This is a genomic window from Myxococcales bacterium (assembly GCA_012517325.1).
GTDB lineage: Bacteria > Lernaellota > Lernaellaia > Lernaellales > Lernaellaceae > JAAYVF01.
On sequence record JAAYVF010000048.1, the window covers coordinates 57,672 to 108,233 of the forward strand.

The 50,562-nt window shown below is 60.2% G+C and carries 41 protein-coding genes, 1 tRNA gene and 1 CRISPR repeat array (1 of these 43 cut by a window edge); of the genes, 11 read left to right on the plus strand and 31 right to left on the minus strand.

All coding sequences use genetic code 11. The features are described from left to right. Positions 1 to 534, plus strand: partial view of a hypothetical protein gene (locus GX444_09100; GenBank protein NLH48748.1) — the 3' portion only. It extends 27 nt beyond the left edge of the window; 534 of the gene's 561 nt are visible here — the last part of the coding sequence; its start codon lies off the left edge, out of view; it ends in the stop codon at positions 532 to 534. Here GX444_09100 and GX444_09105 read toward each other — a convergent pair. Further along, on the minus strand, positions 531 to 1,862 hold the full coding sequence (locus GX444_09105) for a YihY family inner membrane protein (protein ID NLH48749.1): 1,332 nt from the start codon (positions 1,860 to 1,862) through the stop codon (positions 531 to 533). The genes GX444_09100 and GX444_09105 overlap by 4 nt on opposite strands. A gap of 123 nt (positions 1,863 to 1,985) precedes the next feature. Between GX444_09105 and GX444_09110 the strand changes: the two genes are divergently transcribed. Next, on the plus strand, positions 1,986 to 3,515 hold the full coding sequence (locus GX444_09110) for a bifunctional metallophosphatase/5'-nucleotidase (GenBank protein NLH48750.1): 1,530 nt from the start codon (positions 1,986 to 1,988) through the stop codon (positions 3,513 to 3,515). Positions 3,516 to 3,518: 3 nt separating this feature from the next. Here the strand turns inward: GX444_09110 and GX444_09115 are convergent, their stop codons facing one another. From GX444_09115 to GX444_09130, 4 genes are all read right to left on the minus strand, one after another. Then, complete coding sequence (locus tag GX444_09115) at positions 3,519 to 4,802, minus strand: hypothetical protein (protein NLH48751.1); 1,284 nt, start codon at positions 4,800 to 4,802, stop codon at positions 3,519 to 3,521. Beyond that, positions 4,784 to 5,563 (minus strand): hypothetical protein, encoded by a 780-nt coding sequence (locus tag GX444_09120; GenBank protein NLH48752.1) that lies wholly within the window; start codon positions 5,561 to 5,563, stop codon positions 4,784 to 4,786. The genes GX444_09115 and GX444_09120 overlap by 19 nt, the downstream gene beginning before the upstream one ends. 61 nt (positions 5,564 to 5,624) lie before the next feature. After that, a complete protein-coding gene (locus tag GX444_09125; GenBank protein ID NLH48753.1) occupies positions 5,625 to 6,833 on the minus strand; it encodes a 2-hydroxyacyl-CoA dehydratase in 1,209 nt (402 codons plus the stop codon). Positions 6,834 to 6,843: 10 nt separating this feature from the next. Then, entirely contained in the window at positions 6,844 to 7,935 is a 1,092-nt protein-coding gene (locus tag GX444_09130; protein NLH48754.1) for a 2-hydroxyacyl-CoA dehydratase, read from the minus strand. Positions 7,936 to 8,120: 185 nt separating this feature from the next. On the opposite strand from GX444_09130, the gene GX444_09135 reads away from it, so the two are divergent. Next, positions 8,121 to 8,909, plus strand: coding sequence for a DUF4190 domain-containing protein (locus GX444_09135; GenBank protein NLH48755.1), 789 nt, complete (start codon positions 8,121 to 8,123; stop codon positions 8,907 to 8,909). Here GX444_09135 and GX444_09140 read toward each other — a convergent pair. Genes GX444_09140 through GX444_09150 form a run of 3 tightly spaced genes read right to left on the minus strand, consistent with a single transcriptional unit; the run spans position 8,900 to position 11,601 of the window. Continuing rightward, a complete protein-coding gene (locus tag GX444_09140) occupies positions 8,900 to 9,748 on the minus strand; it encodes a hypothetical protein (GenBank protein ID NLH48756.1) in 849 nt (282 codons plus the stop codon). The two genes, GX444_09135 and GX444_09140, sit on opposite strands and share 10 nt — an antisense overlap. Continuing rightward, the gene (locus GX444_09145) at positions 9,745 to 10,473 is read right to left on the minus strand and encodes a polyprenol monophosphomannose synthase (GenBank protein ID NLH48757.1); all 729 of its coding nucleotides are present in this window, start codon (positions 10,471 to 10,473) and stop codon (positions 9,745 to 9,747) included. Before GX444_09145 ends, GX444_09140 begins: the two co-directional genes overlap by 4 nt. Then, a complete protein-coding gene (locus tag GX444_09150; protein NLH48758.1) occupies positions 10,474 to 11,601 on the minus strand; it encodes a glycosyltransferase family 9 protein in 1,128 nt (375 codons plus the stop codon). A 125-nt stretch (positions 11,602 to 11,726) separates the two neighbouring features. On the opposite strand from GX444_09150, the gene GX444_09155 reads away from it, so the two are divergent. Together GX444_09155 and flgB are read left to right on the plus strand one after the other, a co-directional pair. Next, complete coding sequence (locus GX444_09155) at positions 11,727 to 12,011, plus strand: hypothetical protein (GenBank protein ID NLH48759.1); 285 nt, start codon at positions 11,727 to 11,729, stop codon at positions 12,009 to 12,011. Between the two features lie 408 nt (positions 12,012 to 12,419). After that, complete coding sequence (gene flgB / locus GX444_09160; protein NLH48760.1) at positions 12,420 to 12,839, plus strand: flagellar basal body rod protein FlgB; 420 nt, start codon at positions 12,420 to 12,422, stop codon at positions 12,837 to 12,839. Here flgB and GX444_09165 read toward each other — a convergent pair whose 3' ends face one another. Then, entirely contained in the window at positions 12,840 to 13,973 is a 1,134-nt protein-coding gene (locus GX444_09165; GenBank protein ID NLH48761.1) for a deoxyguanosinetriphosphate triphosphohydrolase, read from the minus strand. Positions 13,974 to 14,093: 120 nt separating this feature from the next. Continuing rightward, a complete protein-coding gene (locus tag GX444_09170; protein NLH48762.1) occupies positions 14,094 to 14,582 on the minus strand; it encodes a hypothetical protein in 489 nt (162 codons plus the stop codon). A 64-nt stretch (positions 14,583 to 14,646) separates the two neighbouring features. Here GX444_09170 and GX444_09175 point away from each other — a divergent pair, with 64 nt between their 5' ends. Further along, positions 14,647 to 16,155: a hypothetical protein gene (locus tag GX444_09175; GenBank protein NLH48763.1), complete on the plus strand. Its 1,509-nt coding sequence runs from the start codon at positions 14,647 to 14,649 to the stop codon at positions 16,153 to 16,155. On the opposite strand, the gene GX444_09180 is transcribed toward GX444_09175, so the two are convergent. The 3 genes from GX444_09180 to rnc are packed head-to-tail and all read right to left on the minus strand — an operon-like array spanning position 16,121 to position 19,085. Continuing rightward, the gene (locus GX444_09180; protein ID NLH48764.1) at positions 16,121 to 17,464 is read right to left on the minus strand and encodes a ribosome biogenesis GTPase Der; all 1,344 of its coding nucleotides are present in this window, start codon (positions 17,462 to 17,464) and stop codon (positions 16,121 to 16,123) included. The two genes, GX444_09175 and GX444_09180, sit on opposite strands and share 35 nt — an antisense overlap. Further along, positions 17,461 to 18,369, minus strand: coding sequence for a GTPase Era (locus GX444_09185; protein NLH48765.1), 909 nt, complete (start codon positions 18,367 to 18,369; stop codon positions 17,461 to 17,463). Before GX444_09185 ends, GX444_09180 begins: the two co-directional genes overlap by 4 nt. Then, positions 18,366 to 19,085, minus strand: a complete 720-nt coding sequence (gene rnc, locus GX444_09190; GenBank protein ID NLH48766.1) for a ribonuclease III — start codon at positions 19,083 to 19,085, stop codon at positions 18,366 to 18,368. Before rnc ends, GX444_09185 begins: the two co-directional genes overlap by 4 nt. Before the next feature lie 116 nt (positions 19,086 to 19,201). Here rnc and GX444_09195 point away from each other — a divergent pair, with 116 nt between their 5' ends. Next, positions 19,202 to 19,636, plus strand: coding sequence for a hypothetical protein (locus tag GX444_09195; protein NLH48767.1), 435 nt, complete (start codon positions 19,202 to 19,204; stop codon positions 19,634 to 19,636). A 25-nt stretch (positions 19,637 to 19,661) separates the two neighbouring features. On the opposite strand, the gene GX444_09200 is transcribed toward GX444_09195, so the two are convergent. Genes GX444_09200 through GX444_09230 form a run of 7 tightly spaced genes read right to left on the minus strand, consistent with a single transcriptional unit; the run spans position 19,662 to position 28,909 of the window. Next, positions 19,662 to 21,941, minus strand: a complete 2,280-nt coding sequence (locus tag GX444_09200) for a hypothetical protein (protein ID NLH48768.1) — start codon at positions 21,939 to 21,941, stop codon at positions 19,662 to 19,664. Between the two features lie 51 nt (positions 21,942 to 21,992). Continuing rightward, positions 21,993 to 23,303 (minus strand): tRNA (N(6)-L-threonylcarbamoyladenosine(37)-C(2))-methylthiotransferase MtaB, encoded by a 1,311-nt coding sequence (gene mtaB, locus GX444_09205; GenBank protein ID NLH48769.1) that lies wholly within the window; start codon positions 23,301 to 23,303, stop codon positions 21,993 to 21,995. Between the two features lie 3 nt (positions 23,304 to 23,306). Then, the gene (locus GX444_09210) at positions 23,307 to 24,242 is read right to left on the minus strand and encodes a ribokinase (protein NLH48770.1); all 936 of its coding nucleotides are present in this window, start codon (positions 24,240 to 24,242) and stop codon (positions 23,307 to 23,309) included. Then, a complete protein-coding gene (locus tag GX444_09215) occupies positions 24,239 to 25,075 on the minus strand; it encodes a 4Fe-4S binding protein (protein ID NLH48771.1) in 837 nt (278 codons plus the stop codon). Before GX444_09215 ends, GX444_09210 begins: the two co-directional genes overlap by 4 nt. A 6-nt stretch (positions 25,076 to 25,081) precedes the next feature. Beyond that, complete coding sequence (locus GX444_09220) at positions 25,082 to 26,431, minus strand: hypothetical protein (protein ID NLH48772.1); 1,350 nt, start codon at positions 26,429 to 26,431, stop codon at positions 25,082 to 25,084. Positions 26,432 to 26,482: 51 nt separating this feature from the next. Then, complete coding sequence (locus GX444_09225; protein ID NLH48773.1) at positions 26,483 to 28,618, minus strand: diguanylate cyclase; 2,136 nt, start codon at positions 28,616 to 28,618, stop codon at positions 26,483 to 26,485. Beyond that, positions 28,619 to 28,909, minus strand: a complete 291-nt coding sequence (locus GX444_09230; GenBank protein ID NLH48774.1) for a septum formation initiator family protein — start codon at positions 28,907 to 28,909, stop codon at positions 28,619 to 28,621. A 237-nt stretch (positions 28,910 to 29,146) separates the two neighbouring features. On the opposite strand from GX444_09230, the gene ligA reads away from it, so the two are divergent. Further along, on the plus strand, positions 29,147 to 31,186 hold the full coding sequence (gene ligA, locus GX444_09235; protein ID NLH48775.1) for an NAD-dependent DNA ligase LigA: 2,040 nt from the start codon (positions 29,147 to 29,149) through the stop codon (positions 31,184 to 31,186). After that, on the plus strand, positions 31,183 to 31,452 hold the full coding sequence (locus GX444_09240; protein ID NLH48776.1) for an acylphosphatase: 270 nt from the start codon (positions 31,183 to 31,185) through the stop codon (positions 31,450 to 31,452). The genes ligA and GX444_09240 overlap by 4 nt, the downstream gene beginning before the upstream one ends. A gap of 71 nt (positions 31,453 to 31,523) precedes the next feature. Here GX444_09240 and ald read toward each other — a convergent pair whose 3' ends face one another. The 3 genes from ald to GX444_09255 all read right to left on the minus strand — a co-directional run bounded on the left by ald (position 31,524) and on the right by GX444_09255 (position 35,877). Further along, a complete protein-coding gene (gene ald / locus GX444_09245) occupies positions 31,524 to 32,627 on the minus strand; it encodes an alanine dehydrogenase (GenBank protein NLH48777.1) in 1,104 nt (367 codons plus the stop codon). A 116-nt stretch (positions 32,628 to 32,743) separates the two neighbouring features. Beyond that, positions 32,744 to 34,681 carry a biosynthetic arginine decarboxylase gene (gene speA, locus GX444_09250; protein NLH48778.1) on the minus strand — a complete coding sequence of 646 codons (1,938 nt, stop codon included), beginning with the start codon at positions 34,679 to 34,681 and terminating at the stop codon, positions 32,744 to 32,746. A gap of 80 nt (positions 34,682 to 34,761) precedes the next feature. Then, entirely contained in the window at positions 34,762 to 35,877 is a 1,116-nt protein-coding gene (locus tag GX444_09255; GenBank protein ID NLH48779.1) for a PEGA domain-containing protein, read from the minus strand. Between the two features lie 187 nt (positions 35,878 to 36,064). Between GX444_09255 and GX444_09260 the strand changes: the two genes are divergently transcribed. Further along, a tRNA-Lys gene (locus GX444_09260) sits at positions 36,065 to 36,137 on the plus strand. A gap of 34 nt (positions 36,138 to 36,171) precedes the next feature. Here GX444_09260 and GX444_09265 read toward each other — a convergent pair. Next, the gene (locus tag GX444_09265) at positions 36,172 to 37,161 is read right to left on the minus strand and encodes a hypothetical protein (GenBank protein ID NLH48780.1); all 990 of its coding nucleotides are present in this window, start codon (positions 37,159 to 37,161) and stop codon (positions 36,172 to 36,174) included. A gap of 158 nt (positions 37,162 to 37,319) precedes the next feature. Here GX444_09265 and GX444_09270 point away from each other — a divergent pair, with 158 nt between their 5' ends. Next, positions 37,320 to 39,428, plus strand: a complete 2,109-nt coding sequence (locus tag GX444_09270; protein NLH48781.1) for a PKD domain-containing protein — start codon at positions 37,320 to 37,322, stop codon at positions 39,426 to 39,428. A 121-nt stretch (positions 39,429 to 39,549) separates the two neighbouring features. After that, positions 39,550 to 41,164: a CRISPR direct-repeat array (repeat unit 36 nt; unit sequence GTTGCGGTTTGATCTCTGATTCGGAACGGTTACACT). 50 nt (positions 41,165 to 41,214) lie between these two features. On the opposite strand, the gene cas2 is transcribed toward GX444_09270, so the two are convergent. From cas2 to GX444_09305, 7 genes are all read right to left on the minus strand, one after another. Beyond that, positions 41,215 to 41,520, minus strand: a complete 306-nt coding sequence (cas2, locus tag GX444_09275) for a CRISPR-associated endonuclease Cas2 (protein ID NLH48782.1) — start codon at positions 41,518 to 41,520, stop codon at positions 41,215 to 41,217. Between the two features lie 20 nt (positions 41,521 to 41,540). Next, positions 41,541 to 42,422: a type II CRISPR-associated endonuclease Cas1 gene (gene cas1 / locus GX444_09280; GenBank protein NLH48783.1), complete on the minus strand. Its 882-nt coding sequence runs from the start codon at positions 42,420 to 42,422 to the stop codon at positions 41,541 to 41,543. After that, positions 42,415 to 45,621, minus strand: a complete 3,207-nt coding sequence (gene cas9, locus GX444_09285; protein ID NLH48784.1) for a type II CRISPR RNA-guided endonuclease Cas9 — start codon at positions 45,619 to 45,621, stop codon at positions 42,415 to 42,417. Before cas9 ends, cas1 begins: the two co-directional genes overlap by 8 nt. Before the next feature lie 315 nt (positions 45,622 to 45,936). Further along, a complete protein-coding gene (locus GX444_09290; GenBank protein ID NLH48785.1) occupies positions 45,937 to 46,524 on the minus strand; it encodes a hypothetical protein in 588 nt (195 codons plus the stop codon). A 111-nt stretch (positions 46,525 to 46,635) separates the two neighbouring features. Then, a complete protein-coding gene (locus GX444_09295) occupies positions 46,636 to 47,349 on the minus strand; it encodes a tetratricopeptide repeat protein (GenBank protein ID NLH48786.1) in 714 nt (237 codons plus the stop codon). 4 nt (positions 47,350 to 47,353) lie between these two features. Further along, positions 47,354 to 48,463: a glycosyltransferase family 39 protein gene (locus GX444_09300; protein ID NLH48787.1), complete on the minus strand. Its 1,110-nt coding sequence runs from the start codon at positions 48,461 to 48,463 to the stop codon at positions 47,354 to 47,356. A 113-nt stretch (positions 48,464 to 48,576) separates the two neighbouring features. Continuing rightward, positions 48,577 to 50,184, minus strand: coding sequence for a zinc carboxypeptidase (locus tag GX444_09305; protein ID NLH48788.1), 1,608 nt, complete (start codon positions 50,182 to 50,184; stop codon positions 48,577 to 48,579). Positions 50,185 to 50,562: the final 378 nt, after the last annotated feature.

Genomic DNA, 50,562 nt, shown 5'->3' on the forward strand with positions numbered 1-50,562 from the left:
CGGAAATGGTTCAGCGTCTTGGCGCTGGTGGCGCTGCTCGGCATCCTGGGCGTGGTCGCCTTTTTCATGTTTCAGCGCGACTATTTTTTCACCGAGGACGCGAACGGCGACGGCAAAGCCGACTCGTGGATCTATTACGATCTGCGCGCCCACGTCCACCGCGTGGAAAAAGACCGCGACTTCAACGGCGTCGTCGACTGGATCGACACCTTCGGCATCGATCCGCAATCCGGTCGCGACGTGCTGATCCGTTCCGAAATGGATCTGAACGGCGATCAGAAATTCGAGACGGTCATCGAATACAGCGGCGACCAAAAAATCAAGAAAATGACCCGCGACAGCAACGGCGACGGCCGGATCGACATGATTTCCACCTTCGACCAACCCGGCGCGCCGCCGACGAAGGTCGAGGTCGACGAGGATTTCGACGGGAAATTCGAGAAAGTCACGACGGGCGAAGCGGCCGCGGAAACCGCCCCCGCGGACAAATCGGCCGCCCCGGAGAAAAAAGAAGAACCGAAAGCCAAACCCTAGGCTTTTTCTTTTAACGAACCCTTCGCGCTGACCAGATCCAAAACCGTCATCCGGTTGTAAACCTGGCCGGCGGCTTTTTCGCCTTCGACCAGGATCGCTCCGATCAACGTATCGAATTCATCGAGCCCCTTCTCCGGCTCCGCCAATTCGCTGTTCTGATAGATCGCCGCCGCGACGTTGCCAAATTTCATCTGATCCAGCGAGCGGCTTGGCAGATAGCCGATCCGATCGTTTTCCAAATCGGTGGTCCGCAACAAATCCACCTCGAGCAGGTGCGCGGCGATCTCCGCGGCGATTTCGGAGGGGATGTTGAATCGCTCTTCCAGTTCGTCGATCGTCGGCGGTTCGCGGTTTTCGTAGAACGCTTGCGCGACGGTGAGAAACAGCCGGACCGCGAGGTGGTGCCGCTCGCGGGCCGACGGCTTGGCGAAGGCCCGGTGCAACACCAGCGCGTGGAAATTGTGGTCGACGTAGGAGATTTCGACCGACAGCAACACGATGATCCAGGTCAGGTACAGCCAGACGAGAAAGATCGGCACGACCGCCAGGGAACCGTAAATAGCGTTGTAGGTCAGCGAGCGGGCCGTGGTATGAGTAAACCCGACCTTGGCCAGTTCCCAGATCGTCGCGCCGATGGCGCCGCCCAGCAGCGCGCTGCGCCATTTGACGCGAGTGTTGGGAATGACCATCAGCATGAAAAAGAAGGCGAACACCGAAAACAACCAGGGGAAAATGCCCAGAAAAAACCGTTGCAGGATGCTGATGCCGAGCAGCGGATTCGCTTCGGCGAACGCGCGGATTTTCCCGGAGGCGTAAAAACTGAGGGCGATGAGAATCGGCCCCCAGAACAAAACGTTGGTGAAGGTCATGAACCGTTTGATGAAGCTGCGCCGCTTTTCCACTTTCCAGAGGGCGTTGATGTTGGTCTCGATGTTATCGAACAACAGGATCGCGGTGATGAACAGCACGATGGTTGATAGCACGCCCAACGCCTTGGTATTCGCGGCGAATGTGTTGATGTACGCCAGCAGTTCGTCGGTGCGGGCGGGAATGACCTGGGAAAAAATCCACTGCTGAATCTGCTCGCGATATTCGCCGAAGCGCTCGAATGCGGTGAACACGCTGAAAAACACCACCACCAGAGGTACGATCGCCAAAAGGGTCGTATAGGCCATGCCCGAGGCGCGGACGATGACTGTGTCCTTGATGAACTGATTGCGCAATTCGTTGAGAAAGCGCAGCACGGTGACCAACCAGTAAGTGAATCGCGGCTCGCGCTCCAGGTCGATCTGATAGAGATTGGCGATAATCTCCCGGATTTTACCCATGGTTCCGCCTTTGCCGGTTTTCTTACCGATAGCTTTCTTAACGGGCACGGTCAAGGGCGAAATCCGTTGACACGTCCGGTGACCCGACTTAGGGTGAAACCTCGAACCGCACGGAGAACGAAAGTGAAACGATTTCGCCTCTTAGCCGTTGTTCTCATCCTTTTGGCCGTCGCGGCCTGCGCCAGCCAGCCGAAAGAGACGGTCACCGTCCAGCGCTTGACCATCCTGCATTTCAACGACATGCACGGCTACCTCCAGGAACATCGCAGCTCCGAAACCGGCCAGACGGTGGGCGGCTTCTCCCGCCTGGCCGCCCTGGTGGATCGCATCCGGCAGGAAAACGATAAAGTGAGCGTCCCCACGATGGTGCTTTACGCCGGCGACCTGCTCACCGGCTCGCCCCTTTCGTCGCTTTATCGCGGCGAGGCGGACATCGAGTTGCTCAACCGCCTCGGGATCGACGGGGTGACTGTAGGCAATCACGATCTGGATCTGGGCCGGAAGCGCTTTGACGAGTTGGTTCAAGCGTCGAAATTTCCCTGGCTGGTGACCAACCTGACCGAAACCGGCAAAGCGTTCCCCTGGCTGCCGATGGGCGTGTCGAAAAAATTCGCCAACGGTCTGCGGGTCGGCGTGATCGGCGTGACCACCGACGAGTTGGTCACCCAGACCAATCCGAAAAACGTCAAAGGCCTGGAGGTCGGCGATCCGGTGCGCGCCCTGCCCAGCGGCATTACCCGAACCGGCGGTCCAGGGTCCATCAAAGTGGTGCTCAGCCACTGCGGGCTCACCACCGACAAACGGATCGCGCGCGAAATCGAGGGCATTCACGTGATCATCGGCGGCCACAACCAGAAGGTCATCGACCCGCCGCTGATCGAAAACGGCGTCATCATCGTTCAGGCCGGCAAATACGCCGAACATCTCGGCCGGCTGGACCTGGAAAAAACCGGCGACACCGTCCGGCTCGTGCGCTACAAAATGTACGACATCACTCCCGACCTGCCGCCGGATCGCATCGTTCAGGCGCTGGTCGACGGCTACGTCAACCGAATGAACGACCAACGGCGCGAGGAAATCGGCCGCGCCGTGACGCCGCTCAACGGCAGCATGGAAACCATCCGTAGCGCCGAGAGCAACCTGGGCGATTTCGTCTGCGACTTGATCCGGACCAGGCTGAGCGCGGATGTCGTGCTGCTGAACGGCGGCGGTTTCCGCTCGTCCATCGGCGACGGGCCGATCACCGTCGGCGACGTTCTGCAGGTCTTTCCCTTCGGCAACACGCTCTACGTGCTTTCCGCCTCGGGCGCGACCATCCGCGCGGCGCTGGAGCGCGGCCTGCAAGACGCCCCGGACGACAACCCGGGCGCCTTTCTCCAGGTTTCCGGCCTGCGCTACCAGATCGACGGCAAGCGCGCGGTGAACATCACCGTGGCCGGCCAGCCGCTCGACGAAAACAAAAACTACAAGCTGGTCATCAACGATTTCATGGCGGCCGGCGGCGACCGGTTCACGATGTTCCAGAACGCGGCCGACGCCGTCGATAGCGGCGTGACGATGGCCGATGCCGTGATCGAGGCCATTCGGCAGCAAAAAGACATCGACGCGAAAACGGACGGGCGCATCGAGCGGATCAGCCCATGGCAGCCCTGATTTTCACTTGAGGAGATCGCCGACCGTTTCCTCGACGATCGGCCGGATCATCTCCAGATAGGCCCGAAACACCGGTTCGGTGCTGGACTGCAAGAGTTCCTTGCGCGGCCCCTCGGCCATGCCGGCGGTCGCATCCAACGCCTGTTGGCGAAGCGGCGCGACGAACTGATCGTCGATCGCCCGCACCACTTCCAACAAAACCGCCTGCGCGGATTCGGCCTGAACCTGCTTGCGCCAGGCGGCGGCGAGCGCCTCGTCGGACAATTCGGGATGGTCGGCGGTGAACTTCTGTTTCGCCTCGTCATTGCGCAAGGCGTCTTGAATCATTTTATTGAACTGACTGCCGCGCAACGACTGCTGAACCCCCTGCTTCGCCGACGCCTGGCCGAGGGTGAAAATGTGTCCGAACGCCGCGTACACGGCCTGGTCCAACTCCTTCTTTTGCGCGGCGGTCAGCGTCGGCCATTTCGCTTTGGCGGCATCGAGCAGGCGATCCAGGTGACTGCGAAACGCGGAAACCAACAATTGCTGCAACAACGACGGATCGCTTTTCTGATCGCGGACCTCCAGCGTCGACGGCAGGACGTAGACGAAAGCTTTGCCGTCGGGCGCGCCCTTTTTCAACTCCTTGAGCCGAATCGTGCCGACGACATCGTCCGGGTCGCCGATTTCCGCCTTGGCGAGCAGCCCGGTTTGCAGATCGACCGTCAGGCGCACCCGGCCGCGCGAGGCGCGGGTCGGGAACTCGGCCTGATTGCCCTTGACCGCGATCGGATCGGCGATCGTCATTTCGCGGATCCAGCTATGCTGATTGGGCTGCGGGGCCATTTCCACCGCGATGTCCAGGTTGTCGGGGCTGAGGCCGAGCACGAAGCTGGGGTAAATCGGCTCGTCCGTCGCGGACGGAACGGGCAAACCGGCCCAGGAAATGGCGTTCAGGCGGCGTTCCTGATCGAGCAATTCCTTTTGCACGGCATCGATCGAAAAGCTGATGGCGCGTTTCTGTTCGTCGTCGTAATAAAGATACCGGTTGCCATCGAACAACGTGAGAATACCGAGCGGCTCGACATCCACCCGCATCTTGTCGGGCGGCTGAAAACGGACGTGAATCGTGTACGAACGGCCGCTGGCCGACTGCGCGTCGTAAGTGGCATCGAACCCGCCCAGTTTGGTCAGGGCTTCGCGCGCCCGCCGCGCCGGTTCCGGCCCCTCGCCGGCCGCCGGCAACGCCCCGAGCAGGCAAAGCGCCAGGGCGAGAATCAAACCGATTACTCTTTGTTTGTCCATCGGATCAACCCGTTGATCTGATCGAGGATCTCCGGCGGACCGCCCATCAGCGGCGGCGAAATGCGCCGGCCGTCGAAAAACGCTCCGATCCGGAACGGCGTGCCGTCCAGGTGGCGGATCTCGCCTCCGGCCTCCTCGACCAACAGGCAACCGGCGGCGACGTCCCAAATCCAGGGGCGACAAAAACAGAAGCAGGCGCGGCCGTCGGCCACCAGGGCGAAATGCGCGGCGGTGCTGCCGAGCGAGCGCACCTTGACCGGCAGGAAAAAACGGAACGAGCGATGAAAATCGCTGGGACCGCAGATGAAGCATTCGGTTTCCAACCGGCGGTCGCGCATGACGTGAATCGGCGCGCCGTTCAGAAACGCGCCGTGGCCGCGCGCGGCGCCGAACAACTCGTCCAGCCGCGGGTTGTAAAAAACGCCGAGCTTCAGTTGCTTACCCACGGCCAGGCCCACGCTGACGCCAAAATAAGCCAAGCCCTGCCGATAGGAATCGGTGCCGTCGATCGGATCGACGATCCAGACCGGCGCGTCGCCGATCATTTCCGGCATCGGCCTTTCCTCGCCGAGAAACAGGCTGCCGGGCACGAGCGGGGTCAGCTCGTCGGCCAGCAATTGCTCGACCGCGCGATCGGCCTGGGTGACGACCGAGCCGTCCGGCTTGCGGGAAATTTCGAGGTGCGGTTGCAGATCCAGCGCCAATTGTCCGGCGCGGCGGACAATCGTTTCGACGGTGCCAAGCAGCGCGGACCAGTCCATCGTCGATGCTCCCGGCGATGCAGAGTAAACGCCGGTTCGCCGGGCCGGCGTCGAAAAAAAATTATCGGCCGCCGTTCAACGCTTCCAGGAACGCCTCGAGACGCGTGCCGATCTGGCCTTCCGACCACATGCGTTCGTCGGCGATGTCGCCTTCGATCACCACGCCCGGCACGCTCAGCCGCTCGGTCAGCGCGTCGCGCAGGTCGTATTGCCCCAGGCTGTACGCCTTGCAGGACCGCGCCGAATGCATGACGAAACCGTCGCATTTGAACTTGCGGATCAGCCCTTCCAGCATCGACAGCCGCGTTTCGAAGCCGCGGTTGATATACGGCGCCAGGTAGTTGTAGGCCATCGCCTCGAACGCGTCGCCCTGGGTCATGTCGCGTTCCATGGACCAACTGGCCGTATAGGTCGCGGTGACGACCGCCGCGTTGCGCTCGGCCAGCTTGTTGAACATGTACTTGGTCGCGTACCACATCGGGATGTTGTCGAAGAGCAGGCGGTGCTTTTCGTTTTCGACCGCCGAAATGCCCTGCTCCACCCGTTCGCGCATTTCCACCAGCAGCGACTTGTAAAGGTCGACCGTGCGCTGATCGCCGCGCAGCGTGACGATCGGCCCCATCAGGAAGAAGGTGTCGAAACTGCTCAGGGGCGCCGGCACGGCGCCGCAATAATCGAGGCACTCCATCCACAGGCGGATGCCGTCGCGCGAGCGCTCGAGCACTTGAATGAATTTCTGCTCGTCGAAGGCCCGGCCGGTGATTTCCTCCAGCCTGGGCACCAGCTCGCGCAACTGTTGGGCGACGTATTTGACCTCGTGATCGGTGATCTCGCCCTCGATGAACGGCATGTCGACCATGAACAGCGGCACGTCGTACCGCGCCGCCTGGATTTCGTACCACTTGGTGACCGTCTTGCAGATGTTGTTGGCGCAAATCAGGAAATTCGGCTTGGGCAAGCCGGCGATCGGGCCGCCGCCGGTCGCCGCTTGGCCGACGTCGATCCGAAAATAGGCGCACAAATCCGGGCTGTAGCCCATGCCCTCGGCGACTTCGGCCAGCCCGCCGCCCATCTTGGAGGCGCCGACCATCGCACCGTGATTTTCGGGGTAGATCGGAATAATGTCGAAGGTCAGCAACAATTCCACCGGGCCGCCGGAAGTGATCCAACCGATGGTTTGATTGTTGAAAGCCGCGTTTTTCGCGGTCAGGTAGTACATCATCATCATTTCTTTGATCTGGCCGGCGGTCTGGATTTTTTTCGTGCTCATGACGGACCTCCTAGGCGATCTGCTCGATGAAGGCTTCGACACGGGTGGCGATCGCGCCTTCCGCGCCGGCGGTCAATTCGCGTTCGACCAGCAGGCTGGGCAGGCCGGCGTCGTCGAGCGCCTTTTTGAGGTTCGGGTAGTCGAAGGCTTCCGGATCGCAGAATTTGACCCGGGTGAAGACCACGGCATCGGCTTTGAGCTCCCGGGCGCGGGCGACGACGGCGTCGGCGCGGCGTTTGGTCGCGAAATGCAGGCTGCTGCAAGGCGGCGCGTTCAACAGGCGTTGCACCAGCGCGGCGACCGGGTCGCCGGTTTCGGCCGCGTCGGTGGACAAGGTGCGCCAGCCCAGACCCAGGTCGTCGCCGGCGATCCGCGCGCCGGCGTTTTCCATCACGGTCAGCGCCTCGAGCGGATCGGCCAGCATGCCGACCAGCATCAACTTGGGCCCCGCGGATTCCCCGACCGAGATCGTCGCGGCGAACTCTTCGAGCAACCGGGTCGATTCGTCGGAGATGTCCGCCAAGGCCCCTTTGATCGCGGTATAGACCTTCGCGGCGGGAACCGAAATTTTTCCGGCCGCCATTTTCGCCAGCAATTGCCGCGCCGCCCGGCGGAAACGGTTGACCGTGACGATCGCGGCCCGCAGATCGTCGGCGACGATCGGCCGGCCCGCGAAACGGCTCACTTCACCGATGAGGCGTTCGATTTCACCGGCCAGAAACTCGGGGGCCGCCTGGCTGTCGGGGTTTTGCGACATGCGGAAATAAGCCGAAAACGCTTGCGGAAACAGGCGGCGGAACAGCCCGGCGCTGTTTTGAATCGTGTCGCAGGTCGAGCTGGGGAAAACCATGCCGTCGGGCCGGTGGCCGTCGCCGAGCATGATTTCGAAATTCGCTTTCACCAGCGTGCAGACGTAAGGTGGAAAATGCGCGTCGGCCAACGTGGTGTCGATGGGAAAGCCCCACCATTCGCTGGCGCGCAAACCGCCGGCCAGCAGAATTTCGTAGGGGAACCACATGGGGAAAACCGCGACCAGGCGGCGGTCGTCGGTGCGGCGATAAGGCGCCTTGGCCAGGTCGGCCAGTTTGTCGTAGGCGAGCATTGTTTCCTCCAGGCTGTCGATGCGAAGTAGTGCATTGTAGAGGGCCGGCGGTGATCGTTCAAGGCAGATCGACGCGCGGCCGGCCTTTCTTGCGACCGATTCCGGCCGCTTGCCCGGACGACGCCGATTTGCTATCAATAAGAAGGGGGAAACAGTTATCTTCAGTTATTACCGGAGCGACGGAAATGTACACCATCCGCATCGGCGAGTTGGACGAAACGGTTCCGGACATCCCAACCCTGGTCAAACGGTTGCAGATAGGAGAAATCAAGGAATCGACCGCCGTTTACGACCACGACGCCAACGTCTGGCGAACCGCCGGCGAGATCGTCAAACCGCCGCGTCTCGACGCCGCGCCGGCAGACGCGACGCCGCCGCGGGCCATCCCGGTGCCGGCCGCTCAGACCATGGCCACCGTCGCCCCGCCGTCCGTCAAGGAAGAGCCGACGATTCCCGGCCAGACGATCGCCGCGCTGATCCTGAGCATCACCGGCACGTTCACCTGCATGTTGCTGAATATCGCCGGGATCGTGCTGGGCTATCAATCGCGACGGCTGATCCGGGAAAATCCGGACCGCTATACGGGCGGCGGTTTGGCGACCGCGGCAATCGTCATCGGCTGGATCGCGCCGATTCTCGTCATCGTCGTCGGGATCGTCCTGGCGATCTCCATTCCGGCATTGATCAAATACGCGGAAAAGTCGGCGGCCACGCCGCCGCCTACCGTCGGCTACCAGGCAAAATTGGCGGAGGAGCTGTATTTCCAGAATCGCGAACCGGCGACGTATACCGATTCGCTGGCCGCGTTGCTGACGTGGGATCAGAGCCTGACCGACGATCCGGCGGTGACGTTCCTCTTCGGCCCGTGCAACCAATCCGGTTACACCTTCACGACGAAAACCGGCGATGCCGGCCTGGAAACCGTTTTCACCAGTCGCGATCCCGTGGATGAGGATTCGCCCGGTCAGCGCTGAAAGGGATTGCGGCGCGGCTCGTCGCTCTTCACCTTGATGTCCTTGACCTTGAAACTCGGCTTGCCCGGCGAGACCGTGACCAGCAGGTAGTGATAATAGCCCACCGGCAGCAAATTCCCGCCGCCGCCGCCCGTGATGTAGAACGTGCAGGTGTCCGTTTCGCGTTTTTCGAACAAGTGCTCGTGGCCGCTGAAAACCGCGTCCGCGCCGAATTGGATCAGCATCTGGGCCAACTCCGATTTATCCTGGCCGTATTTGTTGCCCGGATCCATTTTCATGATCTCGGAGCGGTACGGCGGCCGGTGAGTGAAGAAAAAGAGCAGCGGCCGTTTGCCGATTTCGACGTTTTCGGTCCAGGGCCGGGTTTGCAGCCAGGCCGTCTGTTCGTCGCCCAGATCCCAATCGCGATAGCCGTCGGTCTTGGCTTCGCTGTCGAGCAGGATCAGGGAAACCCCCGGCTGCTGGACGACCTGGTAACGCGCCCCGAAACGCTCGGTGAACCCGGCGATCATCGCCGCCGATTCGACGTCGTTGTTGCCGAGGATGGCGTACATCGTCTTGCCGGCGTCGTGCAGCGGCTTGGTCAGCTCGTCGAACTCAGCCCAGCGCTGGGGATTCGTACCCGAGACCAGATCGCCGGCGAAAACCACGAACTTGGCCGGGCTCGCGGCGATCTGCGCGATGATGTCCTTGGTCACCTGTTTGTACGGGCCGTCGCCGGGCGGCTGAATGTCGCCGACCACCGCGAAAACGTATTGGTTCGGATCGGCGCAAGCATTGGAAAAAAACATCGTCCCGAGCAGAACGGCGAGCAGCCAAAAAGTCAGCCGGCATTTCATGGGCGTGCATCCTTTGCGGGCCATTCGGCCAACAGGCGCCGGACCCGCCAGACCATCAGAAAGCCGTTCAGCAGGCGGCCGATCGTCAATTGGCTCTTGCCGTAACGGCGCTCCAAGAAGTCGATGGGGATTTCAATCTGGCGCAGATTCAGCCGGGCGGCCCGGCCGTAAATTTCATGCACGATGCTCGGCCCGGCGGAAATCAGCGTCGCGGGCGCCAGACGTTCCAATGCCTGGCGGGTGTAGGCGCGAAAGCCGCTGTTGGCGTCGCGAATCGGCAGCTGCAGCACGGCCCGGGCGTACAATGCGGAAAAACCGGTCAGCCAGCGCCGATACCACGACCGGCCGACATCACCGCCGCCGGGCACCAGCCGGCTGCCGATTGCCAAATCGGCGCCATTCTCAAGGCTGTTCACCAAGGCGGTGGCGAAGCGCGGCTGATGCGAATAGTCGGCGTCCATTTCCACGATGTACTCGGCACCCAGTTCGAGGGCGCGGACAAAGGCCTCGGCCCCCGCGTAACCCCTTCCTTTGCGTTCCATCCGGCGCAACAGATGAACTCCGGGGTCGCGCGCGGCACATTCCTCGACGATCCGCCACGTGCCGTCCGGGCTGTTGTCGTCGGCGACCAGCACTTCCAGCCCCAGCGCCCGCAGATCCTTGATCAGCGGGCCGATGTTTTCCGCTTCGTTGTAGGTCGGCAACGTGACGATCGTGCGTTTCATTCAACCCGCCAGACGGCGGCGACACGCCGCCTCGACTTCGTCCACGGTGATTTCCTGGATCGAACTCGATTCCTCGTCGACCTGCGACATGATTCCCGGGCCGAACGGCTCGCGGTACAACAATTCACCCCGGCCGCCCAGGTCCACCTCACGCCAAGGCGTGGGCCCGAACAGCGCCACCGTGTCGACCCCCGACGCCAGGGCGACGTGCAACGCCATCGTGTCGCCGGTGACGAGCAGATCGAATTGCGCCACCATGGCCGCGAAATGCCGCAGCGAATTGTCGACGCCCAGGTCGACCGCCCGCGGGCCTAATTCGACCCGCAGCCGGGCATTGCGCTCGATTTCCTCCGGCCCGCCCAGCAGCGCGATCGTGCCGCTCGTGGCGTCGCGCAGCCGCCGGCCGAGTTCGGCGAATTTGTCGGCCGACCACCGTTTGCCCGGAAAGACGTTGCCCGCGCCGGTGTTGAGGCCGATCAACGGCCGTTTCAACGCCCCCAGCCGGGCCAGATGCTCGCGCGCCGCCGCGATTTCCTCGTCGGTAAACTTTAAAACGTACAATTCGCCGGCCGAGCGCAGATCGACCGCCTCGTGAATCAGTTGTTGGTAGCTCTTCGTATTGCGCCGGAATTTGTACAGATCGCTCAGACCCATCCAGAGCATTTCTTCCGCTTCCGGATTGGCCGGATGCAGATTGCCTTCGACGCCCATCTTGAAACCGCGCTTGTCGGCGGCTTGGCACGAAGCCATCAGGCCGATGGCGCGCGGTTCCTTGTCGAGGCAAAGCGCCAAGTCGAAGCGTTCGGTTTGAAGGCGAATCACGGTTTCCAGGTCGACCGTCCAAAGCCGATGAATGTACGGGTTGTGTTCGAGCAACGGTCGGCTCGGCGGATCGACGATCCAGGTCGTGAACAGGTTTTTTTCGCGTTTTTCGGCGAATTGCCGCAAACTCGGCAGCAGGCTGGTGGTGCGCAGCACGTCGCCCATGGCGCCGAGCTTGATGATCAACACGCGCAGGCCCATCGGATGGTAGTGCGCACAATAGACGCACGGCACGTTAAAAACGCACGGTTTTTCCCCGCGATAGTATAGGCAGTCGTAGCGGATTTCGTCGCCGATCCAGCTCATTATTGCGCCCCGTGCGGAAGTGCGTTTTCTTTTTCTAGCAAAAACCCGGCGTTTCGTCCATGAAAAGCTCTTGTCGGACGCCGCGCATTCTCCTAAACTTCCGGCGAACAAAAGGAGCAAGTTGCATGGCGCGCGTCTGTCCCGTTTGCCGGCGGATGACCCCTGACGAAGAAATGCAGTGTACCGTTTGCGGTCAGGCGACGGTGGATCCAAACAAGTGGCGGGAGATGCGTCGAAGCGTCATGGCGATGCAGGAAAACCTGAACGCGCAAAGCGCCGCGATCTCCAAGCGCGAAGTGGAAAAAGCTGCCGATGAACGCCGGATCAACATCGGCCTGGGCGGAATGGCGGCGTTTCTGCTGTTTTTCGTGGTCTTTCTGATTGCCTATCTGTACCTGGCGTGGCGTTGATAACCTTTTATTAATCAACCAGTTGTCCGAACATACTTCATCCGTTCCACTATTGCGTTTCCACAACCGTCAAAATTCAGCCGAAATCGCCGTCAGGCAATCGCGTAACTGTCGGGGATTTGGCGTCACCCGGTCAAAATTACCACTCGGCATTTCAATTTTACCGGGAAGTTTTCACTTTATTCGGCGCGGTCTTAGATCTATTTACCTCAATTCGAGCCGTGGCATTTTTCGCGACCTGTTCGAGAAATCCAGTGTAAGCCATTGATAAATATATATTTTTTGTGACCATGCCCCAGCTTTTACCAACCCGGATCCATGCCGATTCCGTCGGCCGATTCGATTCCCGGATTCTCCCCTTTCTCCTGGCATCCGTTTTGCTAGTTGTCAAAGCGGAGGGGTATTTCCATGGGGTTTGACAAATTTCTCTTTGGTGATCCGACGCTGTCGTTTCTGAAACGCAGCATGGATGTTCAACAGTTTCGCACCGAAGTCATTGCCGGCAACCTGGCCAACGTCGATACGCCGGGCTACAAGTCGATGGACGTCGATTTCGCGCGGGCGCTGGAAGACGCGCGGGGAATGGTTTCGGGCGAATTGAACCTCGAGCGCACCAACGTCCGGCACATCGGCACCAGCGACTCGGAATTTCCAACCGAGGTAAAAGAAGAAGTCGATAAGGGCAGCATCCGCGTCGACGGCAACACCGTCAACCAGGACGAGGAACTGCAAAAGCTGGCCGATTCGCAGATGTACTACACCGCCTCGATCACCGCGATCACCAAGAAGCTGAAGGCGATCTCCGAGGCGATCACTCCCAAGATCTGATCATTCCCGATAGGGTCCGAACAACCGCTCGTATTCCTGAATCGCGTATCGATCGGTCATGCCGGCGATGTAATCGCAGATCGTCCGTTCCAACCCCTGCCGCTCGACCATGGCGCGGTACTGCTCCGGCATGATCGCCGGATGCTCGAGGTAGGCCTTGAACAGGTTTTCCAAAAAGTAGGACGCCTTGAAGAACATCACCTCCAGGCGGTGGTGCTTGTACATGTTTTCGTAGAGGTACTTGTTGAGTTGCAGCCGCTTTTCCTCGATTTCCGGCGACCAGCCGATGAGGATTTTGTTCACCTCGCGAAGTTCGGCCTGGCCGCGGATTTCGTGCTGCGTCAGGTTCTTCTTGGTGTTTTCCACCGCGTCATCGACGAGGCTGCCGATCAATTGGCTGATGACCATCAAGGTTAGTTTCTTGCCGGCGAGGCCCGGGTAACGCCGCAGCACCCGCTCTTTCGATTCGCGCCAGATCGCGACCTTGGCGCAGAGATCCCCTTCGTCGATCAGGCCCGATTTGATCCCGTCGTCCACGTCGTGGTTGTGATAGGCGATGCCGTCGGCGCAGTTGATGACTTGGGCTTCCAGCGTGGGCACCCGATCCGGCTCGTACTCGCGCAGCGATTCGTTGTCGGGGTGATCGTAAAAGGTCGCGTGCTTGATGATGCCTTCGCGGGTTTCCCAACTCAGATTCAATCCGGGGAAGTCGGGGTAACGGTCCTCGAGCAGCGTCACGACGCGCAACCCCTGCACGTTGTGCTCGAAGCCGCCGTGATCCTGCATCAGTCTGGCCAGCAGGCTTTCACCCGCGTGACCGAACGGCGTGTGGCCCAGGTCGTGCGCCAGGGCCAGCGTTTCCACCAATTCGAGATTGAGCCCCAACCGTTTGGCGATGCCGCGGGCGATTTGCGCGACTTCGATGGAGTGCGTCAGGCGGGTGCGGTAGTAGTCGCCCTCGTGATAGATGAAGACCTGGGTTTTGTATTCGAGCCGGCGGAACGCGGCGCAGTGAATGACGCGGTCGCGGTCGCGTTCGTAGGCCGGACGATCGTCCTTGAATGTTTCTGGATATTGCCGGCCGCGGCTGGTTTCGCTTCGGGCGGCGTATGGCGCCAGAATATACCGATCCATAGGCGGGAACCTCTTGCCAATCAATGGATGGAAATGAAACCACCGCCGCGCCCAACCAGAAGCTGAACGCGGCGGCCTCGGAAGGACCGTGATCCTTCCCCCCAAGTAAGCGAGGGAATTTTAAACGTCTTTGCCCTGCTTTGACAAGCTAAATATTGCATCGAGCCGTTCAATCATCCGGGCCTTATGTGTACCGCCCCAGTATAGCCGCTGGCAGCGCGGACATTGCCGGTACTGTTCCTGGTGAGCAAAAACATAGGGCGGAACCAAGCCTCTGACCTCTTCACGGGCACGATTGAGCAGTCGTTCATTGCAAAGGCTGCAAATTGTAAAAACCCTTTCATTATCAATAGATAAATTCAGTTTCGTCAGCACATACTTGAGCTGATCCACAGACCGGTCCGCCTCGATGAACAGGCACTCATCCGGTTCGCAACACGCCGCCAATCGGGTGTTTTTCGTTAAAATGAGCCGGTGTTCATTACGGGCCTGCTTGAGGACTTCTGCCGGCTTCGGGCTGTCGTTGTAGGCGCAGTCAAACCCCGTCAGCCGCAGCCACTTGGCAAGCTGCCCCACGGTGCGATCAGCCAGAAAAAAGATATCATCCATGGTGATTGAAATGATAGATCAATCGCTGATTAAAGCAAAGTAAACAGCCAGGACAATTTGTTCCTTGCGGGAAAACCTCGGCTGTTGCATTCTGGCGACCATGAAAAATCGCCTGTCGATTGCTGTATTAATCGCGGCTGTTCTGCGCCTTTACGATTTGGGCGGGCAGAGTTACTGGACCGACGAGGCGATTTCCCTGGAGGTGGCGCACTGGTCGTGGCGCACCCTCTTTGCGTATTTTCAGGCCGATCCGCATCCGCCGTTGTTCTATCTGTTGGTTCGCGGGCTGGTTTTTCTTGGGTTTTACGGCGAGACTTCGCTACGCCTGCTTTCCGCGCTGGCGGGTATCGGCACGGTTTGGGCGATCGAGACGTACTTATCGCGTCGATTTGGCGAGCAAGTGGCCTGGTTCGGTGCGTTGTTGGTAGCCCTCAACCCGCTGTCGATCTGGATTTCGCAAGAGCTGCGCGGGATGGCGTTGGCCGGATTTTTCCTTTCGTTGGGCTTGCTTGCCGGTCAACTCTTCAAGCAATCCCCTCGCCGCCGTTGGCTGTGGCTGGCGATTTTCGCTTTTATCGCCGCATTTTACACGCATTACTTCGCCCTGTTCATCATTCCGGTTCTCCTCCTTGGCGATCACCCGGCTCGTCGCACGGCCGTGATATCATCGCTGATTTTTTCCCCTTGGCTGTTTTTCATTTTACGGCAATGGCAAAGCGCCCGCGCGTATCGACCGTCCGTACCACTCTGGCGACAACTCGCCGAGACGGTTTTATATACGAATGCCGGACATTTCCCATGGCGCTGGCCGACGTGGTGCGGCACACTTGAGCATTTGTTCATCGATCATTTCTTTCTCTACCTGGCCTGCGGATTGCTACTGAGCCTACCGTTGGCAATACTGGTACTGTTCGGCGTCCGGCACGATAAACGACTCCTGGCGGCCTTCTTCTTCCCACTGTTTTTCTCTTTATTTTTGGCTCGGTTGGCGCCCATATTTCAAGTCAAATACCTTGCGATGTATCTGCCCTTTTTGTTGGCGACCGCCGGGATCGGCACAGTCATATTGAGCAAGCGTTCACGAATCGGGGCAACGCTTTTATTCGTGTTTATCGTAGCAAATTCGCTGCTGAACCTAGCCGATCATTACGAAAATCCGCTGTACCGCAAACCGCCATGGAGGGATGTTTTGCCTTTGCTGACTGCATCACTGACCGCGCAGGATCGCGTCGTTTTATACAGCGCGCAGGACGCAAAAGATTTTAGACATTACTTTAATTATAATGCTCCATCTATATATATTATAAATGATTTTAATCAGTTGAAAAATGGCGAATTTGTCGGCGATGGCATCGCCCGTCTATTTCCGGAGCAAACGCTCATTCGAAAAATCATTGTGATCGATCTCAACGGCGAGCTTTACCTGGAATTGCGGACCGCCTTGCTGAGCGAACTTACCAGACAGCGCGGCGAACCGCTGATCACCGAAATTCAACCGGCCATGGGAATTCGCTGGCTTGAGTTCAGTCCGCCGAAGCTTACTCGGCCTTGCCCTTCTTCGGACGGCTCCTGAACAGCATCCGAATCGGCGTCCCTTCGAAAGGAGCGAATTCGCGCACCCGATTGAGGAGGTAGCGTCGATACGCGAAATGGATGCTTCCCGGTTGATTGGTAAAGACGATGAACGTCGGTGGGCGGATGCTCACCTGGGTCATGTAATAGAAATTGACCGAGCGATTGTGGGTCATCGGCGCGGCGTGATGCGCGACCGCCATTTCCAGGCAACGGTTCAGCGGCCCGGTCGTCAGGCGGCGCAGCTGATTTTCGCGGACGATCGAGACGGCGCGAAACAACTCATCGAACCCCTCGCCCGTCTTCGCCGACGAAAAGATAATCGGCACCCATTCCAGGCCGACCATGCGCCGGCCGAGGTCGCTCTTGATCCGTTCGCGCCAACCCTTGTCGCCTTGCACCAGGTCGATTTTATTGATCACCAGAATGATGCCGCGCCCGCGTTCCTCGGCATAGGAAAAAATGCGGAGCGTCTGGTCGGTCAGCGGGCGGTCGGCTTCGTGCATGATGATGGCGATGTCGGTGTCGTCGAGCGCCTGCAGCGCTTTGATGGCCGTCAGTTTTTCGACCCCATATTCGACCTTCGACTTGCGGCGCAAGCCGGCGGTGTCGATCAATTCGTACTCCTGCCCGTCCAACTGAAACGGCACGCGGATCGCGTCGCGCGTCGTGCCCGGCAACTCGCTGACGATCAGGCGCTTTTCGCCGAGAATGCGGTTGATCGCCGACGATTTGCCGGCGTTGGGCACGCCGACGAAGGCGACGCGGGTCGGCCGCGCCTCGTCCTCGCGATCCTCCTCCGCGCGTTCCTCGGTCGGAAAATCGCGCGTCACTTCGACGAACAACGCATGAACGCCGACCTTTTCGCGGGCGCTGATCGAGTACAGTTTTTCCACCCCCAGCCGAAAGAAATCGTAGGTCAGTTCTTCCAGGTGGCCGCTGTCGACCTTGTTCACCACCCAATAAACCGGCTTGGCGACCTTGCGCAGGCGGTTGGTGATGTCCTCGTCCTCGGGCGTCAGCCCTTCGCGACCGTCGAGCAGAAAAATGATCGCGTCGGCCGAGTCGATGGCCAGATCGACCTGCTGGTTGACCTCGGCGGTCAGTTCGTCGGTGTGGATCGTGCTCAGGCCCCCGGTGTCGACCAGGGTGAAGCGCTTCTTTTCGAACCGGATATCGGCGTAATTCAAATCGCGGGTGACGCCGGGGATCGCCTGCACCAGGGCGCGATCCTTGCCGGCCAGCCGGTTGAACAGCGTGGATTTGCCGACGTTGGGCCGGCCGACGATGGCGACGAGCGGCTGAGTCATCCGGAATATCCCATCTCGCGCAGGGCGCTTTCGGAACGCGTCCAGTCTTTCTTCACCCGGACCCGCAGTTCGAGAAAGATTTGCTTGCCGAGGAACGATTCGATCTTGGCCCGGGCGGCGGTGCCGATGCTTTTGAGCATCTCGCCGCCTTTGCCGATGACGATGCCCTTCTGACCGTCGCGTTCGAGGATGATGCTCGCGCCGATGTGCAACAGCTTGCCCTCGTCGTTGTATTCCTCGACGAGCACGGCGGAGCTGTAAGGTATTTCCTGGCGGGTTTTCAAAAAGACCTGTTCGCGGATCATTTCACCGATCAGGAACCGCTCGCTGGCGTCGGTGAGCTGGTCGGGCGGGTAATACAGCGGCCCTTCCGGCAGCATCTTCACCGCTTCGGCGAAAATGCGTTCGACCCCGTCGCGTTTCAACGCGCTGACCGGCACGATGGCCGCGAAACCGAACCGCTCGTGATACGACTCGATGAGCGGCAGCAGGTCGATTTTACGGACCTTGTCGACCTTGTTGATGGCCAGGATGACCGGCCGGCCCATCTGGCGCAGGCGTTCGAGCAATTCGATTTCCGCCTGTTTCGGCTCGCCGGCCTCGACCACCAGGATCACCACGTCGGCGTCGCCCATGGCGCGGCGCACCTCGCGGTTGAGAAAGGCGTTCAAGCCGCGCTCGGCGTCGACCATCCCCGGCGTGTCCAGAAAGATGATCTGGAATTCGGTCGTCGTGTGGATGCCGAGAATCCGATTGCGCGTGGTCTGCGGCTTGGGCGAAACGATGGCCAGTTCCTCGCCGAGCAGCGCGTTGAGCAGCGTGCTCTTGCCGACGTTGGGCCGCCCGAGAATCAGGGCATAACCGGATTTGAAGTTCGGTCCGGGAGTAAACGCGGCCTTTTTCATTCTTCGGCGTCCTTTTCCGCCATCCCCTCGGGGACGAGCCTTTCGTACGCGACCTTGGCCGCCTGCTGTTCCGCTTCTTTCTTGCTTTTACCGGTTCCGGTGCCGTAGGGCGCGCGGCCGATGGAAACCTCGACGACAAACCGCTTGTCGTGGTCCGGCCCGGTGGTCTCGAGAATGCGGTAGGTGGGCGTGGCCGCCAGTTGCGCCTGGGAGGCTTCCTGCAGCCGGGTCTTGTAATCGGTAAAGAGGATCCGCTCGTCGGCGCCGGCGAACAACAGATCGAAGTACCGTTCGATGAACGAACCCGCCGCGCCCAGACCGCCGTCGAGGTAGATCGCGCCGATCACCGCCTCGAAAACATCGGCGAGAATGGTTTCCTTTTCGCGGCCGCCGGTTTTTTCCTCGCCGCGGCTCATTTGCACGAATTCGCCCATGCCGAGGCGCCGCGCGATGGTCGCCAGCGTATGACGGTTGACGGCGCTGGCCCGCAAACGGGACAGTTCGCCTTCCTTGTGTTCCGGGAAACGGTCGAGCAGCATGTGCGAGACGATCAGTTCGAGCACGGCGTCGCCGAGGAATTCGAGGCGCTCGTAATCCTCGCTGTGCCCGGCTTCATTGGCGAAGCTCGAGTGCGTGATCGCCCGCTGCAACAGCGTGGGATCGTTGAATTCGTGGCCGATGGCCCTGAGCAGTTCCTCGAACTCCGGCTTTTCCACCTTGGGCTCCTCGTTTTTCCCGCTGAATCGGTACCAACAAGCGACGCCGCTGTCAACGCGGTCTTGTCATTTTAGCCGAATCCGTTAGAGTGTGCCCACCCCAACGGAGGTTGACCATGCGGTTGGATCGGATGGCTTTTTCGCTGCTCGCGGTGGTGTTGCTGCTCGGCCTCGCGGCTTGCGCCGGGACCGGCGACGAAAAGGATTTCCTGCGCGCCCCGGAACTGCTCAGCCTCGAAATGGCCCCCAATCCGGTCGACGCCGGCGAGGACACCACTTTCATCGTGACCTGGGAAGACCAGGAAGGCGACATGGCCCACCCGACCGTCAACCTGAAAATCGAAAACGAGGATGACGAGACGCTGCTGGTTCCCGTCACGGACGTTGTCGTCGACGGCACCGAAACCGCCGGATCGCTGTTGTTCGTGATCGCGCCGCGCGTCGAATACCAGGGCAAATGCATCGTCACCGTCACCGACGACTCGGGCAACACCAGCGAGGAAATCGAGGAATATCTTTACGTCAACCCGCTGCCGGGCACGGCGGAGTAAGCCGCCCGTTTTTATTCATCTTCGTTCAACAACCGCAGCCACCGTCATCTTCCGCCGCGTCCTTGTCGTCAGCCGCCGACTGATCGTCGTCGTCGTCCGATTCGTCGTCATCCGCGTCCTGACCGGTCGCATCGTCGTCCGCCGCGAGGGGCTGATGCTCGGGATAGGCGTGCAAAACGATCTGCCCACCGACGGACACCGCGAGCAGGTGCGGTTCGCCGTCGGCTTCCCGGAGCGCGGTCAGTCGCGTGCCCCGCAATTCGCGCGGCAATCCGCGGCGCGACCAGCCGCCGTCGCCGCGGCTGAACAGATACGCGCCGCCGTCCGTGGTGGCGGCGACCTGCGGCGCATCATCGGGCGCAATCCAGAGGGCGACGGAATCGACGTTTTCCATCGCAATCCGCCCGATCGTATCACCGCTGACTAGTTCACGGTCGTTGAATTCCAGAAAATACAATTCATCGTAGTCGGCGACAACGGCCGCGAAATTCCCGCTCGACAGCGCCGCGGCGGCAACCGGCCCCGCGGCGTTTCGGATCAACGGTGGCAAAGCGATTACCTGACGAGCGGTGCCGGCCCAATTGAACGACGATTCGTCGCCGCCGTACCAATGGCCGATATAGCCGAAGCGATTATTGCCGAGATGGGTCAGGGACAACTGACTTTCGGTGTCGCTGCCGCCGCCGCGTTCGATCCGCAGGACCGAATCCGTATCTTTTCCCTTGGCGCCGTCCAGCAGGCGAACATGCAACAGTTCGTAGACATCGTAAGGTCCCAACGGCCATAGGGGATTCTGGGGGATTTCACAATGCTGCTCGACCGAAACGGCAACCGCACCGTTCTCCCCGGCGACTAGTCGCGTCAGGGAAGGCGTGAAAACACAGAGGTACAGAAACCAGGGGAGATCCGACGTTTGCAATTCAAGGTGATCGTTTTGCCAGGCGTAAATATCGATTTCGTATTCCTGGGGAAAAGAAAACCAGAACCGGCCGTCGGTCGCAAACGTGATCGCGAAGTTTTCCGGATAATACATCTGCGCCGGGATTTGAGCGGTGTAGAGCGGTTCCAGGCCCGCCTCGCCGATCCGCTCGACCAGCAGGTTCCAGGGGGATTCGTTCTCATCGCGGATGCGCGCCATGACCGGCACGCCGTCGGGCGCCGACGCAAAACCGTAAAGATTGGGCAGAATGCGCCGCTCGATCGCCGCCGGTTCGCCGTCCGGCTCGCACCGGAATTCGACCGCCAGATCATGCCAGTCGGATGCCTCGCCGGCATTTTTCACGAAACAGGTGGACGGGCCGCCTTCGGTGAAGGCATCGACCGATTCCCCGCCGGTCGCGAGCACGGTCCGCGTCCAGTCCGCGCCCGTATAGAGGACCGATTCATCCCCTTCGCGGACCAGCAACAACGGTTCGCCGCCCGGTCCGGCGCCCATTTGGCGGAACTCGGCATCGGGAAAAGCTTGCGAAACGGCCCATTCGCCTTGCCGGTAGGCCAGGATTTGAAGCGGTCCGGTGGTCTGGCCGTAGTCGTAATTTTCGGCGATCGCCATGATCGGCCGGCCTTCATCGTCGGGGACCAATCCGTATAACTGCAGCGAGTAGGCCGTGGAATTCGGCGAACACCAGAAATCCTCACCGGCCCAACCGGTGCTTTCGCGCGTGTACCGAGTCAGGCAGGGAGCGGTCAGGATACTGACGGATTTGGGGCGAATGACCTGCCGGCGCGCCCCCGGGTTCAATAACAGCGAGGCGCCGCTACCCGTGAAGGAAGCGATTTCCTCGACCGACCAGGCTCCCGACACTCGGCGCATTTCAGTCAGGCGCGAGCTGTCCCAATCGGTCCGCCTGAGCAGCAAGGTCGGTACGCCCTCGGCATCGGCCCGCCAATCCAGCAGATAGATGATCGGCCGATTCGGATCGACCGGCAATTTTTCCGGCGCGGACCAACCCTGGGAATCATGAGTCGCGTAAAACAGATCAAAGTTCCCGCTACAAATGAAAATTCCGTGAATCAAGCCGGCGGCATCACTGGTCAAGGCCATTTCGCGGTTGTCGGCGCAGTCGATCGGCGGCGGCTCCTCGATCACCTGGCCGCCGTCGAACGCGAAGGAATACAAGCGGTCGCCGGAGGCGCAGGCTTGAACGTCGCCGGCCGCATCGCGCGCCGCCTGCCGGGCGGTGACGGCGTTGAAATCCAAGCCGTACAGCACGGTTTGAACGCGCCAGGTATCACCGGCCTGAAGTAAAACGGGAACGAGAATCAACGCGAACAATGAAATGAAGAGAATTTTCGATCGCGGCATGACGTCCTCCGAAAACGGATCGCCGATCGATAACGAAAGAAGAGTATCCCATTATTTTGACGATGACAATTCGCCCAGCAGATGCGGATGCTCATCATCCGCGACCACGCGAACGATGCGTAGCGGGCATTCGTTACCCGACTCCAACCGGGCCGCCGCCCGTACGGGCAGGTAATTGCGGCTGAGACCCTCGCTTTCATCGGCGCCGCTCGTTTCGATCAATACGTCCAAGGTCAAGCCGATTTGAGCCTCCAGATGCGCGCGGCGATGCGGACCCACGATTTCACGGATTCGCGCGGCGCGATCGTGGATTACCTGGCGGCTCACCTTTCCCGGCATGGCCGAGGCCGGTGTACCGGGCCGGTCCGAATACGGGAAAATATGCCAGTGTGGCAGGCGCAGGCGTTCCAACGTTTGCCGGGTTTCGGCGAAAGCCGCGTCATCCTCGCCGGGAAAGCCGACGATCAGGTCGGCGCCGAGGGTGATGTTCGGCACGCTGTCGCGCAGCCGCCGGATCAATGCCTCGTAAGCGGCGAGCGTGTAAGGCCGGTTCATCCGTCGCAAAACGGATTCGGAACCGCTCTGCAACGGGATGTGCAGATGCCGGCAGAACCGTTCGTTCGTCGCCATCAGGTCGATCAATTCCGGCGTGACCTCGTTCGGTTCGAGCGACGAAATCCGCAGCCGCGGCAAATCGGTTTCGGCCAGAATCCGGCGGCAAAGTTCGGCCAGCCCCCGTCCGTCAGGCGCGTCCTCGCCGTAGCATCCCAGGTGGATGCCGGTAAGCACGACCTCCCGATGGCCCAGCACGACCAGACCGCGCACCGCGTAAAGCGCGGTTTCCGGCGCCACGCTCCGCGAATGGCCGCGAACTCGCGGCACGATGCAATAGGTGCATCGCCCCGGGCAGCCGTCCTGCACCTTGAGAAACGCGCGCGTCCGTTGCTGCAGCTCGAACGCCCCGCCCGCCTGAATGCGGTCGGCCGGCGCGATATCGTCCACCACGCGTCGACGGTCGCCGAGCCGCAGGGCGGCGAGCAGCGAAAGCAGCCGGTCTTTTTCCAGGTTGCCGGTCACCAGATCCGCCTCGGCGAAGGCGGTTTCTGGATGGTCGGCGGTCATCGGGCTGCAGCCGGTGACAACGACCAGCGACGCCGGATTCGAACGGCGGGCGCGTTTCACCAATTGCCGCGACTGGCGGTCGGCGCGGGCCGTCACACTACAGGTGTTGACAATGCAGACATCGGCGGGGCCCGGCCACGCGACGAGGTCATAACCAGCCGCGGCGAATGCGTCGGTCAGATAAGCCGTATCGACCTGATTGACCTTGCAGCCCAAGGTGGCAAAGCAGATCGTCGGCATGAACTACTCGCTTTCCGCCAGGAATTTTTCCAGTTCGGCGCGCGTCGGCAAGGCGCTGCGGCCGCCCAGGGCGCGGCAGTTCAGCGCCGCCACGGCCGCCGAGAGGCGCAGGATTTCCTCGACCGGCCGGTTCCACAACAGCCCGGCGACGAAGCCGCCGTGCCAGGCGTCGCCGGCCCCCGTCGTATCGACGACGCGCACCGGAAAAGCCGGCGTGCGCACGACCACGTCGTCGATCAAGGCCAGTGAGCCGCGCGCCCCCAGCGTCATCGCGACCAGCGGCGCCCGATGGCGATCGCGCAGGCGCCGCAGCGCCGTTTCCTCGTCGGTCTCGCCGGTATAGGCGGCGGGAAAATGCGAGTCGCACAGCAGGTAATCGACGCTATCGAGCAATTCGGGGATGCCCGGTTGGTTTTTGCCGATATCGATCAGCACGGGGATACCCGCCGCCCGCGCCGCTTGTGCCATTTCCAATGAGGCGGCCGGATCATGCCCGTCCAGCAAAAGCGCGCCGCCTTGTCGGACCGCGTCGACGGCGATCTCGCCCGGCTCGATTTGCAGGCCGGGTTCGCGCAAAAAGCTGATCGCCCGCGTGGCGCGCCGCGGATCGGCCCAGATCACGGCCACCTGATTTTGCGTGCCGGGCGCCCGCCGGCAGGCCGCGACCTCGACCCCTTCCGACTCCAAACTGGCGCGCGCAAAATCGCCCTCGGGCGTGTCGCCGAACTTGCCGAGATAACGCACCCGAAAACCCAAGCGCGCCAGGGCCACCGCCGCGGTCGCCGCTTGCCCGCCCCCTTGCCGTAAAAAAGCCCGCATCGGCGATTTGCCGTCCGGCTCCGGGTAGGCGTCGAGCAGGCAAAGAAAATCGCACGAGTTGTAGCCGAAGGTCACGGCGGCGAAGGGTTGATCGGCTTTGGCGGAAACCGGAGCCTTCACGCCGGCGCGCTCCCGTAGGTGCGCAACGGCGGGCGCGGCCGTTCGCGGCGCAGTTCGACGGCCTCGTTGGCGCATTGCCGCGCGCAAAGGCCGCAGCCGAAGCAGCGTTCGCGATCGACGCTCGCCTTGCCGTCGACGAGCGCGCGCGCCTCCCAGGGGCAGACGGCCAGGCACTCGCCGCAGCCGCGGCAGTTTTCCGGGCGCAGATAGGCCACGTGCTCGCCGCGCACCAGCGGAAAACCTTCCTGGCCGTAAACACGATTGAGCAGAAACGGCACACAGCCGTCGGTGCAGCAGTTGCAGACGACGTACTCGTTCATCCCGTCGCCGTGCGGGCAATGCACGAACACCATGTGAAAGAGGCCCTGCGCGGCGAAGGAGCGGATCAGGCGTTCGGCCTCCGGGCGGTCGATCACGCGGTATTCATCCGGAAACGCCCGGCTGAAAGCCTCGGTGCCGGTGCGGATCACCAGGTCGGTTTCCAGGGTGTGCCCGCAGCGGCCGTGGGCCGTCCGGCAGCGGCAGGGGCCGATGGCGATGGCGCTGTCTTGCCGCTCCAGCAGCCCGAGGACATCGGCGGTGATCATCGGATGGGCGGTGTCGATGTGGCGGCTGATCGGGCGCAGCACCAGGTGTTGCAGCGCGCGGCGCGTCGCCGGATTGCGGGCCAGGCCGCGCCAGTCGCCGACCGTGCCGCGATACCCCAGTTTCAGAAACGGGATCTCGATGTGCCGCGCGAAGAGGTACAGCAAGTGCCGCCGCAAATGGCTCGATTCGGCATGCAGCAAGTGCCCGGCCAGGAAAAACCAGACCGGGTCATGCCAGGGGTTCATGATTTTTTAGAAACGGAAAGAGGCGGTCAGACCCGAGTAAATGTAATTCGCGCTGGCTTCGAAGCGCGGATAGGCCACGTTCGTCTTCGGGTCGTCCTCTTGCATGTTGCCGGCGCTCTTGGTGACGTAGTAATCGGTCATGATGTGGTCCTGCACCGCCAGGTCGATCGAGAAGCGGTCGCCGCTCCAGCCGCCGAAATTGGTGCCGACGCCGAACGAGATCACGTGAGTCGACGAATCGATGATCGTCGTGGTGCCGTCCTGCTTGGGCACGGGCGACGGCTCGAAGGCGTAGCCGACGCGGAACGCCAGGTGCTTGTTGACCCGCGGCTCGACCGCGAAACGCGTCACGAAGATGTCGCTGAAATCGGGGTCTTCGCGATACAGCAGATGCGGCCGGTTGTAGGCGATGTGGTGCTCGTTCATGTTGGAGAAGTCGAGCCGGATGCGCGGGGTCGGCGCGTTGTAGGCCGACCAGCCGACGTAACTCATTTCCGCGGTCAGGGTGACGTGCTCGTCGGGCTCGCCGACGATGCCCAGGGTGATGCGCCGCGGAATGAAGTTGTACCACGCCTCGGTTTCAACCTCGACGTAGCCGTTGGGATCCTCGGGCACGAGCTGTTCGCGCGTGGTTTTGTGATAGTAGCTGTAGCTCTGGCCCTGGTAGGTCAGCGCAAAGCGCAGGAATTCGTGGCTCCGGGCGTAGAAACCGATGATCGGCGAAGCCTGGCCATTGAGTTGGCTCTTGCCCATCGTCTTGACGGTGTAGTCGCCTTCGGCCGTCGGCACGTCGCTATACATGGTGCCGAACGGATCCATCGTGAAGCGGACGCCGGCGCCCAGGCCGAAGTTCGGCGCGAGTTGCACGGCCATCGACGGGATCATCGTCAGGCCGAAGATGCCGGTGTCATAGTCGAGAAAATAGGGCCGATCCGGGCTTAAGATCTTCCGCCGCGCCGAACCGTCGATCGGCACCTGCATCGCAAAACCGAAATAGACGCGGTCGTAGATGCCGCCGGAAACGCCGGCCGACAACCACTGCCCCGCCTCGGGACTGCGCGCTCTCTGCACGTCCTCGGGGTCGGTCGCATCGCCGCCGCCCTTGGTCTGGATATCCAGCGATAACGCCGGCACGGAGAAGGAATAACCCGCCATCGCGCGAATGTTGCGCGATTCGATCAGCGCGCCCGGATTGTAGAAAGCCGCCTCCGGGCCGTCGGCCAGCGCGGTATACGCGTTTGCCAACGAAGTAGCGCGACCGGTCAAACCGAACAAGTCCAGTTGGTTGGCGAACGCCAAGGTCGGCACCAACAACAGGAAAACAAACACCAGCGGATAAACGACCGTTCTGGGCATTATCGACTCCTACCTATCTCCTGGATATTGCAAGCAGGCGGATAATATCATTCACTTTTCCGTCTGTAAAGAAAGCATCTGCGCATGGACAACCCGGTTCCGCCCCCCCTGTTTGGCGGCATAAAGCGCTTTGTCCGCCAGGTCGATCAGGGCCGCTTTATCCCGAGCGTCGGTCGGATAGGTGGCGATGCCCATGCTCACGGTGACCCCAAGCGGCTGCCCGGCGAAATCGATCCGGGCCTTTTCCACCTCGCGCCGCACCCGGTCGGCGAACTTCACGGCGTTGGCGTGATCCGAATTCAACAGCACCAGCGCGAATTCTTCTCCGCCGTAGCGGGCGGCCAGGTCGTTTTTCCGGACGTTTCCGCGAAAGATCCGCGCGACTGTTTTCAAAACTTGATCGCCCAGGGGATGCCCGTATTTATCATTGAATTTTTTAAAATTATCAATATCGCACATCACCAGGCTGATCGGGATCGGCATGCGCAGGGCGCGGTGCAGTTCGTGATCGAGCCATTCTTGAAAGTACCGGTGGTTGTGGCATTCGGTCAGTCCGTCGCGGGCGGCCATCTGTTCCATCTTGGCGTGAACCCGGGCGTTTTCCAGGCTGACGGCGGCCTGCACGGCCAGCACTTCCAGAATTTTAATTTCGTAGTGGGTGAACGCGCTCGCTTCCTTGGCGCCGAAAATCAACAAACCCGTGACGAAGTTCTGGCGGATCAACGGCAGGCAAAGCAGGCTGCCGACGTCCTTGAGCGCCAGTTCGTCGCTGAACACCGGGCGGCGGCGATCGGCCTGCTGTTGCCGGTCGCGTAGATTCGGATAATGCAGGTATGTCTTGGAGCCGATCACCCAGCCGACGAGGCTTTCGTTGAGCGAAAAACGCGCGTCCAGCCATTGTTCCGCCGGCAATCCCGCCACGGCTTCGATCGCGCCCTGCTGATTTTCGTGATCGACCTTCACCAACGCGCCGAAATCGTAGGCCACGATATCCTGCACCGATTCGAGAATCACGCGGCTGACCGTGTCCAGGTCGATCGACGAACCGAGCTGCTTGATCAAATCGTAAAAGGCCGCGAACTCCGAACGCTCCGCCGAAACGTCGCGGTACAGCCGCTCGCGGCTCAACGCGGAAACGACCTGCCGCGCCATCATCATCACGAAGCGCTCTTCCTCGCGGGCGAAATGGCCCTCGTACTGGCTGTCGGCCGCGAGCACGCCGACGATGCGGTTGTTCTCGATCAACGGCGAAGCCAACACCGACCGCGGTTCCAGTCCCCACGGCCGATGCGATTCGGCGCGCGTCGATTTGATCCGGTCCACGCGCAAGGTGCCGCCCTTCTCCAGAATTTCCGCCAGGATCGTGCGGCCGAGGTCGGCCCGCCAATACTTCTCGGGCGGTTTTTCATTCGATTCCACGGCGTGCACGACCAGCGACTCCTGATCCGGTCCGATCAAGGCGATCACGCAGGTGTGCGCCTGCAAGGCGCGCTTGGTGATTTCGGCCAATTCGGTCAATACCTTGTCGATTTGCAGCAGCGCGCTGACATCGGCGCGGGCGGTACTGTCGCGGCTGAGCACCACCAGGCCGGCGCGACGCTCGCGCGAAAGGTGTTCGGCTTCATTCGTCAGTCGTGAAAGTTGATCCTGCGCCTTCTTGGCCCGGGCGCGCGGAATCTTGATGAACAAGGCGATCGTGAAATTGAAAATCATGGTGAAGCCGAGCGCGGCGAAAAACTGGTACCACCGCGGCAGCAGGATTCCGTGCCAGAAGGCGTGCAGCGTCAACGTCGCCAAAATGGCGAAGGCCAGCAGGATGCTGCTGGCAAAGCCGAGGTAATAAACCATCAGCGCGGCGCCGAGGTAGAAAATCGGGAAAATCGGGCTGTCGATGCCGCCGGTGAGTTGCAGAACGATGGCGATCCCGACCTGGCACAGAAAGCCCAGTTCCAGCTTGCCGACGGTTACGTCGTCCGCGGGTTCGGCCAGCGCCAATACGGCGATCCGCCACGCCAGCAGGAAAATAAAAAAGCCGAACAAGGCGATATGGCCGGGCGTGGGGCCGTGAACGATCACGCTCTCGTAGGAAAACATTCCCAGGGTGACCAACCCGAGGTAGATCACGCCGATGATCGCGGTATAAAACTTGGCTAGCTGATTCAGAAAACGGAGGAAAAAGGGGCCCACTTAGGGCTCTCCCGCCGCGGTTTTCGGCAGGAGAAAGACTTTCTCGTCTTCCCGCACGAATTTCAATTGTTCGCGGATTTCTTTTTCGATCGTCGCGGGATCGGAATTCAACTGATTGATTTTTTCGCGGTAATCGGCTTGCTGAAGCTGCAATTGCTGGATGCGGGTTTCCATTTTTGCTTTTTCCTGCTTGACTTTATAAAGGTGAAGCAGGCCGTTGTCGCCGGCGAGCAAAACGAAGCCGCCGAAGGCAAAAAGAATCGCGATTGCAATCGTCAGCCAACGCCTCATGAGGCCGCGCCCAAAGTAATTTATGAATTTGTTACACCAATCTTGCCGAATATTCAAGCATTTTTTATAAAGATGCATGTTCCGTCCGGATTCACTTCGATGGGAAGCCGAAGCGCGGGAAAAAGGCCCGCCGATAAGAAAGACTTGTCTTTTTTCGCCGGTTGGACGCAAGATGAGGGCTAGTATTTTTCATCTCGACACCGAACAAAAACGTGATCGTCTGAAGAGGTCCGGTCGATGGATTTGGCAGCCGCGGAAGTCCGTGTGGCGGAACTGCGCGCGACGATTCGCCATCACAACCGCCTGTATTACGAACAAAATCGTCCCGAAATCACTGACGACCAGTACGACGCCCTGCTGCGAGAACTAGCCGAACTGGAAACGGCTTATCCCGAACTGGTGACCGCCGACAGCCCGACGCAAACCGTCGGCTACAAGCCCGCCGAGAAATTCGCCAAAGTCGAACATCTGGCGCCGATGCTCAGCCTCGGCAACGCGATGAACGAGGCGGAAATGCGCGAATGGGAAGGCCGCTTGTATCGCGCCGGCGCCCTGCCCGAGCAGTCGCCCATCGAATACGTCTGCGAACACAAGCTCGACGGCCTGAGCATCGAACTCGTCTACCGGCACGGCAAACTGATCCGCGCCGGCACCCGCGGCGACGGCTTGATCGGCGAGGACGTGACCGCCAACGTCCGCACCATTCGCGAAATCCCCAAGTCGATTCCCGCCGCGAGCATCCATGCCGATCTGCTCAGCGTGCGCGGCGAGATTTTCATGAAAAAAACCGACTTCGCCCGCCTGAACGAACGGCAGGAGGAAGACGGCCTGAAGACCTTCGCCAATCCGCGCAACGCCGCCGCCGGCAGCCTGCGCCAACTGGATCCGGCCGTCACCGCGGCGCGGCCGCTGTCGGCCTTTTTCTACGCGGTGGACGACCCGGAGAAGCTGGCTGTTTCGACGCACGAGGCGGTGCTGGAAAGCCTCGCCGCGCTCGGGCTGCCGGTCAACGCGGACCGCCGCCGCTGCCGGGGCATCGAGGAGGCGATCGCGTTTTATCGCGAGATGATCGCGCGCCGCCACCAGTTGGCCTACGACATCGACGGCGTCGTCGTGAAGGTCGACGATCTGCGATTGCAAGAATCGCTCGGCGCGGTCAGCCGCAGCCCGCGGTGGGCCGTCGCCGCCAAGTTCCCCGCCGAACAGGCGGAGACGACCGTGCTGGATATCGAAATCCAGGTTGGCCGCACCGGCGCGCTGACCCCGGTGGCGAAACTCCAACCGGTCCGCGTCGGCGGTGTCACGGTATCCAACGCCAGCCTGCACAATCAGGATGAGATCGACCGGTTGGACGTGCGCCTCGGCGACGTGGTCCTGATTCAACGGGCCGGCGACGTGATCCCCGAAGTGGTCCAAGTGCTGAAGGAACGCCGCGACCCGATCGGCCACGGGCCGTTTACGATCCGCGCCAAGGTGCGCGACTGTTGTCCGGTGTGCGGCGGCGCGATCGGCCGGAATCCCGACGAAGTGGCCTGGCGCTGCTTCAATGTCTCCTGCCCCGCCAAATTGGTCGAAGGCATCAAGCATTTCGTTTCCAAGGGCGCGCTGAACATCGACGGCATCGGCGACAAGCTGGTCCGCCAACTCGTGGAAAAGGGCCTCGTCAAGGAACCGGCCGACCTCTTCCGGCTGACGCGGGACGATTGGGCGGGTTTGGAGCGGATGGGCGAAAAAAGCGCGCAAAACATCGTCGATGCCATCGAGCGCGGCAAAACCGTCAAGCTGGACCGGTTTCTTTACTCGCTCGGCATCCGTCACGTCGGCGAAGTGACCGCGCGCGCCCTGGCCGACGCCTTCGGATCGCTGCCGGCCGTTCGCGCGGCCGCCTTGGACGCGTTGGCCGCCGTCGAGGACATCGGCCCGATCGTCGCTGCATCGATACAGGCTTATTTCCAAGACCCGGAAAAATCGCGGTGGATCGACAACCTCCTGGCGGCGGGGGTCGCGCCGGCGTGGGAACAACGGCGGGTCGACGCCGCTTCCCCCTTCGCCGGTAAAACGGTGGTCCTGACCGGCGCCCTCGCCGGCTACAGCCGTGAAGCCGCCAAAGCGCTGATTTTGGAGCGGGGCGGCAAAGTGGCCGGGTCGGTCAGTAAAAAGACCGACTGGGTGGTTGCAGGCGCCGACGCGGGGAGTAAACTAACAAAAGCCCAAGAACTGGGTATTCCGGTCATCGATGAGGAAAAATTCACCAGGATGCTGGAGGATGCTTCATGATCGCGAAGCACGTTGAAGTGTTCGGTCGCGTTCAAGGGGTATGGTTTCGCGCCAAGACGAAGGAACAGGCGCAGCAGTTCAAGGTCAACGGCTGGGTTCGCAACACCGACGGCGGTGGCGTCGAGGCGCACCTGGAGGGCGAGGAAGACAGTGTGGAACGCCTGCTGACCTGGATGCACATGGGGCCGCCCCTGGCGCGCGTCGAACATGTCGACGAGGCCGACGTGCCGCCGGAGGGCTACACTTCCTTCGACATTCTGGTCTGATCGCCGTTTTTGCGCACATAAAAAAGCGCCGACCCGCGGGCCGGCGCTTTTCGTTTGATAAACGGATCGCTTTACGCCTCGTACGGCGTGTACTTCATTTTCAGCGCCGTCGCCACGGCCTCGTAAGCCACGGTGCCCTGATAGATGTTGATGCCCTTGCGCAACGCCTCGTTCTCGGCCACGGCGCATTCGAAGCCTTTGTCGGCCAGTTCGAGGGCGAAGTTCAAGGTGGCGTTGGTCAACGCGTAGGTGCTGGTGCGCGGCACGATGCCCGGCATGTTGGTCACGCAGTAGTGCACGATGCCGTGCTTGATGAAGGTCGGCTCGGTGTGCGAGGTCGCGTGAGCCGTTTCCACGCAACCGCCCTGGTCGATGCTGATATCGACGATGGCGCTGCCCGGCCGCATTTTCTTGATCATGTCGACGGTGATCAATTTCGGGGCCTTCGCGCCGGGGATCAGCACCGCGCCGATCACCAGGTCGGCTTCGGCCACCGCCTGCGCGAGATTGCCGCGGTTGCTCATCAGGGTGACGACCCGGCCGCGATAAATGTCGTGCAGGTAGTGCAGCCGCTCGGGACGCGTGTCCAGAATGGTGACCTGCGCGTTCATGCCGACCGCGATTTCGCACGCCGCCGCGCCGGAAACGCCCGCGCCGACGATGGTGACCTTCGCCGGAGCCACACCGGAAACGCCGGCCAACAGCACGCCGCTGCCGCCGTTGCGGGCCTCGAGGCACCACGAGCCGACCTGCGGGGCCAGCTTGCCGGCGACTTCGCTCATCGGGCTGAGCAGCGGCAGATGGTGTTCGGCCGTCTCGATGGTTTCGTAGGCGATGCCGATGCAATTGGCCGCCACCATGGCCTCGGTGAGTTCCCGCTCGGCCGCCAGGTGCAAGTACGTGAAGATCAATTTGTTCTTCATGAACTTGTACTCGACCGGTTGGGGTTCCTTCACCTTCATGATCATTTCGGCCTTGCCCCAGACTTCCGCGGCTTTGGGCAAGATCGTGGCGCCGGCCGCCTTGTACTCTTCGTCGGTGATGCCGCTACCGACGCCGGCGTTCTTCTCGATGTAGATTTGGTGACCGTGCGCGTTCAAGGCCGACACGCCGGCCGGGGTGATCGCCACCCGCTTTTCTTCCGTTTTAATTTCCTTGGGTACGCCGATAATCATGAGAGTCGCTCCACCTGTTTGGGATTAGTCTGAAGAATCGAAATCGTCTCCTGAATGCCAGATGATAAACGTTCCAAGGTTTGGACTATATCGTGATCCCATCCGGCCGTCAACGGTCATTTTTTCGGCTTTTTTCCGGTCCGTTTGCCGTTTTCCACCAACGGAATCAGGTAGGTCGTGCCCGACAAGCCGCGGGTGAACGACGCTTTCATCCGTTTGGCCTCGGCGGGCGTCAGCTTTTCTTCCTTCAGCTTGCGCTCGAGTTCGATCGAATAATTGCGCTCCAATTCGTCGGGGTCGTAGCGCACGAAGCTGATCGATTCGCGGATGGTGTCGCCGCGGACGATTTTCTGGACGTGCGCCCGCCCGTCGTCGCCGACCACCACGATGACCTCGTTGACCTTGCCGAACAGGTTGTGGAAATCGCCGATGATGTCCTGGTACGCACCGACGAGGAAAAAGCCGATCCAGTAAAGGCCCTTGCCGGTTTTGTGCAATTCCAGGAAGCGGCGTTCGTCGTGCACGTCGATGAAATGATCGATCACGCCGTCCGAGTCGCAGGTGATGTCGCAGAGAATCGCGCCGGTGTCGGGCGTTTCGTCCAGGCGGTGGATCGGCATGATCGGAAACAACTGCTCGATGGCCCAGGCGTCGGGCATCGATTGGAAGACCGAAAAATTGCAGATGAAGCGATAGGCCAGATCGCGCTGCAGGTCGTCGAATTCCTCGCGGAGCGGCCCCCGCTCGCGCTTGGCGAACCGCACAGCCTTGAGGCAGATGTCCAGAAACCAGGCCTCGCCGCGCGCCCGGTCTTCCAGCTCGATGAACCCCAGGTTGAACAGCGAGGTCAGTTCGTCGCGATGTTCGAGCGCGTCGTGATAATACTCGCGGTAGTTCTTCTGCGAGATGTTGTCCCAGATGTCGTACAGCTCGTGAATGACCTGCGGGTCGTCGTCGGTCACGGCCAGCTTTTCGGGATCGATGATGGTCTCGGGCGCCCGGTGCACGTTGACCACGGCGACCGCATGGTGGGCCGTCACCGAACGGCCGGATTCGGATACCAGGACCGGCGGCTCGATGTTTTCAGTGGAACAGACGTCCATGACGGTATAGACCACGTCGTTGGCGTATTCCTGGATCGAGTAGTTCATCGAGGCGTCGCTGCTGGTCTTCGAGCCGTCGTAATCGACACCGAGCCCACCGCCGACGTTCAGGTATTTCAAGGAAGGCACCTTCTTCTTCAGCTTGGCGTAGACCCGCGACGCTTCCTTGATCATGTTCTTGATGCGTTTGATCTCGGTGATCTGGCTGCCGGCATGGAAATGCAGCATCTCGAGCGAATCGATCTTGTCCGCCTCGTCGAGGATGCGGATGATCTCCAGCACCTCCGCCGTGGACAGCCCGAACTTGCTTTGCACGCCGCCCGATTCCTCCCAGCGGCCGCTGCCCCGCGCGTCCAGGCGGACGCGCATGCCCAGCGAGACCGTCACGTCCTCGCGCTCCGCGATGGCCAGCGCGCGATGCGCCTCGGGAACCGATTCGATGATGACGATCACGTTGCGGCCCATCCGCTTGGCGTCCATCGCCACGGTCAGGTAGTCGTCGTCTTTGAACCCGTTGCAGACGAACAGGGCTGACTCGCTGAACGGCAGGGCCAGGCCGACGTAAACCTCGGGCTTGGAGCCGACCTCGATGCCGTAATTGAACCGCCGGCCGACCTTCAGAATGGTTTCCATCACTTCGCGTCGATGGTTCACCTTCATCGGAAAAACGCCCTGATAATGGCTCGGGTATTGGAATTCCTGAATGGCGTTGGCGAAGGCCGTGTGCAGCATTTCGATGCGGTGTTCGAGGATCTGCGGAAAGCGGAACAGGTACGGCGGGGTCAGGCCCTTGTTCTGTACCTGGTCCACCAGATCGTACAAGTCCAGCCGCTGATGGCCGTCCGCGTTCACATCGACCTGGACGTGGCCCTTGTTGTTGATCGAAAAGTAGCCATTGCCCCAACTATCCGGAAAATACGTGCGCTCGGCCTCGCGAAATTTTACCGGCATGGCCACCCCTCCTTTCCCGAACCTCGATGCATGAAACACGGTGCGGCGAATCGGCCGAACCCGGCCGATTTTCGGACAGACTAATAATCCGCTTTCGGAAGCGAGTCAAACGTTTTTTCGATCCGCGACTCACTACCCTGCTCGACCTCGATCAGCAGTTGCCGGCGTTCGCCGCGGTCGTCGACCAGAACCAGCACGTGGCGGCCGACCGGCACCTCGGCATCGAACGGCGTTTCGCCGACTTTTTTCCCCTGCCGGTAGATCGTGCAGTGCCGGCCGACGTCGATCCGCACCTTGCCGGTGAAGCGGAAGTTCTTCTTCCAGACCTCGCCCTTGGCCAGCACGATTTCCTCGTGGTGATGGATACCCAGCGTTTCGTTGATCAATTCGAGTTGGTGTTGGCCGGCGGGGATTTCCTCCTTGGTCACCGGCGTGGACCCCAGGACTTTGCCGTCCAATTTGACGTAGACGCGCGGCAGGCTGGTCACGCGCAATCCCGCCTCGCCCTGCACCAGGGTAAAGGTCAGGATTTCGGTCTGGTCTTTCGCCAGCGTTACCACCTTCTGCACGGGCTGGTAGCCGGGTTTGACGACCCGCACTTCCAGGGGAGCATTGGCGCGCGGCTTTTTGACGGAAAGCGGCGTGGCATCGGCGAGTTGCTGATTGTCGATGAAAACGGCGGCGCCGGCGGGCGCCGATTCGATCCGCAATTCCTTGGCGAGATCCGGCAGATCGTTGTCGAGCACGAAATAGGTGCCGCCCGGTTGACGGCGGGTGAACTGCCGGTCGAAGATCCGCAACGTCTGCGCCCGGCCGCCGACGATCCGCAAATCGGCGGCGAAGGTTTTGGCGACGCCCTCGCCCGCCAGCCAGACCCCGACGGCCCCGTCGTCGCGGCGGCCGATCGCGTACTCGCCCCGCCGGACCTCGTACTGATCCGACAGCCGGTCGCGATCGCGATCCAGATGAATCACCCAGGTCCAGGTATGGTCGTGGCGGAATTCCAGAAAACCATACTCGTAGCCCGCGTCGGTTTGTTGCCAGAAGGTGTAGGCGCCGAACAGCTTGTCGGGGGTCAGCGTCATATCCGGCCCCTGGTAATCGGGCAGCTCGGCCTCTTCCTCGCGGGTCTGCGCCAGCAGCGGCAGGCAAAGCACCGCCAACAGCCAGCAGGCGACAACGATGGCTTTTTTCATCCGGTCTCATCCTTTCCGCGGTCGGGGAAATGTCCGAATCGGCTCTACATTAATCGAAAACGCCCGGCGGGAAAACAACCATCACCCGACCGGCGGCCGGCAAAATCTCCCGCGGCCGCGCCGGGAACCGGCCGGGCCATTTTCCGCTTGACAGAAAGTCGCGTCTCTGTATGATGCGCGGCGGAACGGATCTGTAGCTCAATCGGTAGAGCAGCGGACTCTTAATCCGTTGGTTCGGGGTTCGAGTCCCCGCAGATCTACAAAACCCGGAAAGCACCCCGCTTCCCGGGTTTTTTATTGTTGTACCGGATAGCCGAATTGCCGGCGGAAGTGTTCGACGGCCTGCTTCTGGATATAGAAAATGAAGAAGACCGACGAATAGTGCCCGGTCGGGATGACGATCCGCCGGGGCTGATGCGCGGCGTTCCACCACAGGCTCGACAATTCCCACGGCACGACCTGATCGAAGCGCGGCGAAACGAAAAGGATCTTTTTCGGGTCCAGGCGCGGCGCCAACACCGCCGGATCCAGGTCGGCGGTGGCTTTGTAGGCCTCGCGATAAAATGCCTGGTCGTCCCAGCCGGTCCGCTTTTTATAGGCGTTGCGCACCAGGACGACTTCCTCTTCCTGGCTGATCACGATCAGTTTCGCCAGATTGCCCCCGTTGAGCATCAGAACCGCCGCCGCCGGCCGGTCGTCGACCGCCAGCAACATGCTGGAGAAAAAACCGCCCATCGAAATCCCGCTGACGCCGATGCGTTTCGCGTCGATCTCGGGCAGCGTTTCCCACCAGTCGAGGCCCCGTTGCATGTCGACCACCGTGCCGATTAGCACCGTCCGGGTTTTCGGCAGGCCGGTATCGGGCTCGAACAACTCGGCCTTGCGTTCGAAGCGCAACACGTGGAAGCCCTCGCGGGCGTAAAACTCGGCGAACCAGATCGATTCGGAATAATCGCCGCCCAGGATGGGAACCTGGATGATGCCGGCGCGCCGGTGCGGATCCTTGACGCGATAATACCAGGCGACCACTTCCTTGGCGTCGAGCTGATCCTGGAAATAGGACGGAAAGGTGACGCGAAAAATCTCGTAACCCGGCCGATCCTCCATGAACTGCATTTGCACGTCGAACGGCTTCTTTTCGTAGGCGAAATTTTTCAATGCCTGCTCGAGCGTCGGCGGCTGGCCCTCCGGTTTCAACTCGACCCGCGGCATGCCGCAGCCGGACGAGAGTGCCCAAAACGAGCCGAAAAGTAGCAAGACGATCGCAATGCGGATGGCTTTCATCGAAACGGGCCTCGCTTGCCGTTGGCGTTAGGGTTCACGGTTGTTTTAATGATTTTTCCGCCGAGATACAATCGCCGCAAACCGGTTGAATTTTTATCGGAATTTTGCCATGGTGAAGCGGTTCGCGCTTTCAACCCAACCCATGGAGGATAACCAACATGAATTTCACCGGTCGGCTGCCCTTTTTCGTGTTGTTTTTAACCTTCCTGACGGGCGTCCTCGTTTTTTCCACTCCGGCGCGCGCCGCCTGGATATACGAAACCGTCGCCAGCACCGGCGATCAGGGGCAGTATTCCTCGTTGGCCCTGGACAGCGCCAACACGCCGCACGTCGCCTTCTATGACGCCTCGAACGGCAAGCTCCGCTACGGCTACCGCGATTTCGCCGGCTGGCACGTCAGCGATGTCGATAGCGGCAATCGCGGCGACTACGCCCAAATCGCGATCAACCCGGTCAACGACTATCCGGCGATCGCCTACTACGACCAGGAGGGCGGCCGCCTGCGCTATGCCTATTGGGACGGCGACGACTGGAACATCGAGGTGATCGACGAGAACGAGGACGACGGCTACATCGGCGACTACTGCGACCTGACGTTCAACGCCGACGGAACGCCGTACATTTCCTATCACTTCGACGAATCGTGGTTCGAAAACATGGGAACGCGCGTCGCCTGGCGCACCGCTCCCAATACCTGGTCCATCCACGACCTCGACGTGATCCTCAGCACCGCCGGCGTCACCAACTTCGGCCGCCATACGGCGATCGCCATGTCCACCGCGAACCGGCCGCAGATCGCCTACCGCGACGACATCCTCGGTTACCAGAAATTCGGCTGGCTGGACGGCGGCGGCTGGCACTTCGAAATCGCCCTCGATTGGGAACAGGCCGGCGAACAGCCCTCGCTCGCCCTGGACAGCGGCGACAACGTCTTCATCAGCTCTTACAACACCGAGACGATCGGCGACGAATGCGCCTGCATCATTTCGAAGGTCGCCGGCGACTGGGCGCTGGAAAACGTCGAATGCGGCGCGGGCAATTTCGGCCAATACACCAGCGTGGCTGTCGACGGCAACGACGCGCTGCACCTGGCGTATTACGGCGCCGACCGCCTCAATTACGCGGTGGAAACCCCTGACGGCTGGGATATCTCGGTCATCGACGAAACCGGCGTCACGGGCCTGTTCGTCGGCCTGGCGCTCGACGGCGACGCCCATCCGTACTTCGTCTATTACGACAGCACCGCCAAGGACGTGAAATTCGTCTTCGTGCTCGATCCGCCGGCCGTCGCGGCCATCGATCCGGACAACGCGCCCAACACCGGCCCGCTGACCGGCGCCGCCGTCACCGGCGACCGCTTCGAAGCCGCCAGCGAGGTGGCCTTGGTGCGGCCCGACAGCAAGGTGACGATCGCGGGCGAAAACGTAACCGTCCTCTCCGGGCAATCCCTGACCTGCGACTTCGAACTGGCCGGCGTGCTGCCGGGCGTTTACGCCCTGCAGGTTTCCAACCAGGCCGGCACGACCACCCTGGAAAACGCCTTCACCGTCACCACGCTGTCGCCGGAACTGACCTCGATCGCCCCCGCCAGCGGCGGCAACGACGAAACCGCGTTCGCGGTCGAACTGTCCGGCAACTATTTCACCCTCGACATGACCGTCAGCCTGAAGCGCGACGGCGAGTGGGACATCGTGGCGAGCGGCGTCGAACTGACCGACACGACCGCCGCGACGGCCGTCTTCAACCTGAAAAACGAGCGGCCCGGCGACTGGGACGTGGTCGTCGAAACGCCCTACGGCGCCGCGACCATCGAAGACGGCTTCGAGATCTTCTGCGGCGAGCCGGTCGCCGACTTCACCGCCGTACCGAAAGCGGGATACATCCCCCTCACCGTGCAGTTCGCCGACGCCTCGGCCGATTTCGGCGGCTGCGAAATCACCGCCTACGAATGGGACTTCGGCGACGGCGGCACCTCGACGGAAAAGAATCCGCAGCACACCTACGAAACGGCGGGGATTTACTCGGTGACCCTGACCGTCACCGCGCCCGGCGGCACCGATGCGGCCCTGAAAACCGACTACATCAAGGCCGATGCCCTGCCCGGCGACGACGATGACGACACCGCGCCCGTCGACGACGATTCGGCGGACGACGACGATGACGACAACGATAACGACGACAACGACGACGTGGTGCTGCCCGACGACGACTCGCCGCTTCCCAACGCGGGCGACGACGACGAGGACAGCGGCTCCTGCGGCTGCTGAACCGAAAGGCCCATTTCAAAATGCGCGCGGCGGGGATTCCTCCCCGCCGCGTTTGCAAAATACCTTCCCCCCCAGGTTTTTCCGTTTCACTGTTTCAAAACTCATAGAAAATTTCAGCCGGGTTGCGGTTTGATCTCTGATTCGGAACGGTTACACTGCGTTATCAGACGGTAAGGGCACATGATTGTTGCGGTTTGATCTCTGATTCGGAACGGTTACACTATGCGTACATCGCTTCTCTTGAGTCGCCATGTTGCGGTTTGATCTCTGATTCGGAACGGTTACACTGGAATATCAGCGGGCGTACATGGCGACGCCGTTGCGGTTTGATCTCTGATTCGGAACGGTTACACTGGACGAATTCGCCGGCCACAAAGCGCCGCGGTTGCGGTTTGATCTCTGATTCGGAACGGTTACACTAATTTACAGCGGAACAGGTAGTTCAAGCTGGTTGCGGTTTGATCTCTGATTCGGAACGGTTACACTCAATCGCATATCGCGAGAGCGCCGGCCGGGGTTGCGGTTTGATCTCTGATTCGGAACGGTTACACTACCAGATCGAGAAGCAAATCAGATCGACCGGTTGCGGTTTGATCTCTGATTCGGAACGGTTACACTCGGCGGCGTCGCGTTCGGAATATTCCAGTGTTGCGGTTTGATCTCTGATTCGGAACGGTTACACTCCGTCCGGTTCGCACCGCTCGACCCCTCTCGTTGCGGTTTGATCTCTGATTCGGAACGGTTACACTCCATTGCCTGGGCGGCCATCGCCGCCAGGAGTTGCGGTTTGATCTCTGATTCGGAACGGTTACACTCTGTTTCACCCGGCCGGTTTTGATGAGCCTGTTGCGGTTTGATCTCTGATTCGGAACGGTTACACTTGGACCTCTCTCCTTATTTGTTGATTTGCAGTTGCGGTTTGATCTCTGATTCGGAACGGTTACACTTCTACAGGACGACGACTATTGCAACATCGAGTTGCGGTTTGATCTCTGATTCGGAACGGTTACACTGCGAATAAAATAGAAACAGGAGGGGAATGGTTGCGGTTTGATCTCTGATTCGGAACGGTTACACTGCCGGCGCCAGGTGTCGATCGCATTGTAACGTTGCGGTTTGATCTCTGATTCGGAACGGTTACACTAAGACGCCGCGCCGCCGACGACCAACGATTGTTGCGGTTTGATCTCTGATTCGGAACGGTTACACTAAATACAGTTCGTCGGTCACTTCCCCGGCCGTTGCGGTTTGATCTCTGATTCGGAACGGTTACACTCTCGAAACCGTGTCGTTCACGGTCAATCCGTTGCGGTTTGATCTCTGATTCGGAACGGTTACACTTAATATATTCCGGGAGATTCAATAACTGTTGTTGCGGTTTGATCTCTGATTCGGAACGGTTACACTTGATGGTGCCGACGACAATTAACTGGATGTGTTGCGGTTTGATCTCTGATTCGGAACGGTTACACTACACACCGCCGAGTAGCAACATGCGAAACGGTTGCGGTTTGATCTCTGATTCGGAACGGTTACACTAAATTACCTCGCAATCCGTGGGGGCGTTGGTTGCGGTTTGATCTCTGATTCGGAACGGTTACACTCAGCACCGCGCGGCTTCGCTAAGTCGACTCGTTGCGGTTTGATCTCTGATTCGGAACGGTTACACTGCCGGCCTATGTCGGGAATCGTCAACGGCAGTTGCGGTTTGATCTCTGATTCGGAACGGTTACACTAGACGACACTAAAACAGGGGTGATTTTGGCGGGTTAAAGGCAATATAGGTTTAAAAAAACGATAGTTGTTCGGCTGCTTTTTCATTTTTCTCCCGTTTTTTCCCGTAGTAGATCCGCATCCGCGTGAATTGTTTATCGGTCAGGGTGAGCACCCTCACCTGTCCGGCCGGCGGCAGATTTTTCTGCACGCGGTTTTCGTGCACCACGGCGTTTTCCTCGCTCGGGCAGGCGCGGCCGTACACCGAATATTGCAACATGGTGAAGCCGTCCTTCTTCAAGCGCGAACGAAAACGCGTGTACTCCCGCCGCGCCTTTTTGCTGTCGGTCGGCAAATCGAACAACACCATCACCCACATGGTACGGTATCCGCTGACGATCATGACGCCGGAAGATCCAACTTGCGCCGCTCGCCCGCCAGACAGGCGGCGAGCGAGGCGGCGGTTTTCTGCATCGCCACTTGCACCGGCCCCTGGCCGCTTTCCAGGCGGATCGGCTCACCCAAAATCCGCAACAGACTCGCCTTGCTTTCCTTATCGAGTTCCATGACCCCTTGAAGCCACAATTGATGCACCCGCGCGTCGACCAACGGCCGGTAGGGTTCGAGCAGGTCGTCGGCGAGGCAAAACGCGTTTTGCCGATTGCGGTGGTGCAGGCCGATCGCCGGGTGCAGCCCGGCCCCGACGACGGCACGCGCCATAGCCGCGCGCAGGGTCATGTAGCCGAAGTTCAGCAGGTTGTTGGGCGGCGCGCCCTCGCGGTCGCGGCGGAAATCGGCGCCGAAGAGTTCCGGCCAGTAAAACCGGGCGCCCTGGGCCTCGGTATTTTCCTCGTCGCCCGATTTGACCGTTTGGGAAAGTCGCGCCAGCCGCAACCGCGCCGCGCTTTCCCACGGCAACAACCCAGCCTGGGCGCGCAGCTTGGCTTGCACGATCTGCCGCCAGAGTTGCTTGGCCTGCGGCTTGCCGGCGGCGATCTGCGTCCGGAGCCGTTCGGTCAACAGTTCGTTGCCCTCCAGCGGCAGCAAGAGCCCGGCCGGCAAATGATCCTCGCCGCAAACCAATACCGCCCCGCCGTCGGCCAGCACTTGCGCCAGGGCGCGCTGAGTGCAGGTCATCCGCAACGAATCCAGGATCAACAGGCCGATGTCCTCGCTGGGCACCGCGCCCGTTTCCTCCGCCTCGGCGCAAAAGACGATCTGCTTGTCCCGCGTTTTCACGTGGGTGCAGCGCCAACCGGCCTCGACAGTGCGTTTAATCATTGAACGGCAGTAATCGGCCCAATGGATCAACCATGACTTTTACCGCATTTCTTTTTCGAAGTGCTTCGCTTTTTACTTGAAAATGAATCGGAGGTTTGTGACTTTCACTTGGAGTGCCTGCAAAAACGTGGTGCCGAAAATCTATCCGTCCGTCCTGGCAAATTTTTTGCACACGTAAAAGCAACTGCTCATTCTCATGTTCAACAACTATCATCTCATTGATTTGCAATGACATGACCAGTTTCCCATCGTTTTCCTGAATCGGGCTGCCAATTGGTTCATTATTTAATTTTCTTCGAGCCGCCTCCATCGTTGTTGTTACACGAAATGTCCAGACGGCCTTGCCGTTTTTCGTTTGTTTTTCAAAAAACGACATTTCATGATTATTCCCAGGTTTTACGACTCGATACGGTTTTGTCACCGGCTCATGAAGCAGGTCTTTTCTGGAATCCTTAATATTTTTTTTCAATGGATACACCATATCTTCCGATGAAATACTTTGATGTATTCTTACTTTTCTTATTGGAATGGACTCCGGAAGCGCCGGATTCTTCAGCCGCTTTTTTTCCGATATTGGCAGTTGAGGACAAGTTTCCCAAATTTTTTTCGGAAACAAACCCTTTTGGTTTGGGTCACCCCCATTCCTTCTAATATGATCGAGTATTATTTTTTTTATATTATCATTTGGTATTTCCTCTACCATTGCCCCAGTCAGTTCATTAACTTTAACACGATAGGCAATTTCTTTCGAATCACTAGTCGGTCCATAATTTGTTAATTTATGAAATAGGCCCGAGATACTTGTGTTAGCAACATGTGAGACTAATAAACCTGTAGTTTTTATTTCCCGCTCACCAATTTGCCAAACGCGTTCGCGGCGGCAGATGACCTCGACGACATTCTCCCTGAAGCCTTCCCAAGGCGGCAACAACGGCACCTGGTGCGGATCGTCATCGCGCCGGACGGCATCGGACAGGGCCTTGATCGCCTTGCGGCTGGTGCAACCGATGACCACGGCGTCCACCGCGTGGTGCCGATGGTCCTCGCGATTTTTTTCGCCGTCGTCGTAACCCAGCACGAGATTGAGGCCCCAACGGCGGCGCAGGATCGCCGTGACCCTTCCCGGCGTGGTCAAGACGGCACGCTGGCCGACGCGTAATTCCTTGGGATAAAGCAGATTCAGGTAATCGGCCAATTCGCGGCTGGCGTATTGCGTATCGACCAAACGGCGATCGATGGCCTCATCGGCGTCCAGCTCGGCCTGGCTGAACCGTTTTTTCTTGCCGTGCGAAAAACTCATTTCGGAAATGCGGACGATCATTTCCTGGAACGCTTCGCCATCCGGCCCATTCTTCCATTCGAAGGGCGTGCGATTACCCTTTTCGCGGTTGGCCTCGGTGAAAGCGAGCACCTTGTTCTCGTAGCCGTTATCCAGGCTGCGCGAAAACGGCAGGATGTGATCGACTTCGACGACATTGGCAATTGACAGCAAATCGGCGGCGCCGATCGCCTTGCCGGTATAGGGGCATTGCCAATGTTGATCCTGCCACAGGCGGAAGCGCAACTTATCCTCGTTTTTCGGATTGGCGCGGCCGTGATCCTTGTACCAATCCTCGGCAATCTTGTTTCGCGCCTCGTTGTCGCGATTGAGGGTGACGGCATGGTCGCGGTCGTCGCGGTTCATTTTCAATTGCCGGGCGAGTTCCACCACGATGCGCTCGGGTTTGCCGTATTCGCGGATCAAGGCATTGACCACCCGGCGGGTTTCGGTAAGGCACCGCCTGACGAGTGGATTGGTGATGCCGGTGGGCGGCTTGGGCAGTAAATCGTGGACTTGATCATTCTCGGTCGTTTGCAGCTTGCCGTCCTTTTTCGCCTCGTCAATGGCGTCGGTCTCGATCAACCCGGCTTCCAGGTAGGGCAATAATATTTCCATCGCCTTCGCGGAGAAACGCAGATAGCCGTCCGGGGCGGAAAAGCCTTGCAGATCGGCGATTTTTTCGGGTTCAAGCGGAAAAGCGCGGAGGCAATCGGCCAGCTTTCCCGGGTCTTCCTCCTCGACAATGATCCGTCGCAGAAGTTCGCGATCTTCCTCTCGCAAGGCTTGCCAATGATCCTCGCTAAAAGCTTTGATCAGCGCGGCGTCCACTAGATTACCCTTCATAGCGAGCCGCTTCGCGGCTTCGAGATTGAAGGTCCAGCCATCCGGTACGCCAAGCATTTTTCTCATCTTGGTGAACTTCATTTCCTTTTGGCGGCTCAACTGGTGAAGAATTTTTTCGCGCTCTTCGACGGTCAAGGCGCGCGATTCGCCGCGATTGTTATTGAGGCGCAGATTGTTGACCTCTTTGAGGAGACGGAACTGCTGTGCGATCCACGAACCCACGGCACACCGTTTTTCACCGGGAATCAACGAACAGTCGGCTAATTGCGGCGCGCGCAAAGCGTTGGCGCGCGGCGGTAGGGCCTGCCGTCTTTCCTCGGTTACTTCGAACGGCCGTTGAAAAAAGATGGCTTGACGAAGGTCTTCCTGTCGCTCGGGCGTCAACAGATCGGCGTGAAATTTCGCTTGCCTCTCCCAGATCGAAGCGAATTCTTCCTCGTACATGCTCCGGCAGGTATGTTGTTTGCGAATGCGCGGGACTTGCGCCGTCGCCAATAAAAAGGGTTCCCTGGCACGCAAACTGAAATACTCGCCGACTGTCCGGCTTTTCGCCGTGGCCATGTCGGCGGTCAACGCGCCGATTGCCTTGGCGATATCTCCGCTGTCTTTTTTTTCCTTTTCGCTTTTCCGATTGGATTTGAAACCACGCCGCTGCGCCAAATGGTAAAAGGCCCGTCCCAATTCGAACGGCGCCAGTTTTTCATCCAAGGCCCGGGCGCGACAAAGATAAGGATCGAGATTAAAGACCTGGCGAAGTTCCGCTTCGTCCTTGGGTAACAGATTCATCCTCTGCAGGAGATGCAATACCTTCGTTTTTCGCCGAGCCCGGCGTTCTTTTACCCGACGGCTACCGCGACTGGTCCGCCGTTCCGCGTTTTTTGTTTTCAAATCAATTTTCTTGGCTTCGATTTCCGCGCCGGCCGGAAAAACTCGGACCCCAGCATCCACCAATTCCCTTGGGGCATCCTTTTCAATCCGGATGACCGCCCAACCCAAAGAGCTTTCACCTAAATCAATCCCAAGAATATACTTCATTTCCCTAACTCCTGAAAAATAGTGGAAAGAATAAATAGGATAGAGGAATTGATTCGAATAAAAAAGGCCTATTTTAATGGAAAATTAAAAAGAAGTTTTTCACCTATTAGTGAAATGGTGATTTATAAAAAAATCATATTAATTCTGAAATAAAATGATTGACAAGCAAAATGAATAATGTGTATAGATGACTTGTAACCATTCCGTTTCAGGGATCTTATCGCAACAAGGCCCGCAAGGGCCGACCGTAGGCTCCGCCCCGCCTTCCGGCGGGGCGACCGATTTAATGGCACATTGAATAGTATGAAGTCGCCGCTATTCGGTTGGCGGCGCGGCCTCGCCTTGCTTGACTTCTCCGCCCTCGGCCGCGGGCGCCGGGCCGGGTTGCGGTTCGGCGGCGGGCTCGGGCAGCGGTTCGGGAATCGGCAGGCCGTCGACGGCGGCGGCGATTTTAAATACGGCCCAGACTTGCAGGATCATCGTCAGGAGAATGATGAGGCCGCCGACCGGCAGGCGCGGGAGCCACGACAGCGCCCAGGTGACGGCCAGCGCCCAGAAAAGCCAGGCCGACAGCGGGCGGCGGTCCAGCTTTTTGCGTTCGATGAAGGAATTGTAGTCGGCGGCAAAACCGACCATGACCACGAACATCCAGTAGAGGTTGAAAATCGGGATGAACGAATAACCGACCGCGCGGCCCGGCGTGGTGCGGGCGAAGCCGTCCTGAATCGCCAACCAGGCTTTGTGAAAGAGCGCCAGTCCGAACAACATGGCGATGAAAAGTAACAACTGCGACAGGCCCGTCTTTCCCCGGCCGGCGGCCGACCCGGTGATGCGGGAGATCGCCGCCAACAACAGAAAAACGCCCGTTCCGCCGCCATAAAACCATTTCGAGACCTTGATCATCCCACGACTCCGTGATTTTCGGTGTTTGCGGAGAATCCTCGGGCGAATCATATCGCGACGTAAATGAACTGCAAGCGTTTTGTTGCGCTTCCGCTGGAACCGGCCCTCGATTTATTCTGCCGGCGGACAATCCAGTCGCCGGCAGACTGCGTCGAGCGCCGCGCGGATCGCCGAGTCATTCGCCGTGGTGTCGGCCCGCGCTTCCCGCAGCAACTCCAGGGCCGCGTCGCGCCGCCCGAGTTCCGCCCAGCATTCGATCAATTGAATCCGCCACGACAGCCGATCGGCCGCCGCGGGATCCCCGGTCAATTCCTCCAGCAAGCGCGCGGCTTCATCGACCCGGCCGCTTTGCCGTAAAACGGCGACCAGCAGACCTTGCGCCGTGCGGCGGCGTTGCGGGTCCGGCGTCCGCCCGATCAGCGAATCCAGCCGCGCCCGCGCCTCGTCCCATTCCTTTAGCGCGATCAGCAAATCCGCGTATTCCAGCTCGACGTTCTCCCGAAAATCCGGATTCGTCCCCGGCTGGGCCAATGCCGCTTCCAACCAGTGACGGGCTGCCGGCCGGTCGCCCAGTTCCTTGGCCTGGCGCGCGGCGGCGGCGGCGGCATCGAAGCGATCGACCGCGCGCAACCGATCGTCGGCGGCGAGCGTGGCGTAAGCCGCCAACCGAGCGCGCGGGTCGGCGATCCCGGCGGCGAGGATCATCCGCTCGTTGAACGGCCGGACGCGCGCGAACGGATACAGCACGAAGGAGAGAATCAGCGCGGCGAGGATCAGCGCCGCCCGCGCCGCCCAGTTCGAGAAGATGGTTTGCGGCCGCGTCATGGGGTTATTTCCCACCGATGGTTTGCAGCACATACAGTTCCTGACCGGCCGCGACGAAATAAAAACCGGCGCAGATCAGGAACGCGGCCACGATCACGGCGCCGCGCCGAAGCGGCTTTTCCGCGGGCAACGCCCGCGCGACCGCCGCGCCGAAAAACGGCAGCAACAGCGGCAACAGCAGCGAATAATAGCGCGACCAATGGCAGTCCAGCCGGCCGGCGAGGTAATAGCCGTAAACCATCGCCAGATAGAGCCACAACAAACCCGCCAGGGCGCGCCGCGATTTTTCCTTCACCGCCGACCAGGTTCCGGCCAATCCTCCCAGCAACGGCACGATCCCGAGCGCACCGGCCAAATACGCCGGAAAAACCGCCCAATGCGGCGGCGGCACCGGTTCGGGATGGACGGTGTAATAGAAACCGCCGCGAAGGAAGTCGGCGAGTGAAAAATAGGTGGACGCGAAAACGGCCCCCGCCAGTGCCGCGAATCCGGCGAATACTGACAGCGCCGGTTTCCAGCGGCGCGATCCTAGAAACGCCGCGCCGAGACACGCCACGACGAACAACCCTTCAAAGCGCGTCAGCGTCGCCGCGCCGAGGGCCACGCCGGCCGCGAACGCCCGGCCGATTTTCCTGTCGTCCCCGTCGTTTCGCCAATACGGGATCAGTAGCCAAAAGCCCAGCCAGAGCAGCGCGAAAAACGGCATGAAGCCGGTCGTCGCGGCGGCCAGTTTGGCGAAGAACGGGTGAAGCGGCAGCGCGATCGTCGCGCCGCCGGCGATCGCCGGCCCGAAGAGCGCGCGATTGACGGCAAAAAACAACCAGAGAAACAGCGCCGCGCAACCGAGATCGACGATGCGGAGTTGCGGTCCGGGGACGCCGGCGGTCAGCGCCAACCGCAGCAGAAGAAAGTGCACCGGGCCCTGTGTAAAAGGCGGCTGGCCGTCACCCCGCGCCCACCGGATCGCCGCCTCCACACGGCCGGTCGCGTCGGCGTCCCACCCGGACGGAAGCTGTCCGCCGTACCAGGCGAGCCATCCCAGGCCGGCGGCGAGCCCCAGCAAAAGCAACGCCGTCTCCCAGCCGAATGCGCGTTTGGCCGCCGTATCGTCCAAGGTTTCGCCCGCCGTTTTGGGTTTTTAGGTATTGTAGCGGGCGCCATTAAATAAAGAAACGGAGCCGGGTAAGCCCTATGCAGTCCAACCCGACTCCGCCAAATCAAGCGTTTTTAGCAGCCGCAACCGCCTTCGTCGTCGTTGTCGTCGTCATCCGCGGTTCCGCTGTCGGCGGAATCGTTGTCGTCGTTGTCATCGTCGTCGGCGGGCGAGGCGTCGTCGTCATCCGCGCCGGGCACTTCCACCGACACCGGGCCGAAATCGACGTCGTTCTGGCCGGTGCCCTCGTAGTGCAAGAGATAGTAGTAGGTCTGGCCGGCTTCCAATCCCTCGTCGGTATATTCATAGGCCGCCTGGTTCGGCTGGATGAAACCGTCGTTGACGGCCTGGTAATCGCCGTCTTCGGTTTCGGCGCGCAACACCTTCCAGCCTTGCGGCCGGGTTTCGCGCACGGACGCCCATTTCAGAACCGCGGCATCCGGGGCTTTGTATTCGGCGGTGAATTTCCAGACATTGGTGGCCAGGACGTAGGAAGGCTCGCTGGAGAAACCGATCAGGACATCGATCGCATTGAACGCCGCCTGGCAGGACGGTTCGATGAACGAGGGTTTCGGATAAAAGCCCGTCACATCCAACTGGCTCGGGCCGAGTTCGAACGTGAAGCTGATGATTCCCTTGACGCCGTAAGCCCAATCCATCGTATCGCCGGTGGTCAGGTACAGGCCGGAGGATTGGGTCGGCGTGAACTTCGTTTCGGCGGCCATGTATTCGGCCAGGGTTTTGTGGGTGTAATAGTCGATTTGATCGGCGATGTGTTCGTACGTGTAGCCGAACGGATATAAAACGAGTTTGGCGTGCGAGTGCAACGAGAGGATCGTGGTGATATTGGCATGCGCGTTGACCAGATCCCGCAACGCGGCCGTCTCCGGTTCCGAGAACGCCGCGGTGCCGTGATAGGTGTCGGCGCAAGCCATCCCGGAGGAACCGACGCCGCCCCATTTGTAACCGTAATTGCGGTTCAGATCGACGCCCAGGCAGGCCGATCCGGCGTTGACCTGGCGATTTTTCCGCCACATGTGAAACGATCCGCCTTGAATGTCGAAAAGGCTGCCGTCGGGATTGAGGGTCGTGATCACGTAAATCTCGTGATTGTCCACGTATGCGGTCATCTTCTCATCGGTCCCGTAACCTTCGACGAGCTGGGTCGCCGTGTACAAGGCCACTTCCGGAGTGAGTATTTCCCGCGCATGGTGCTCGGCGACAATCACCACCGCCGGCAGCGACGGGTCATCCTGCAGCGGGTTGGCGCTGATCTTCAGACACCAGAGATTCCGGCCTTCCACGGTTTGTCCGAAAGTGAACAGGTCCGTGATTTCGGGATGCTGCGTATTCAAATCCTGCAAGGCGGTCAGTTGTTCGTTGTAGTTGTGATAGGGCGCGTAATTGGCGGGGAAATCCTTGGTATCCACCACCGGACTTTCATACAAAAAGCCAAGTTCCTTGATTTTGGGAAGCAGATCGTTCGGCACCCAGGCGGTGAGGTATCCTTCTTCGAGATTCACGTAATCGATCGAGAAACCAAGATTGGCCAATACCGTGCGATCTTCGACGCTCGGCGCTTCGATGCGGAGGTAGGTCCGTTCGCCGAAAAAATCGGCCTGAGCGGCGGCGGCAAACAACAGCAATGACAGAGCGATCAGCGATAGTAAAGTTCGTTTCACGAGGACGCCTCCCTTGTTCGTTTTAAATACGGATCGGCTGCCTGCGCGACTGGCAGCCGACCCCTTGGGCTGAAAAGTGTACACATTTGGATAAAGAAAGCAACCAGACCAACTTTTCCAAAAGCCGTAACTGATCAGAGGGAGGCGCGTTGATTCCGGCCGATGAAAGCGCTTAGCCGAGGTATATCCTCGATTTTGACCTTCACACCAAGCCAACAAGCAATCAATAAACGAATGGTCGAACCCGCCAAAGATTTTTATTTTGGATACAAAAAATCGCTTGCTTATCCGGCCCGGGCGGTGCTATGGATATTTACTGTCAACGTAAGGATGGGAAAAGGGCGCGGAGCGGCGGAACCGATCGGACGGCGGCTCGCG

What these genes read in the sequence shown, in the direction of transcription:
- GX444_09105 (NLH48749.1), bottom strand. Translation starts at nt 1,862, where the DNA reads ATGGGTAAAATCCGGGAGATTATCGCCAATCTCTATCAGATCGACCTG.
- GX444_09115 (NLH48751.1), bottom strand. Translation starts at nt 4,802, where the DNA reads ATGGACAAACAAAGAGTAATCGGTTTGATTCTCGCCCTGGCGCTTTGC.
- GX444_09120 (NLH48752.1), bottom strand. Translation starts at nt 5,563, where the DNA reads ATGGACTGGTCCGCGCTGCTTGGCACCGTCGAAACGATTGTCCGCCGC.
- GX444_09125 (NLH48753.1), bottom strand. Translation starts at nt 6,833, where the DNA reads ATGAGCACGAAAAAAATCCAGACCGCCGGCCAGATCAAAGAAATGATG.
- GX444_09130 (NLH48754.1), bottom strand. Translation starts at nt 7,935, where the DNA reads ATGCTCGCCTACGACAAACTGGCCGACCTGGCCAAGGCGCCTTATCGC.
- GX444_09135 (NLH48755.1), top strand. Translation starts at nt 8,121, where the DNA reads ATGTACACCATCCGCATCGGCGAGTTGGACGAAACGGTTCCGGACATC.
- GX444_09140 (NLH48756.1), bottom strand. Translation starts at nt 9,748, where the DNA reads ATGAAATGCCGGCTGACTTTTTGGCTGCTCGCCGTTCTGCTCGGGACG.
- GX444_09145 (NLH48757.1), bottom strand. Translation starts at nt 10,473, where the DNA reads ATGAAACGCACGATCGTCACGTTGCCGACCTACAACGAAGCGGAAAAC.
- GX444_09150 (NLH48758.1), bottom strand. Translation starts at nt 11,601, where the DNA reads ATGAGCTGGATCGGCGACGAAATCCGCTACGACTGCCTATACTATCGC.
- GX444_09155 (NLH48759.1), top strand. Translation starts at nt 11,727, where the DNA reads ATGGCGCGCGTCTGTCCCGTTTGCCGGCGGATGACCCCTGACGAAGAA.
- flgB (NLH48760.1), top strand. Translation starts at nt 12,420, where the DNA reads ATGGGGTTTGACAAATTTCTCTTTGGTGATCCGACGCTGTCGTTTCTG.
- GX444_09165 (NLH48761.1), bottom strand. Translation starts at nt 13,973, where the DNA reads ATGGATCGGTATATTCTGGCGCCATACGCCGCCCGAAGCGAAACCAGC.
- GX444_09170 (NLH48762.1), bottom strand. Translation starts at nt 14,582, where the DNA reads ATGGATGATATCTTTTTTCTGGCTGATCGCACCGTGGGGCAGCTTGCC.
- GX444_09180 (NLH48764.1), bottom strand. Translation starts at nt 17,464, where the DNA reads ATGACTCAGCCGCTCGTCGCCATCGTCGGCCGGCCCAACGTCGGCAAA.
- GX444_09185 (NLH48765.1), bottom strand. Translation starts at nt 18,369, where the DNA reads ATGAAAAAGGCCGCGTTTACTCCCGGACCGAACTTCAAATCCGGTTAT.
- GX444_09195 (NLH48767.1), top strand. Translation starts at nt 19,202, where the DNA reads ATGCGGTTGGATCGGATGGCTTTTTCGCTGCTCGCGGTGGTGTTGCTG.
- GX444_09200 (NLH48768.1), bottom strand. Translation starts at nt 21,941, where the DNA reads ATGCCGCGATCGAAAATTCTCTTCATTTCATTGTTCGCGTTGATTCTC.
- mtaB (NLH48769.1), bottom strand. Translation starts at nt 23,303, where the DNA reads ATGCCGACGATCTGCTTTGCCACCTTGGGCTGCAAGGTCAATCAGGTC.
- GX444_09215 (NLH48771.1), bottom strand. Translation starts at nt 25,075, where the DNA reads ATGAACCCCTGGCATGACCCGGTCTGGTTTTTCCTGGCCGGGCACTTG.
- GX444_09220 (NLH48772.1), bottom strand. Translation starts at nt 26,431, where the DNA reads ATGCCCAGAACGGTCGTTTATCCGCTGGTGTTTGTTTTCCTGTTGTTG.
- GX444_09230 (NLH48774.1), bottom strand. Translation starts at nt 28,909, where the DNA reads ATGAGGCGTTGGCTGACGATTGCAATCGCGATTCTTTTTGCCTTCGGC.
- ligA (NLH48775.1), top strand. Translation starts at nt 29,147, where the DNA reads ATGGATTTGGCAGCCGCGGAAGTCCGTGTGGCGGAACTGCGCGCGACG.
- GX444_09240 (NLH48776.1), top strand. Translation starts at nt 31,183, where the DNA reads ATGATCGCGAAGCACGTTGAAGTGTTCGGTCGCGTTCAAGGGGTATGG.
- ald (NLH48777.1), bottom strand. Translation starts at nt 32,627, where the DNA reads ATGATTATCGGCGTACCCAAGGAAATTAAAACGGAAGAAAAGCGGGTG.
- speA (NLH48778.1), bottom strand. Translation starts at nt 34,681, where the DNA reads ATGCCGGTAAAATTTCGCGAGGCCGAGCGCACGTATTTTCCGGATAGT.
- GX444_09255 (NLH48779.1), bottom strand. Translation starts at nt 35,877, where the DNA reads ATGAAAAAAGCCATCGTTGTCGCCTGCTGGCTGTTGGCGGTGCTTTGC.
- GX444_09265 (NLH48780.1), bottom strand. Translation starts at nt 37,161, where the DNA reads ATGAAAGCCATCCGCATTGCGATCGTCTTGCTACTTTTCGGCTCGTTT.
- GX444_09270 (NLH48781.1), top strand. Translation starts at nt 37,320, where the DNA reads ATGAATTTCACCGGTCGGCTGCCCTTTTTCGTGTTGTTTTTAACCTTC.
- cas2 (NLH48782.1), bottom strand. Translation starts at nt 41,520, where the DNA reads ATGTGGGTGATGGTGTTGTTCGATTTGCCGACCGACAGCAAAAAGGCG.
- cas1 (NLH48783.1), bottom strand. Translation starts at nt 42,422, where the DNA reads ATGATTAAACGCACTGTCGAGGCCGGTTGGCGCTGCACCCACGTGAAA.
- cas9 (NLH48784.1), bottom strand. Translation starts at nt 45,621, where the DNA reads ATGAAGTATATTCTTGGGATTGATTTAGGTGAAAGCTCTTTGGGTTGG.
- GX444_09290 (NLH48785.1), bottom strand. Translation starts at nt 46,524, where the DNA reads ATGATCAAGGTCTCGAAATGGTTTTATGGCGGCGGAACGGGCGTTTTT.
- GX444_09295 (NLH48786.1), bottom strand. Translation starts at nt 47,349, where the DNA reads ATGACGCGGCCGCAAACCATCTTCTCGAACTGGGCGGCGCGGGCGGCG.